Source organism: Bradyrhizobium ferriligni (assembly GCF_056837965.1).
Genome location: NZ_JBXEJO010000084.1, coordinates 1 through 44,829, shown reverse-complemented (window position 1 = coordinate 44,829; position 44,829 = coordinate 1). Strand labels below are relative to the sequence as shown.

The following is a 44,829-nucleotide window of genomic DNA, read 5'->3' as shown; positions in this document are numbered from 1 at the left end:
CGCCCGCCCTTCTCCCCGAACCACCGCCGGCACGCGCGGCTGAAGCTGGTCGCATCGGTGTAGCCGAGCGCGGCCGCCATCTCGTCGCGCGATTGGGTGCCGGCCGCGAGCATGATCCGCGCGCGCTCGCGAAGCACGCCGTCGAGCAGCGGGCGGAAGGCGCTGCCGGTCTCGGCGAGCCGCCGCACCAGCGTTCGCCGCGAGGTGCCGACGAGGCGCGCGGCCTCCTCCTCAGCCAGGCGCTGCGGCAGGCGCGCCGCGATCAGGCGCTCGACGATCCCCGCCAGCGCCACGGTGTCGGGCTGCGGATTTTCGATCGCCTCGAGCGCTTCGATGGCCTTGGCGTGCAACTGCGGATCGGCAAACGGCGACGGCCGCGCGCCGAGCGCTTTCGGCACCTCGAAGATGAAGGCGGCAGCGTTGAACTTCACTGCGCAGGAATAATGCTGCAACAATCGCTCCGCACCCGCAGGCGGCGGCCAGGGAAATTGCAGCGTCGCCTGCCCGATCGCATCCTCGAGCAGCTGGACGTACACGGCGTGCACATTGAGGCTGACCGCCAGCGCCACGGCGTGCCACAGCGCGTCGTCCATCGCGACGGCGGGAGAGATTTCGATCTGGATCGCGCGCGCGGTCCTGCGCAGCCGGTTGCGGACGAAGGGCGCGCGGGTCGACCCGAAGCGCGCGCCGGTCGCCAACGCATCCGCGATGGTCGGCGCCGTCCTGGTCGCGACGTCGAGCGCGCCTTGCAGCGATGTCGACCACACCGCCGCGGCCGACAACGGCCACAGCTCGCCATGCCGGCGGGTGATGTTGGCCGCCAGCACCACCAGCGAGGATACCGGCATGTGAGCGCCGGGCTGGTCGAGCGCCTCGAGCCGAATTCCGCTGCCCTTCAGCAGCTCGTCGCGCTCGCTTCGCGTCTGGCCAAACGCCCGCACCAGCGCCCGCGCATAGGCCGCGGACACCGGCGTGCGAAGGGCATCGGATTCCGATCCGTGCATGGCGTCGGCGACCTCCCCCTCGCGAACGTCCGGCCGAACAGGCTTGGCGCAAAATGCCACAAAATTGGCCTGTTGTGAACTGGCGGCGCAGACCCGCCTCGCGGCATGCTTGGCCCAACAACGGCGAACGCCGCCTCGCACGGGACGCTGGAGGGAATGCGATGATCTTCACGGGCACCAATGCTGCTGGCGAAACCATCACCTACCGGGACGGCAAGCGCTATCTCTGGATGCTCTCGTTCATTCCGCCGCTGATCCCGCTGTTGTCCTACTGGCTGTTCCTGCAGACGCACAATCCGCTGGTGACGCTGATCCCCTTCATCTTCATCTTCATCCTGATCCCGCTGCTCGATGCCGTGATCGGCGAAGACACCCACAATCCGCCGGCGGAAGTGGTCGCCGCGATGGAGGCCGATCCCTATTACCTGCGGCTCGCGCGCATCACCGTGGTGTTTCCCTGGATCAACTACGTCGCGCTGATCGCCTTCTTCGGCACCCAGGATCTGCCGTGGTGGTCCTATGTCGCCTTGCTGCTCGGCGTCGGCACCATCAATGGCGGCGCGCTGCTGATCGGGCACGAGCTCGGCCACAAGGCTGACAGGCTCAACATCCTGTTCGGCATGCTCGCCAACTGCGCGGTCGGCTACGCGCATTTCCGCGTCGAGCACAATCGCGGCCATCACACCTGGGTCGCAACCCCCGAGGACCCCGCCAGCGCGCGCTTCGGTGAATCGATTTATGCGTTCGCAACGCGCGAACTGCCGGGAGCGTTCAAGCGCGGCTGGCGCAACGAGGCCGAACGGCTGACCCGACGCGGCGAGTCGGTCTGGTCGATCAACAACGAGATCCTGCAGGGCTTTGCGCTGACGCTCGTCGTCGCGGCCGTCCTGATCGCGCTGTTCGGCTGGAAGGTCGCGCCGTTCATCGTCGCGCACCATTTCCTCGGCTGGTACGCGCTGACCCAGGCCAATTATGTCGAGCACTACGGGCTGCTGCGCGAGAAGCTGCCGAACGGCCGCTACCAAGCGGTCGAGCCGCGCCACTCATGGAATACCAACCACATCGTCTCGAACCTGATGACGTTCCACCTGCAACGTCACTCCGACCATCACGCCAACCCGATGCGTCCCTATCAGTCGCTGCGCGACTTCGACGATATCCCGCGGCTGCCGAACGGTTACACCGGCATGTTCGGGCTGGCGGCGATCCCGCCGCTCTGGTTCCGCGTGATGGATCCGAAGACCCTGGCCTGGGCCGGCGGCGACAAGAGCAAGTTGAACCTCGGCGATCGGCCCGCGAGCTCGTGATCGCGGCGATCGCCCGCCGTCGCCATGCGATCGTTGGTCGTCGTCACTTGCCGTGATGCCGCAGCGCGTCGACGATGACCTTGAACGCCGGTGAGTTCTGACGACCGCTCGGGTAGTAGAGGTAGTACCCGGAGAACTTCGGCGACCAATCGTCGAGCACCAGTTGAAGAAGGCCCGATGCCAGGGCGTCAGTCACTGTCTCCTCCGGCACGTAGGCGATGCCGTAGCCCGCGATTGCGGCCTTGACCATGGGCTGGGTCGAGTTGAAAGCAAGCTGACCGTCAACGCGAACCCGCATATTCCGACCGGCCTTCCCGAATTCCCAGGCGTAGAAACCGCCGCGTGTTGTCAAACGCAGATTGATGCAGATGTGGCCGACCAGATCCTGTGGCGTCTTCGGCATGCCGTGCCTGGCGAAGTAATCGGGCGAGCCGACGGCGACCAGACGCCAGTCGGGTCCGATCCGCACCGCGATCATGTCCTTTTCGACGCTTTCCCCGAGCCTGACGCCGGCGTCGAAACCATCCTCGACGATATTGCGCAGGCCGTTGTCGCGACTGAGCTCGAGCTTGATGTCGGGATAATCGGCGAGCACCGGTTCGAGTTTCGGCCAGATCAGGTTGTCGAGCGCGTGATCCGATACGGTGATGCGCACGGTGCCGGACGGCTTGTCGCGGTATGCGGTCAGCGCTGCAATATCGGTTTCGATCTCGGCGATACGTGGCGCGAGCGATTGCCGCAGCCGCTCGCCGGCCTCCGTGGTCGAGACGCTTCGTGTCGTCCGGGCAAGAAGCCGGATTCCGAGCCGCGCCTCGAGCCGCTTGATAGTGTGGCTGAGCGTCGACTGCGTGACGCCGATCTTCGCGGCTGCCCTCGTGAAGCTGCGCTCCTCGGATACGACCAGGAACCACAACAGATCGTTGAAGTTTTCGCGCACGATCGGTCTCCGTAGCAGCGCTGCTATCGGAGTATTTATGGTCCCAGTCGATAAGTTCAAACGCATTTCCGCGTCTAATCAGGACAATCGCCGGGTGCTATCTCCCGCGCAGACGAGCCGCCAGGCCACGGCCGGACGGCGCCTTTTCCTGCGCGGTGACTGCGGATGGATGCGATCTACAACGACAAATTGGTAAGGCCACGGGCGGCCTGGGGCGCGGTATTTTCGATGGCGCTGTGCGTCGCCGTCCTGATCGCCTCCGAATTCATGCCGGTCAGCCTGCTGACGCCGATCGCCGACGGTCTTGGCATCAGCGAGGGCCGGGCCGGTCAGGCGATCTCGGTCTCCGGAATCTTCGCAGTCGTCACCAGCCTGTTCATCGCCGATCTCACCAAGCGTATCGACCGCAAGCTAGTGCTGACCTCGTTCTCGCTGCTGCTTGTCGTCTCCGGCCTCGTCGTCACCTTCGCTCCCGATTACGCGGTGCTGATGATTGGCCGCGCACTGCTTGGGGTCGCCATCGGCGGCTTCTGGTCGATGTCCACCGCCATCGTCATGCGCCTGGTACCGCACGACGCCGTGCCGAAGGGTCTCGCGATGATCAACGCCGGCAACGCCATCGCAGCGACCGTTTCCGCACCGCTCGGAAGCCTGCTCGGCGATCAAGTAGGCTGGCGCGGTGCATTCTTCCTTGTGGTACCCTTGGCACTGCTTGCGCTCATCTGGCAGTGGATTGGTCTGCCCGCGCTGCCGCCGCGACGGCGCGAGGGGTCGGGCAACGTGTTCAAGCTGCTCCTGCGCCGTCAGGTGGCGCTCGGCATGGCCGCGATCTTCCTGCTCTTCATGGGCCAGTTCGCGCTGTTCACCTATCTGTGCCCCTTCCTCGAAACCGTCACCGGTGTCGGCGTCTCCACTCTCTCGGCGATCCTGCTGCTGATGGGGCTCGCCGGCGTCGCCGGCACCTGGACGATCGGTCAGTTGCTGCAAGAAAGGCTCTACAGCATCGTCATTGGCATTCGCTTGTCATGGCGTTGCTCGCCTCGGCGCTGATCGCGCTGGGCTCGGTGCCGGCAGCGGTGACAACCCTGCTGGTCGGCTGGGGCTTCTTCGGCACGGCTGCCCCGGTCGGCTGGGGCACATGGCTGAGCCGCACACTGCCTGATGACGCCGAAGCCGGCGGTGGCTTGCAGGTCGCCGTCATCCAGTTCGCCATCACGCTCGGCGCGGCAACCGGCGGCGTTCTGTTCGACGCGCTCGGATGGTGGAGCCCGTTCGCGCTCGGCGCGGCTCTGCTGCTCGGTTCGGCGCTCGCCGCAACCGCCGCCGCCATCGAGCACGGAAGGGCCGCGCAATGAAGCGGGTCATCACTCGCCGTGTCGTGCTCCGGGGTGTCCTCGTCACGGCATCGGCTGCACCGCTCGGCGGCCTCATCGGTCCGACGCAAGGATGCGCACAGGGATTCCCGTCGATGAAGATTCAAATCTCATTCAGCGAACGGAACATGACGGCGACGCTGGAGGACAATCCGTCCGCACGCGATCTCGCCTCGATGCTCCCGCTCGGTGGCCTCACGATCGACAACTACGCGAACAACGAGAAGATCAGCTATCTGCCGCGCAAACTCACCGAGGACGGCAGCGGCCCGTTCGGCAACGAACGGCCCGGCGACGTCTGCTACTACGCGCCCTGGGGCAACCTCGCATTCTTCCATGCGGGCTACCGCTGGTCGCCGGGGTTGATCCGGCTCGGCCGCATCGACGGCAACTTCGATGCGCTGCTGATGCGCGGCAAGTTTCCTCTCCGCATCGAATCCCTGTCCTGATCCCCCTCACGAAAGAACCGGAGGAAAACGCAGATGAAGAAAGTTCTCACCGCGGCAGCCATCGGCGCGACCGGCATCCTGCCCGCGCAAGCGGATGGCATCGAAATCCGTGTCAACGGCAGCACCCCCGCGATGTTCGGCGCCGCGGATAATTTCAGCGGGCGGGCAGTCATCAGCCCGCTTTATCCGGCGACGGACTTCACGCGCGCGAGCACCGGCCTCGTCAACTTCGCGCCCGGAGCGCGCACCGTCTGGCATACGCATCCGGCCGGCCAGTTGCTCATCGTCACCACCGGCCAAGGCTGGGTGCAGGAAGACGGCAAAGACAAGCGCACGATCAATCCGGGCGATGTCGTCTGGATTCCTGCCGGCATCAAGCATTGGCACGGCGCGACCGCCACCAGTCCGATGGCGCATATCGCCGTCAGCTACATGCAGGACGGAAAGAATGTGGACTGGCTCGAGCCGGTTTCCGACGAGCAGTACCGGTAAGCGGGAGCAAGCCTTGAAAGGGTTCGCCATGAAGACTTCGACCATTTTGGCACTCGCACTATCCATGGGAGCCGCCGATGCAGAGACGAAAGCAGGCTCGCAGACCGGAAGCCTGTCTCGCGACGACGTGCGAGCGGTGTCGGCGGCGCTCGAACGCTACGCCACGAACAAGCTCGCCAACGATCTCTGGAAGCGGCCCGATCTGACGCCGCGCGATCGCAGCATTGTCACTGTCGCCGCGGTCATCTCCCGCAACCAGGGTATCCTTCTGCCCGAGCAGTTGAACCTTGCGCTGGACAATGGCGTGAGGCCCGGCGAGATTTCCGAGATCATCACACATCTGGCCTTCTATGCCGGCTGGGGCAATGCGATGGCAGCGACCGCGATCACCAAGGAAGTGTTTCGCGCGCGCGGAATTGGCCCGGATCAGCTTCCCGAAGCTTCGGTCGCTTTGCTGCCGCTCGACGAGGCGTCCGAAGCCGATCGGGCGGCCCGGGTGGCTCAAGGCACAGGACCAGCTTCGCCGGGCCTGGTGCGCGACACCGCCGAGGTCTTGTTCCGCGACCTCTGGCTTCGGCCCGACCTTGCGCCGCGCGACCGCAGTCTGGTGACGGTCAGTGCATTGATCGCCGCCGGCAAGGTGGAGCAAATTCCCTATCATCTCAACAGGGCGATGGATAACGGGCTGACACGCGCGGAAGCGTCGGAAGTGATCAGCCATCTCGCCTACTATGCCGGATGGCCGAACGCATTTTCGGCCGCTCCCGTCGCCCGCACCGTGTTCGAGAAGCGCTCTGCCAACTGATCACGTCCAAATGCGCCGCGTGCATCTGTGAAGGCGGCCGGTTACAACATGTCGCGTTCGCTCTCGCCATCCAGTGCGGCACGATCCGCCGCCATCACCTTGCTGCCGGTCATGGCGGCCGTACTGGCAGGCTTTCTCGTCGTCGGCGCCGCATTGCCGGTGCTTCCCCTGCATGTGAGCCGGGATCTCGGCTTCGGAAGCGTCGTTGTTGGGATGGTGGCCGGCACGCAATTCGCGGCGTCTTTGCTCTCCCGGGTGTGGTCCGGCTCGTATTCCGATACGAAGGGAGGAAAACGCGCCGTCGTGACAGGTCTCGTCACCGCGGCGGTTGCCGGCCTGTTGTATCTTCTGTCGTCGGTCTTCGAGAGTACGCCGACGCTTTCGATAACGATTCTTCTCGTCGGACGCGCGGCGCTCGGCGGCGCCGAGAGCTTCATCGTCACCGGTGGCGTGAGCTGGGGACTTGCCCTCGTCGATCCCGCGCACGCCGGCAAGGTCATTGCATGGGTCGGGACGGCGATGTTCGCGGCGCTGGCCTGTGGCGGACCGCTCGGTGCGCTGCTGTTCGCGTCGCATGGCTTTGTGACGATCGGCGCTTTCAGCACCGTGTTGCCGCTGCTCGTCCTCTTGCTGCTGGTGCGGGTGAACGGGCCCCTGGCGCAGCCGCGGCCGGCGAAATCCGACGTCGGATACGTCATCGGCGCGGTGTGGCTGCCGGGCGTTGCCGCGGCGCTCAGCAGCATCGGGTATGGAGCGATCCTCGCCTTCAGCTCCCTCCTCTACGCCGTCAGGCACTGGCAACCGATCTGGCTGGGCTTTACGGCCTTCGGCGTCGCGCTGATCGGCGTGCGCGTCGTGTGCGGTCATCTGCCGGACAAATTCGGCGGCGCCAGGATCGCCCTCTGGTTCGTGCTGGTGCAATCAGCCGGGCTGGTCGTCATGGGGCTCGCGCGAGACGGCGCGACCGCATCCGTCGGCGCCGCGCTTGCCGGCCTGGGCTATTCTCTCGTCTTTCCGGGGCTGGGCGTCGAGGCCGTTCGGGGCACCTCACCCGAACATCGGGGGCTGGCAATGGGCCTCTACACGGCGTTTCTCGATGTCGCCATGGCGATCGGAAGTCCGCTGCTGGGCTGGATCGCCGATCGGGACGGTTTGAGCGCGGTATTCATCGTCAGCGGCGGCGTCACGCTTTGCACGGCGGCCATTGCCGCGCGCCTCGTCGGCAGGGAGCGCGCGACGCGCTAGATGAGATTGGCCTGAATGATCATTGCGCCCTGGCTCGTTGCTTGAACATGCGCTTGCAAAGTGTCGTGCCGCCTTGTCCGGGTCAGCGCCGTTTCATGGCGCCGATGCCGAGGAATGAGCCATTGACGGACGGATACTGGCTGGTGAATTCGAACGTATCGAAGCTCGGCGCCTCGAACTGCTTCAGCGCCTTCCAGAGCAGCGTGGTATCGGGACAGGCCTGGGAATGGATGTCATGATGCACGATGATACGGGCGTGCGAACGCACCAGCAGATGATCCTGTAGCGCACCGCGCAGGCTGTGATCGCCGTCGATAAAAACGAAGTCCGGCTTCAGCCGGTCGACATGCGCACCGACCAGCGGCGAGGTTGAAAAATCCTGCATGTAGATCGGCTCGATAGCGGCCTGCTGCTGCAGCAGATCGAAATAGGCCGAGATGAACGGCGTCGGCGCGATCGGATCGAGTGCAATCACGGTCTTCAGGTCGGCGCCGCTGTTCCTGAGCCATTCCGTCACCAGGATGAACATGCCGCCCCAGCGGCAGCCGATCTCCATGTATGAGGAGATGCCGGACGCATTGCGCGCAAGCCAGGCGAGATATGGCGCAAGCTGGTTCGGATATTGCCAGAGGTGGAGGCCCTTGCCGAAGCTCGGCGCCAGCTCCGGCGGCTGCTCGTGAAGCAGTTCGTCATTGAGCCCCAGCGCAGGGATGAATTCGCGTTCGAGGAAATCCGCATCCAACCGCTGAGCCGGGGTCAACGCGCCGATGGTACCGATCGCCTCGTGAACGAAAGGCGCAAGATCGGCGAAACGCTGGTATCGGTCGGCTTGGGCTTGCTGGGCGTTGAGCATCGGGGCAATCAGATCGGAGGGTGGACGGGAGACCGCTGGTCGTCGCGCCTCCAATCATTGAACGGACCAGGCAGCCGTCTCGGGCGCAAAATCTTGCGTTCGGTGTCGAATAGCCGCCCGCTCGCACGGCGCCGGGCGAGCCGCTTCGGCGCAGTGCTTCGAACGCGCAGCCTGCTCCGCTCTCACCCGCTCGGAATCTTCCGCCGCACGGCCTCCACGCCGGCATCGGTCACGTTGTATCTGCGCCCCATCTCGGGGACGATCCAGCCCTTCTCGATCATTCCGGCAATGGTGCTCGGCCCGACGCCCGCGGGAAACGGACGGCGGTTGCGGATCGCGTCGATCGCGACCCGCTCGAGATGGGTGGCGACATGCGACGGGCGCGCGCGAAACGCCTTTGCCATGATCAGAACCGACAGGACCTCGGCGCGCCGGCGCACGGCCGAAGCGCTGCGGGTCAGTTCGTTGCTGATCTCGAGAGCGTTCTTGCCGGCCCTGGCGAGTTCCCTGAGCTTCTCGTCCTCGTCAGGGCTCCAGCGCCGCACGATCCCCATCTGCCCCTCACCGCCTGGATACCCATCTCGAACCGATGCATACGCAGGCGGTGCTGATTTGCCATGTGACTTTCGGCACCTCTTGATCTGACGTCGGGGCTGTCGCCATCAGGACGGCCGATCGCGGGTGCCGCGCGATGCAGCACAAAGAGCATGATCCGATTGAATCGGATCATGCTCTCAATCCCCTTGCTTGGTGGCGTTTTGCTTGCGCGAACCGGTATCCACTTCGCGCTGGAACGCTTCAGTGCTTGCTGGGTTCAAGCGCGATGAGCACGCCGGTCGGCTCGGGCTCGTGCGGCCGAAGCGACGTCAGCTCCGGATCGCTCCACTCGGCGAGACTGACGACCTCGCCCGTCTGCCCCGGCATGTCGGAGGTCTGGGCCGGTTCGAGCACCTTGAGCCCGCTGGTGTCGACGAAGAATGTGTGCTCACCGAACACGCTGTTCAGTTGCGCCACGGCCGGGTGATCGTCCGGAAGCACCTGGGCATTCAGTTGCGTCATGGTCTGCTTGACTTGCGTGGAATTGAGTTTCATCCGCTGCTCCTTCTCGTTGGTTCCGGCCGCGATGGTTTCCTTGACAGGTTTCCTTGACAAGTTTCCTTGGCTGGTTCCTCCCCGCCCGCACCCCACATCGGGGGCTTCAAGGTCTCGAACCAATCAGGCAACGAAACGTTCCGCACGCGCGACGCATTGACCGCCTGCGCACTGGTTCCCCGCGTATCAGATGTGAAGTGCGGCTCTGAAGTCACGCCCATCGCTACGAGACGGGAGGTTTCTTCCTTGCGAGTCCTTCCAGATGCACGCGGCGTGCGGCGGATTTGCGCGCGCGCTCCCTGGTGCGGCAGGCCCGGCAGCGCACCGCCGCGGTAAATACATCGCCCTTGGCGGTCTCGTACCACCATTTCTGCTGCAACGGCGTCCAGACCTCGGCAACGCCGCAGTCCTTGCAGACGAAGGGCTCCGGTCGATAGGTTCCGCGCAGAACGAAATCGGGAGTCGAATAGCTGTTCGATGGCGCGAGCCGCGTCGTATCCACGGCAACCTCGTCGCGCGCCAGGGCAATCTTGTAGTCGCGAAGCCGTTGCCGTTCAGCGGCGCGTTGCGCCTGGATGCGGCGCCATTCCTCGGCCTTGCGCCGCCTGGCTTCGATCTCTCCGTGCGTCTGCTTGCTGCGTTTCACGTCGGCACATCCGTCTGGGTCGAATGCCTTCGGCGCATCGACGAAGTCAACACCGGGCAGCACGACTCGTCGATGATGACGTCATTAATACGCTGCTGTTCTGCCGCCAGCCTGTCATATTTGCCGCAACATTGCGCCACGACAAGATCGCGTGCGGAAAACACATAGTGGCGTTGGCCGCCGTCCGAGGCGGATGACTTCGGGATACCCCTCAGCCGAGTTGCGGCCGCCCCTGCTCCGCCGGCCGCATGTGGATCAGCGCGTCGAGCACGAGGACAAGAACGGGGCGCTGCTCGTCGTTGACCAGCTCCGTCTTGAAGATCACGACGGCGTCGCGACGCTCCGGCCTGATTGTGATCTTCTGGATCCGGGATTGGCCCGTGAGCGTGGCGCCGGGCCGAACCGGGCTCGGCAGGCGAATCTCGAAGCTCCGCCCGACGATCCCCGCCACCTTGGTCCAGATCGCCTCCACGACGAGCCGCTGATAGATCGCAATGGTGTTGAAGCCGCTTGCGATCAGGCCGCCGAACGGGCCCACTGCCGCCGCGACGGGATCGGTATGGATCGGCACCGGATCATATTTCCCGGCGAACTCCAGGATCTCGGCCTCACCGATGGTGTAGCTGCCAAGCCTGAACGTCTGGCCCTCGGTGAGATCTTCCGCATACAGCATCGCGCGCCTCCATCTGTCGCGCGATGCTAGACCAATGGTGCGGGCTTTCCATTACCCCGGACGTCATGAACTTCGCGCGCGATACACGGGCGACACCCGCCGCGCGCATATCGCCGCAGGCATCCCGCGCTATTGCAGCCGGGCCGCCCTCGCCTTTGCGGCCTTCACCGTGTTTTCCATCAGGCAGGCGATCGTCATCGGGCCGACGCCGCGCGGCACCGGCGTGATCGCGCCGGCGACCTGCACAGCCTCGTCGAACGAGACGTCGCCGCACACCGCATAGCCGCCGTCCGGCTTCACGACGCGCGTGGTGCCGACGTCGATGACGATGGCCTGCGGCTTGATCCAGTTGCCGCGCACGAGGCCGGCCTTGCCCACCGCGCTCACCAGGATGTCGGCCTCGCGGCAGATCCTGCTGATGCCGCGGGTGTGGATATGGGTCTGCGTCACGGTCGCGTGCTCCTGCAGCAGCAGCGCGGCCATCGGCTTGCCGACGATGTTGGAGCTGCCGATCACCACGGCATGGGCGCCGGTGAGGTCTGGCAGGGTCGATTTGATCAGCCGGAGACAGCCGAGCGGCGTGCACGGCACCAGCGCATCGTCGCCGTGAAACAGCCGGCCGGCGTTCAGGGCGTGCAGGCCGTCGACGTCCTTGGCGGGATCGACCGCCGCCATCACGCGCAAGGCGTCGATATGCGCGGGCAACGGCAGCTGCACGAGGATGCCGTCGATATCGTCGCGTGCATTCAGCGCCTCTACGCTGGCAAGCAGATCGGCCTCGCTGGCATCACCCGGCAGGCGTGCGACCTCGCCGCGCAGGCCGAGCCGTTCGGCCATCCTGACCTTGCTCTGCACATAGATCTGGCTCGCCGGGTCACAGCCGACCAGCACGACCGCAAGCCCCGGTGCGCGGGGCAGCCGGTCGAGTTCGCCAGCAATCTTGTCGATGACAATTTGGGCATGTGCATGCCCATCGAGAATGTTCGCCGTCATGGCACCTCCGTTTCGAAGCGGTGCCCAGGCGCGCGGCGTTCAGTCTCTGCGCTCCCCGATGGTGGTCCATCCAAGCGCCAGTCGCGCAGATGGCGTCGTCATAGCCGCCCCGCCGGGCAAAGGCAATTCACGCTTTCCCGCGGGTCAAACGGCGACGAATTGCCCTCACTTTTGCCGGTGGATCGGTGCCGGGCGGATCGCCTCTGGGGTAGGATTCGGGCAAGACTTGCGTTAAGTCTCGGCGCTTGCCGGGCTTTTCCGATCCCCGGCGCCATCCTTCCGGTCATCACGCCATTTCGGACATTTTCGACATGAGACATATCATCCTCGCGCTGGCGCTCTTCTGCCCGGCTGCCGCGCTTGCCCAAGGCACCACGCCGGCCCCCGCCGACGCAGACAAGCCGGCGGCGGCGACGTCGCAGCCAATGGTCGGCGACAAGCCGCTGGTCCAGGTCGGCAAGAAGTCGGCCGCCAAGAAGGGCGAGAAGCCTGCCGCGCCCGGCAAGCCGCAATCGGTCGCCCAGAAGCTTCAGGCCTGTCAGGACATCGACGACGCCACCAAGGAGCGGCTGATCTGCTACGACGAGATTTTCAAGCCGCAGCCGAAGCCGAAGGCCGCCCCGGCCAAGGGCGTCAACGATTGCCGCTTCGTGAAGGAAGAGGACGAGCGGCTGACCTGCTACAACGGCTTCGCGGACAAGATTCCGCGCCTGCCGCGCTAAAGGTCCTGCCGCGCTAAAGGTAGCGAGCGGCGCTCGGACGCCGTCTCGGATCCGTCCACCCGCCTGATCGCGGACATGAAAAAGCCGCCGCAAGTGTTTGCGGCGGCGGATCGATTGCCGGCTGCGGCAGCCCTTTCTTACCAGGTGCCGAAGCCGCCGAAGAAGCCCATGCGCTGCTGCTGCGCGACGCGGTAGGGCTGATACATGCCGGGCTGTGCCAGCCGCATCGGCTGCTGGGGATGGGCATGGTAGCGCGCGACCTTGCGCTTCTTCGGCGCCTGAGGCTGGGCCTGCGCCGGCTGCTCGGCCGGCTTTGCCTCGGCCGCGACCTTCTGCGCGTCAGCCTTCTCCGGCGGAATGAACTGGGCGAACGTATTGCGGACACGGGCTTGCGCCGACGCGTCACCCGTAGCCGACGGGACGGCCGCGGCGACCGCGTTGACCTGCGCTGGAACAATGGTCGGCAAATTGGTGTCGTAGACCACCCGCTCGGGCAATTTCTGGATCGACTTGATGCGCACCATGGTCTTGTCGACGCCCGGCGAAGACAGGCCCTGGTTCTGGCCGGCGACCACGGCCTCCTGCGGCACGATAGAATTGACGACGAAGAGCAGCGCGAGCAGCACTCCACCAACGAACAGGAAATAACGCGCCACAGGCATTTTGGTAGCTCCCCCCGCGCAGCGGGCGCGGTTCATCTCGGCGCGACGACATCAGTCATCGCGCGGGCGATTTCATCGTCTGCGCATGATCATCCCGGACGCGGTCCGCGCTCCCGGGTCGTTCGCTAACGGCTGGTTTATTAGTTAGTTCCTGTCCGGCCGTTACGGTTCACCCGGCAAGTCAATTCGCGGTCACTTTTTCGGGATGCCGGGACTTAAAGGCGGCTCGCCGTCACGACCGAACATCTCGCCTTGTTTGCGTTCACATTGACGAACCCGACCAACATCCGCGAGTAGGTCTTGCGGCTTTTCATGGCGATGGTGTCGGAGATCAGCCGTTTGCGCTCGGTCAGCGGCCGACCGTCCCGGCGGATGAAGGCGCAGGCGATCTCGATATCCTTGACGGCGAAATCATTGGCATTGCGCAGCGTCAGGGTGACGAGCGCCTTCGAACCCAGCCCGCCGCGCCGCCACGATTGCGAGGCGATCCGCAACCTGTCCAGCGGCGACCTTTCAGCGCCAGGCCCGGACGACCTGGCCTCCTCGGCCCCCTGTGGGGCGGTGGCCACGCCGACGGTGGTCGGCTCGTCAGCCGGTGCGGCCAGCGCATCCCTCGCGGCCTGATTTGTGATTTGGGCGGGTTGCGCGCCGGTCGAGGCGTTCTGCGCGGTGCGGACGATGCTGGACGACACCGGCCAGACATCCTGGTCTCCGGCGTCGCTCGGCTCGGGGAGCATGAACCAGGCGGCGATCCCGGCGAGCGCAATCAGCGGCAGCAGCAGGCTGGCGTAGAAGCCGCCCTCACCGAGACGTCCGGCGGCCAACCTCCGAAACGACGCCAAGCCGATCCGCATCGTCGTGCCCTCACCCTGGCGACCTGATCGGGCCGCCCCCACACAGAGAGGAAGCCGCACCGCGCGGCTTCCGGGGCGGCCGCAGGTCGAGCGGCCACGCGAAGACAATCGCTGACAGCCTCAATGGTTTCATTCCGGGACGACAATCTTGCGGCCCGCAGCACGGAGGGATGGCCTCACGGCCGGCCGCTCGCTAAGTTCGCGCCGCCCGAGAGCGAGTGCCGCGCACCCGAGCGGCGCGAGAACAACAAGGAGATCGCAATGCCTGTCGTCACCTGGGACCACGTCCACCTGCGCAGTCCCGATCCCGAGGCCACCGCGACCTGGCTGCGCGACGTTCTCGGCGGCGAGATCATCCGCGGCCCCGGCCGCATCGACGTCCAGCTCGGCGGCGCCAAGGTGTTCATTGCGGAGGTGACCCAGGGCGACGGCGTCAACGCCGCGCCGGTGACGCCCTATCAGGGGCTCGATCATTTCGGGCTCACGGTGAAGGACATCGACGCGGTTGCAGCCGAGATCAAGGCCAAGGGCGTCGAATTCACCAAGGAGCCAACCACGATCCGTCCCGGCGTGCGGATCTGCTTCATCCGCGGCCCGCAGGGCATCTCGATCGAATTGCTCGAGCGCGACCAGAAATACGTCTAAGCCACGCGTGCGGCGCTAAGTCATGCTGCCCGGCATGAAGCAGCGGATCGTCACGCCCATGTAACTCGGAATCGGCCAGACCATGGCACGACCGACCCGGTTGGGCTCGGTGACCACGGCCTCGTCGGGGACATCGATCCACGCCCCGTCGAGGCGGACACGATAGTGCCCGTCCTTGGATTCCCAGTCGACATCGCTGACCGCTGTGCCGTCGGCATCCGAACAGCACGGCCCTTTGCCGCTGCGCAGGCCGTCGAACCATTCCTTCAGCGGCGAATTGGCGTAGCGGCCGTCGGGATCGCGCGCCTGCGCGATTCGCACGGCCGCGACCAACACCAGCGTTATCAACCCGAGGAATACGATGACGTGGCCCGCATGACGGGCCGAAGTTCCATTGAGCCTGCGAGGGCGTGCCCAATGGCCACCGGATTCAATCCAGTCAGACATGTGTTTGCTCCAGCACTCACCGGCCAGTGCAACCAGAGCTATGCATTTCGCGGGCCACTTTGATTCGCGCGTACGGTCCGCTGTCATCGCGCCGTCACACTGCCTGGCAGGAACCGAGGGTGTCACCCGAACGCGGGACACCCGGGAATCAACCTGCCGCATTGCACGAGGTTGCTCGCTTTGGCATAAAAAACCAACTGGCTTGCCGTGGGCGCGGCGGCCAGCAATCGGGACGTCATGAAGAACGGACTTTACTCAATTCACGTCACCCTGCTGGACGGTCGCGTCGGTAAGGGCAGCGGCGTCATTCTCTTCCGCGACGGCCAGATTCTGGGCGGCGACGCCTATCTCTACTACACCGGCAGCTACACGGTGAAGGGCGATGCCTTCAAGGGCGAGGTCCTTGTGCAACGCCACACGACGCCGCGTGACACCGACAACCCGCTGTTCGGCGGGCCTGCGCCCGTCGGCATCGGCGTCTCCGGCACCTTCACCGACACCCGCGGCACCATGAGTGGGACCGCACTGGTCGGCAAGGCGAGCCTGATCTTCGGCGCCACGCTGCACAAGCTCGCGGATATCAATTAGCGGTGTGAAACCATCAGACCCGTCATCCCCGCGCAAAGGCTTCGCCTTTGCGCGGGGATGACGGATCGAGAGCAAACGCGCGGTTGGCCACTACGCTTCGTGCCTACTCCGCGGCCTGCTCCAGCGGCGCGACGCGCGGCAGGATCATCTGGATGCGTGTGCCGTTGCCCGGCGCGGAATCCAGCGAGAGCCGGCCGCCGAGCCGCGTGGTGACGATGCTGTAGACGATGTGCAGGCCGAGCCCGGTGCCGCCCTGATCGCGCCGCGTCGTGAAGAACGGATCGAAGGCGCGGCGGCGCACGTCGAGGCTCATGCCGCAGCCATTGTCGGCAAAGATCACCTCGACATTGTCGCCTCCGGCGGCGTGGACCTGGATCTCGACCTCACCGGCCTTGCCGTCCGGGAACGCATGCGCGACCGCGTTGAGGAACAGATTGGTCAGCACCTGGCCATACGGTCCCGGATAGGAGTTCATAATCAGGTTCGGCTCGCAATCGATGTTGAGCGTCAGGTTGTGCTTGCGCAGGCCAGGCCGCAAGCTCATCACCACCTGCTCGGTGAGATCGCCGAGATCGAAGGTGCGCTGGTCGGAATAGTTGCGGTCGGCGGCGACCTGCTTGAACGACTGGATCAGCTCCGCGGCGCGGTTGAGATTGGCGACGAGTTGCGAGGAGGCATCGCGCGCCGTGTTCAGGAAGTCGTTCAGGCTGGAGCGGCGCAGGTCGCCGCGCTCGACCTGGGTGGCGAAATTCGCGGTCTTGCGCTCCAGCGCGGACGCCACCGTCAGGCTGATCCCGACGGGATTGTTGACCTCATGGGCGACGCCGGCCACCAGGCGGCCGAGCGCGGCGAGCTTTTCGGCCTCGATCAGCGAATTCTGGGTTTCCCGCAGATTGCGCAGCGCGGCCTCCGCGGAATCCCGCGCCTTGCGCATCTCCTGCTCGGAGCGCTTGCGCTCGCCGATGTCGAGCGCGACCGTGACGATGTTCTCGATGTCACCCTGCGCATCGAGGATCGGCAGCTTGTTGACCAGCCACTGCCGCATGTTGCCGGCGACGTCCTTGTACTCCTCTTCATAGAAGCCGAGCTCGCGGCGCGCCGACAGGACGCGCTTGTCGTTCTCATCGGTCTTGGCCGCGCCGTAGCGCGACATCAAATCGCCGGTGGTCTGGCCGATCGCGTCCTGCGGCTCGATGCCGAAGATCCCCGCCATGTAGCGGTTCATCAGCACGTAGCGCAGGTCGCGGTCCTTGACGTTGATGACGGCGGGCACCGTGTCGATGACCATCTGCAACAGCCGCCGGCCTTCGGCGATCGCGTCTTCGGCGCGCTTCTGGTCGGTGATGTCGCGCACCGTGCCCTCGTAGCGGACCACCTCGCCCTCGTCGTTGCGGACGACGGTCGCCGAATCGGACAGCCACAGCACCGTGCCGTCGCTCGCGCGCACCTGATACTCGTAGTCGCGCACCATGCCATCGCGCTGCATCAGCTGCTGGTACTGCTCGCGCGCCGCCGGATCGACATAGACGGTGGTTGCGATGTCGTCGATACCCTTGATCAGGTCTTGCGGCGTGCCATAGCCCATCATCCGCGCGAGCGCCGGATTGGCGTTGAGCAGCGCGCCGCCCGGCGTCGTGACGTAGATGCCCTCGACCGACGCCTCGAACAGCTTGTGGTAGCTCTCCTCGGCGAGCCGCTGCTCGGCTAGCGCACGCAGCGCCGCCTCGCGCGCGCTGTCGGCGTCGACCAGAGTCTGGCGGAACACTTCGGCGGCACGCGCGATGTCGCCGATCTCGTTGTCGAGGTCGGCGCCGGGAATGAACGCGCTCTTCTCGCCGCCGGCGACCTTGCGGATCGAGCCCGCGATCCTGGCGAGCGGCCGGACGGTTCGGCGAACCACCAGCACCGACGCGAACAGGCCGATCAGCACGCCCGCCGTGCCGAGCACGATGCTCTGCCATTTTGCTTCAGCCAGCGTCCGGGCAAAATCGCGCGACAGCACGTGGCCGCGGCGAGAGCTGAGCTCGCGGAGCAGCTCGGTGACCTTCTGGATCAACCGGCCTTCGGCGCCGAGCACCTCCTTGTCGATGTCGGCGATCTGGCCCTCGCGCACCGAGACCGCGATGATCGCCTCGGCATAATTGTCGACGGCGCCGCGCAGCGCGGGATCGGAGATGGTCATCGCCCGCATGCTCTGCGCGGCCTGCTCGGCGGCGGACGTGTTGTGCGCCAGCAGCGCGGTGGCAATCCGGCTCTGGGATTGCGACAGCGCATTGGCCAGCGCCGCATCGTTGCTCGCGGCGGTCGCCTTGTCGAAGGCGTCGCGCAGCGGCGGCAGCCCGGCGACCAGCTCGGCTCGGCGACTGAGCAGCGCCGAGATGCGCTCGATGCCGTTGCGATAGGTCGCCAGACGTTGGGTGACGCCGTCGATCATGTCCTGCTGCTCGGGCGCCAGCTTGATGCGGGTCTTTTTCAGGATCTCGCTCAGCGACTGGGCCGCCTCCGCGACCTGGACCGACTGGCTGCCCGGCTCGGTGACGAAATCGCGCGCCGCGAGCCGCAACTCGTTCATGCGGCGGTCGATATCCTCGGCGATGTCGCCGACGCTCTGCAGCCGCTGCAGCTCGGCGAAGGTCGTATCGATGTGACGGATCGCGATCACGCTGGCGGTGGATGTGATGATGATCACAGCAAGGACCAGCAGGAAGCTGCCGAACGTGAGCTGGCCAATGGAGAGGGAGAACGCACGCGGCGCTTGCGAATTCGGCGGCAATTCAGCGGTCATGTCATCAAGGCCGGGGTCCAATGGGCCCCAATATATGGGAAATTACGGGCTTTGGGGAAACATGCTGAAGGGCCGGGCCGGCCGGCGTGTGACCGGCGTCACCCCCGGGGCGGGTGCCGGTGGCCGATTCCGGCACAGGCCGCGTCGGCTTAGTCCGGCGGAATGCCGGCCTCTTTGACCACCCGGGCCCAGAGGGCGACGTCCGCCGCGATGACGTCGGCAAAGCGCTTCAGCGGCGCGCTCCGGGCGTCGCAACCGGCGACATCCAGCTTCTTGCGCACCTCGGCGGAGGCCAGCGCGGTTTCGAGCGCCGCGCTGATGCGTTCGACCACCGGCTGCGGCGTGCCCGCCGGCACCACGAAGCCGAACCACGGCGTCACCTGCGCCTCGGCAAAGCCCTGCTCGGCCATGGTCGGCACGTCGGGAAAATATTTCGAGCGGCCGTCGCTGATCGCGCCGATGATCCGGATGCTGCCGGACTGCACCTGGGCCAGCGCCTGGTTGGCCGACAGGAAGCTCGACGTGATCAGGCCGCTCGCGATATCGGGCACCATCTGCGGATAGCCGCGATAGCCGATCGCGGTGACGTCGATGCCGGCGAGCCGCTTGAACAGCTCGAAACCGAGATGGCCGGTCGAGCCCTTGCCGGGATGGCTGTAGTTCAGCGTGCCCGGCTTGGCCTTGGCCAGCGCAACATAGTCGGCGACGGTTTTCACCGGCAACGAGGTCGGCACGATGAAGAAGTTCGGGGCGAGACAGATCTGCCCGACCGGCACGAAGTCCCTGACCGGATCCCAGCGCAGCTGCGTGTTCAGTGCCGGGCTTGCGGTGAAGAAGGTCGTCACCAATAGCCATGTGTAGCCATCGGGCGCGGCGCGTGCGACCTCCTCGGCCGCGATCGAGCCGTTGGCGCCGGATTTGGCCTCGACCACGATCGTCCCCTTCCATTGCTCCTGCATGTCCTGCGCCATGATGCGCGCGAACACGTCGGCGACGCTGCCCGGCGCATAGGGAATGACGATGCGGATCGGCCGGCTCGGGAAGTCCTGCGCGCGCACCGTGCCAGCCATCGCCAGCAACGCCATGCACGCACCGGCAATGAGGCTGATCCGCCGCAACATCGTCCCGTTTCCCGCCCTGTGGTCTCGTTGCGGGCAGCATGCAGGGATTGCCTGACGGCAGCAAGGCGCCGGTTTCAGCGGGCGAAACTTCAGGCTGTGGCGATCCTTCGTGCAGGAATCGTCATCGCGGCGATGACGTCAGGCCGTGGCGATCTTACGCGAGGGAATCGTCATCGCGGCGACGCCGATCACGACGCAGGCGAGGCCGATCCACGCCGTCGGGCTCAGCCGTTCGCCCAGCACCATGACGCTGAGCGCCACCCCGATCGGCACCCGCAAGTAGGCTTGCGCGGTGGTGCCGACCGAGCCGAGGGTCTGGATCAGGCGGAAGTAAATCACGAAGGCGATCGCGGTCGAGAACACCGCAAGCGCCAGCAATGCGGCGAGCGACGTCGTCGACGGCGACAGCGTCCAGGGCCGCTCGACGACAAGGCTGAGCGGAACGAGGATCGCGGCGCCCGCGATCAGCGAACCCGCCGCCGGCGCCATCGGATCGAGTCCCTTGAAGCCGCGGCTGAAGATCGCGGCACAGGCGTAGCAGATGGTGGCGGCGACGATCGCGACCTCGGCCACGATCCCCTGCCCAAGATCGTGGAACGCATCGACGCCGACGATCAGGCAGATGCCGGCCATGCCTGATATCACCCCGAACAGCTTGCGCGGGCTCGCGGCCTCGTGGCGGGTGACCGCGACGGTGAACAGGAAGGTGAAGATCGGCGAGGCCGAATTGAGGATGGTGGCGAGCCCGGCATCGACGAAGCGTTCACCCCAGGCGATCAGCGTCCACGGGATCACGCTGTTGAGGCAGGCCTGGAAGATGAAGCGGCGCCAGGTCGCGCGATCGGTCGGCGCCGTCACACCGCGCATCCGCATGATGACGAGCAGCAAGAGCCCCGCGATCGCGGTGCGCGCCGCGATCAGCGTGATCGGCGGGATGGTTTCGACGCCGAGCTTGATGAAAGTATAGGAGCCGCCCCACAGGGTGGCGAGCGCGAGCAGCAAAGCGAGCTCGAAGCTCATGTTGGGCTGTCGTGGGGCGGTGGTCATAATAGGATTCCGTCTCGGTGGTTGAGACGAATCTACATCGATGTGAGGCGGTGATCCTTCGCTACAGACCGAAGTGTGGTTAGAAAGCGCCTCGCTTTCCCCTCGTCGTCCCGGCGAAAGCCGGGACCCATAACCACAGGGTTGTGTTGTAAGAAAAAGGTGCGGCCCCAGCGTCGCTCAACAATGAACGTTGGTGGTTATGGGTCCCGGCCTGCGCCGGGACGACATCGAGTATGTTGCGCCGCCTGCAAATCATGCACTCGCCGTCTCTCAGGATAACGCTTACCCCAGCGCCCCGACGTCGAACACCTCGCCGTCGTAGCCCGCTTCCTTGGGGATGCGGAGCTGGCGGCCGGTGGCGGTCTTGGTCATCACGGGCATCACGGCGACGATCGGCTTGCCCTTGCTGTCGGCGAGCGCGGCACCGACGTTCGGCTGCTTGCCGAGCCGGATAAGGTTTCGCGTGGTCGGGAACGGCAGCTTGAAGCGGCCGGTCTCGCCGCCCTCCAGCGCCTCGCGGGTCGACACCCAGATCGAGTCGGTCGATTCCTTGCCGTCATGGGCGCCGAGCTGCTCGGGCGGCGCGGCGGCGAGGAAGAACCAGGTGTCGAAGCGTTTCGGCATGCCCTCCGGCGTGATCCAGTGCGCATAGGGCACGAGCTCGTCGAGCGCGAGCACCATGCCGTTGTCGGTCAGCACCTTGAGGAAGCTGATCTTGCCTTCGTTCAACGCCGCGCGATGCACGGTCGCGATCTCGTTCGCGCGCTTCGCATCGACCAGGTCCTTCGAGCCTACCGGCCGCGCTAGCAGGATGCCGCTCTCCTCGAAGGTCTCGCGGATCGCCGCGATGCGGAAGCCGAGCGCGTCGCCGTCGAGCCCTTCTCCGCCGGAATAGAGCGCGGGATCGGCCGCGATCTCCTTGTCGTTCTTGTCGACGCTACCGCCCGGAAACACCAGCGCGCCCGAATTGAACTCGATCTGGTGATGGCGAACCATCATGAAGACTTCGATTTCACGTGACGCCGTGCCGTCACGCAGCAGCAGCACGGTCGACGCAAGTCGCGGGGCAATGATCTCGGTCATGATTAGCCTGCTGCACTGGATTGCGGTTGCAGATTGGCGCGGCGGTCGACGCGCGCCACGCGGGAAAGCAGATAGTCGACCTCCGCCCTCGCCTGCGGCGTGATCACAGCACCCGGCTTGCGCTGCGCGCTGGAGGAGATGATGCCGCGCTTCTGCAGCACGTATTTGCGCACGGTGAGGCCGACGCCGGGCTGCTGCTCGTAGCGGATCAGCGGCAGATGCGCGTCGAACAGATCATGCGCGGCATCGCGCTTGCCGGCCTTGGACAGGTTGACGACGTCGATCAGCAGCTCGGGGAATGCATAGCCGGTCATCGCACCGTCGGCGCCGCGCTCCATCTCGAAATCGAGGAACAGGCCGCCATTGCCAACCAGGATCGACAGCGGCCGCAGCGAGCCGTCCTTCTGGAAGTTGCGCAAGGTCGAGATCTTCTCCAGGCCCGGCCAGTCCTCGTGCTTGAGCATCACGCAGGACGGCGAATCCATCACGATCTTGCGGATCACCGCCGGCGTGAACACGACGGTCAGCGTCAATGGATAGTCCTGCAGCACCCAGGGAATATCGTCGCCGATCGCTTCCTGCGCCTGCTTGAAATAGCCGATGATCTGGTCGTCGGTACGCAGATGCGGCGACGGCGCGATCATGACGCCGGCGGCGCCCGCATCCATCGACTTCTTCGCCAGCGAGCGCATCGTGGCAAAGCCCGGCGCCGAGACGCCGACAATGACCTGCAGCTTCTTGGCGCGCTTGACGAAGCGCAGCGCGACCTGCTCGGCCTCGGCGGCATCGAGCTTCGGCGCCTCGCCCAGGATGCCCAGCACGGTGACGCCGTCGCAGCCGACATCGGTGTAGAAATCGGTCAGCCGGTCGATCGACGCCTCATCGATGCGACCGTCATCGTGGAACGGGGTCGGCGCGATCGCAAAGGTTCCTTGGGCCTGGGCGGTGAGCTTGGTCATTTGGCATCTATCCTCTGGTCCGTCGTTCCGGGACGGTGCGCCAGCACCAGACCCGGAACCTCGAGATTCCACAATGCGCAATTGCGCATTGGGGTTCACGCTTCGCGTGCCCCGGAATGACGGTATACATCAGAACCGCCGCGCGCCCATCTTGATCTGCTCCTCGGAGAAGAAGATATCCTTGGCGTGGGCGACGATGTCCTCGGCCTTCCAGCCGGTAAATGGCGGCTTCCAGCCTTCCATTTCCATCATCCGCATCTCGCGGACGCCGCGCGGGCCCGAGACGCCGAGAACCTTGCCGGTCTGGTCGCCCGACAGGTCGCTGACCATGTAGAGCACGGCTGGCGCGATGCCGTCCGGGCCGAGCGCCGCACCCGGGTTCTCCTTGTAGCGGGGCAGGTCCGCGGTCATGCGGGTCAGCGCGCCCGGCGCCAGGGTCCAGATCCGGATGTTGTACTTGCGGCCCTCGATCGCCAGCACGTTGGAGAGGCCCCAGATGCCGCCCTTGGCTGCGCCGTAATTGGTCTGGCCGAAATTGCCGATCAGGCCCGAGGTCGAGGACGTGTTGACGATGACGCCGCCGCCATTGTCGCGCATCCATTTGAACACCGGCTGGGTGCAGCAGAAGGTGCCCTTCAAATGCACCTTCATCACCCTGTCCCAGTTGGCTTCCTTGGCCTTGTGGAAGGTCTCGTCGAGCAGGATGCCGGCGTTGTTGACCAGGATGTCGGCGCGGCCGAAATGCTTGATGGCGTCGTCGAACACCGACTGGCCGCCGGCCAAGGTCGAGATGTCGGCGCCGTTGGCGACCGCACGGCCGCCTTCGGCCTTGATCGCGTCGACCACCTTGTCAGCCATCGACTTGTCCGAACCCGAGCCGTCGCGCGGGCCGCCGAGATCGTTGACCACCACGGCCGCGCCCTCGCGCGCGAACAGCTTCGCATAGGCTTCACCAAGTCCGCCGCCGGCGCCCGTGATCAGCGCTACCTTACCGTCGAGTAATCCCATGGTTGTTTCTCCCTTTATTGTTGCTCTTTCTTACCTCGCCCCGCTTGCGGGGAGAGGTCGGATCGCATCGCGAGATGCGATCCGGGTGAGGGGGTACAGGTCTGTCCGCAGACCACCGTTGCGGTGAGAGAGCCCCTCACCCCAACCCTCTAAGAGCGAGCTTCGCTCGTCTCGACCCCGCTAGAGCGGGGCGAGGGTCGACGGCCGTCGCATGTTGCTACGCCAGCACCGTCTTGCCGCTCTTGATCACGGTGACGCCTCGCGACTTCACCTTGGCCTCGAACGACACCACATTGCCGTCCTTCCACAGCTCCATGGTCACGGTCTCACCGGGGAACACCGGCGAGGAGAACCGCGCCACGTGCTGCTTGAAGGCCGACGGATCGTAGTCGGCATAGGTCTGCAGCACGCCGCGGCAGGTGATGCCGTAGGTGCACATGCCGTGCAGGATCGGCCGCGGGAAGCCGGCCTTCTTGGCGAACTCCGGATCGGAGTGCAGCGGGTTGCGGTCGCCGCAGAGCCGATAGACCAGCGCCTGGTCGGGCCTCGTCGTGATATCGACGATCTTGTCCGGCGCGCGTTCCGGCACCTTGTGCGGCTCGGGCTGGCCGTCGGACGGGCCGCCGAAGCCGCCATCGCCGCGGGCGAAGCGCGAGGCGACCAGCGTGGCGAGCTTCTCGCCCTTCTCGTCTTTCAGCACGGTCTGGTGGCGGATCACCGCGCCCTTGTCCTTGCCCTTGTCGAACACGTCGAGCACGGTCGAGTCGGCCGTGATGTGCGCCGCGGTCGCGAACGGCTTGTGGAAGGTGATGTCGCGCTCGCCGTCGACCACCATGACGCGGTTGAGGTTCATCTCGCCGGGACCGGCGCCCCAGGCCGCGACCGAGGCGAAGGTCGGCACCACCTTGAGCGGACGCGGCGTCAGCACGCCCTCATTGACGAAGGCGAGCTCGTTCTCGTCCATCGGATCGGCTCCCAAGCCGATGCCATAGGCATACAGCATCACGTCGCGGTCGGCGTAGCTGTATTTCTGGCCGAGATTCTTCAGGGCCATCAGCTGTTCGTACACGATCGGCATTGTTGTTTCTCCCCGAACCTTTTCTAGGGCGCGGTGCCCATTGCTGCGCCCTCTCCCCTTGTGGGAGAGGGCTACACCGGCGCTTGTCACAAACTCGCTTCGGTGAGGGGTTCGCGCCGCAGAGAGATTCGTTTCGCGGAGAGAGACCCCTCACCCGCCTTCGCTTTCAGCGAAGGCACCCTCTCCCACAAGGGGAGAGGGTAGAAATCAGGCCGGCGTGAAAAACGGCAGCGGGGCGCCGTCGGTCGGCTTCCACACCAGCTTCACCTTCTGGCCGATCTTCACCTTCTCAAGATCGCAATCGACGATGTTGGTCTGCAGCGACGGACCCTCCTTCAGCGTCACATAGGCGATCGCATAGGGACCGGTCGGCGATTTGCGCATCAGGCTGTAGGTGTAGACCGTGGCCTCGCCGCTCGACTCTTCCCACACTGTCTTGTCGGAGAAGCAGAACGGGCAGATCGCGCGTGGGAAGTAATGTGCCTCGCCGCAGGTGTTGCAGCGCTTGATCATGAACTTGCCCGCCTTCGCCGCTTCCCAGAACGGCGCGGTCTCCGGGTTGGTCACCGGGGCATTGTACTTCTTCGCTTCAGACATCACGCACGCTCCAGAATGCAGGTTGAGGCGGCGTGGCGAACGCCGAGCAGACCGCCGGTGCCGTGGGCGATCGCGAGGTCGCAGTTCTTGACCTGCACCTTCGGATGCGCCTCGCCGCGCAACTGGCGCACAGCCTCGAGGATTTTCGTCATACCGCCGCGATTGACGGGATGGTTGCTGCACAGGCCGCCGCCGTCAGTGTTGAACGGCAGCTTGCCGACGCCCGAGATCAGATTGCCGTCGGCGACGAACTTGCCGCCCTCGCCCTTCTTGCAGAAGCCGAGATCCTCGAGCTGCATCAGCACGGTGATGGTGAAGCTGTCATAGATCGAGGCGTATTTGATGTCCTTCGGCGTCACGCCCGCCTCTTCGAAGGCGCGCGGACCGGACCACACGCCGGCGGAGTAAGTCAGGTCGAGATCCTTGCCGCCACGCGGGCCCTTCATCGCCTCGCCATGGCCGATCAGGCGCACCAGCGGCTTCTTCAGGCTCTTGGCGATCTCGGGCGTCGTGACGATCATCGCGCCGCCGCCGTCGGTGACGACGCAGCAATCCATCCGGTGCAGCGGATCGGAGATCATCGGCGAGTTCAGCACGTCCTCGACGGTGACGACCTCTTTCAGCATCGCATGCGGATTGTATTGCGCGTGATGCGAGGCCGCGACCTTGATCCAGGCGAGCTGCTCGGAGGTGGTGCCGTAGTCGTGCATATGGCGCATGGCACACATGCCATAGGCATTGTGCGTGGTAGCCCCGTAGGCCAATTCGAAATCGGCCTCGGCGCCGGAGGCGCGCGGCGGCATCGGGCCGGTGCGCGGCTTGCCCGCCAGCGTGACCAGCGCGACCGAGCATTTGCCCGCGGCGATCGCCTCGGCGGCGTGGCCGAGATGGATCAGATAGGAACAGCCGCCGGTCTCGGTGGAGTCGACGTGACGCAGCTTCCTGGTGTTGAGGCCGAGATAATCGACCATCGGCCACAGCCCGCCCGGCGCGTCGCCGGCGCAGAAATAGCCGTCGATATCATCCTTGGTGAGCCCGGCGTCCTCGATCGCGCCCTTGGCGACCTCAGCGTGAAGCTGTGCTGTTGATTTATCGGGTGCGTGCCGGGTGGGATGTTCGTAGATCCCGGCAATGTAGGCCTTGCCCTTGATGGTCAAATCGCTCTCCGCTGGCGTTTCTTCGCTCGAGCGTTTTTCTGAACCGGACGCGCGACCTTGGCAAGCGCGGAAATATTCCGTCAGGCGAGACTGCAGCATGTGCACAGTGCGCACAGATGTCGTCCCGGCGAAGGCCGGGACCCATAACCACAGGATTGTGTTGCGAGGCCAAGCTGCGGCAACGGCCTCGCGCAACAACGAACAACGGTGGTTATGGGTCCCGGGTCGCGCTTCGCTTGCCCGGGACGACACCGAATGTGTGGCTACACTACTCCGCCGCCATCTGCCGCGGCGCGGGCGGCGGGTTGGCGAGGTCGGCGGCGAGTTGCGCGTAGCGAACCTTCGCTTCCTTGATCGCTTTGTCCTTCACCGGGCCGTAGCCGCGGATGCGATCGGGCAGCGCCAGCAATTCGACCGCGATGTCGTGATTGAGCGGCGACAGCAGGTTCAGCACCGTCGCGACATCCTTCTCGTAGCCCGCGATCAGATCGCGCTCCAGCTTGCGGTCGGCGTTGTAGCCGAAGATGTCGAGCGGCGTGCCGCGCAGGAAGCGGAAGCGCGCCATCACCTTGAAGGCCGACATCATCCACGACCCGAAGGCGCGCTTCTTCGGCCGGCCCTGCGCGTCGAGTCCGCCGCCGAGGATCGGCGGCGCGAGATTGAAGTTGAACTTGAACTCGCCCTCGAACTGATCGCGCAGCTGCTTCTCGAAGCGGCCGTCGGTGAACAGCCGCGCCACCTCGTACTCGTCCTTGTAGGCGAGCAGCTTTGCGTAGTTGATCGCGACCGCGCGCGGCAGCGCCTCGCCGTAGCCGCCCTTGGTGGCGGTGTCGCGAACCTGGTCGACCAGCTTACGGTAGCGTCTTGCCAAACGCGCGCTCTGATAGTCCGTCAGAAGCGCCATGCGGTGGGTGATGATCTCGTCGAGCGACATCGCATCCAGCGTCTTGACCGGGGCTGCGTCGTCATCCTGCCCCTTCATCATCACGGCGAGGCGCGCCGGATCGGCCGCCGCCAGGCGACCGAGCTGGAACGCCTGCGTGTTCATCTTGATCGAGACGCCGTTAACCTCGATCGCCTGCAGAATCGCCTCCGCAGACAGCGGCAGCAACCCGCGCTGATAGGCAAAGCCCATCATCATGATGTTGGTGGCGATGGAGTCGCCGAGCAGCGCCTCGGCCGGCTTGGTGAAGTCGAAGAAGGCGGAGTCCTTGCGCAGCTCGGTCTCCAGCACGCTGTTGACCTTGCGGCTCTGGAAGTTGAAGTCGCGGTTCAGGATGAAGTCCGCGGTCGGGATCACGTGGCTGTTGATGATGCCGACGGTGCGGCTCGCATCGCACAGCGTGATGGTGTCCTTCGACGCCGCCACGACCTCGTCGGCCGCAAGCACCAGATCGGCCGTTCCGGTCACGATGCGCGAGCAGGTCACGTCGGCGGTGTGCTCGGAGAGCCGGACGTGGCTCAGCACCGCGCCGCCCTTCTGGGCAAGACCGGACATGTCGAGGATCATCGAGGCCTTGCCCTCGATATGGGCGGCCATACCGAGCAGCGCGCCGATCGTCAGCACGCCGGTGCCGCCGACGCCGCCGACCGCGATGTTGTAGGGCCGGTCGAGCGCGGGCTTGGAGGCTGGCTCCGGCAGATTATCGATGCTGCCGAGCTCGGGCGGCGCGCGACGCCTGAGCTTGCCGCCATCGACCGTGACGAAGGACGGGCAAAAGCCCTTCACGCAGGAATAATCCTTGTTGCAGGTCGACTGGTTGATGGTGCGCTTGCGCCCGAGCTCCGTCTCCAGCGGCTCGACCGAGATGCAGTTCGACTGCACCGAGCAGTCGCCGCATCCTTCGCAGACGGCAGGATTGATCAGCACGCGACGCTGCGGATCCTCCATCAGGCCGCGCTTGCGGCGACGGCGTTTTTCGGCGGCGCAGGTCTGCACGAACACGATCGCCGACGTGCCCTTGGTGTCGCGGCACATCTTCTGGACGTTCTCGAGCTCGTCGCGATGGAACAGCTTGACGCCGGGCGCGATCGTATCGGCCGGATAGGCGTCCGGATTCTCCGAGACCAGATAGATCTCGCGGATGCCTTCGGCATGGAGCTGGAAGGTGATCTGCTGCGGCGAGAGATCGCCGTCGTGGCGCTGGCCGCCGGTCATGGCGACCGCGTCGTTGTACAGGATCTTGTAGGTGATGTTGGCCTTGGAAGCGATCGACTGGCGGATCGCGAGAATGCCGGAGTGGAAATAGGTGCCGTCGCCGAGATTGGCGAAGACGTGGTTCTCGTTGGTGAACGGCGCGATGCCGACCCACGGCACGCCCTCGCCGCCCATATGGGTGAAGGTCTCGGTCGAGCGGTTCATCCACAGCGCCATGAAGTGGCAGCCGATGCCGGCCAGCGCGCGGCTGCCTTCCGGCACCTTGGTCGAGGTATTATGCGGACAGCCCGAGCAGAAATACGGCGTGCGGCTGACCGGTGCCGTCGCCTGCATCTGGGTCGACTGACGGCCGTTGAACCAGTCCGCCTTGGCGCGCAGCATCTCGGCGATTTCGGGATTGAGATTAAGTCGAAGCAGCCGTTCGGTGAGCGAGCTCGCAAGCGAGGCCACGCTGAGCTCGGCGGCGAAGGTCAGGAAGCGCTTGTCGTGATCGTCCATCTTGCCGACGATGCGCGGACGCACGTCGTCGCGCCAGTTGAACAGCTCCTGCTTGACCTGGTTCTCGACGATCTCGCGGCGCTCCTCGACGATGAAGATCTCCTCGAGGCCGACGGCGAAGTTGCGCACGCCCTCCGGCTCCAGCGGCCAGGGCATGCCGATCTTGTAGAGGCGGATGCCGATCTTGGCGGCGATCTCGGGCGTGACGCCGAGCTCGCGCAGCGCCTGGCGGATGTCCTCGTAGCTCTTGCCCGAGGCCATGATGCCGTAGCGCGCGTTCGGCGAATCCATCGTGATGCGGTTGACCTTGTTGGCGCGGGCGAAGGCGATCGCGGCAAAGCCCTTGTAGTCCTGCAGCCGCCGGTCCTGCTCGAAGCGGTCGTCCGGCCAGCGGATGTTGAGGCCGCCGGGCGGGCGCTCGAAATCGGTCGGGATGATGAAAGGCGTCATCTCGTCGGTGAGGTCGATCTCGGCGGTCGTCTCGACCGTCTCGGTGATCACCTTCATGCCGACCCAGCAGCCCGAGTAGCGCGACATCGCGATACCCAGGAGGCCCATCTCGATCATTTCATGGATGCTGGAGGGGTAGAGGTAGGGCATCAGCGCGGAGATGAAAGCGTGGTCGGACTGATGCGGGACGGTGGAGGATTTCGCGCCATGGTCGTCGCCGGCAAGGCAGAGCACACCGCCATGCTTGGCGGAGCCCGCCGCATTGCCGTGGCGGAACACGTCGCCGCAGCGGTCGACGCCGGGGCCCTTGCCGTACCAGATGCCGACTGCGCCATCATATTTGGCGCCCGGCGACAGGGCGAGTTGCTGCGAGCCCCAGATCGCGGTGGCCGCGAGGTCCTCGTTCACGCCGGGCTGGAATTTGATGTTGTACTGCTCGAGATGCTTGCGAGCGGCGAACAGCTGCTGGTCGTAGCCGCCGAGGGGGGAACCGCGATAGCCGGAGATGAAGCCTGCCGTGTTGAGACCCGCGGCGCGGTCGCGCCTGATCTGCGCCATGGGCAGGCGGACCAGCGCCTGGATCCCGGTCATGAAGACGTGGCCGGTGCCCTGGGTGTATTTCTGGTCGAGGCTGATAGGCCCTTGGTTGATTCCCATTTAGCCCTCTTTTCGCTGGTCGCGACGACTGCTTTTTAGCTAGTCATCCGAGCTTGTTAGAACCAGTCTATGTCGGATTTTCCGCCCCGCGCAGCACAATTCTGGGCGACCAGGCCCATCGCTCAAAAATCGCAATTTCGTGCCGGGAATATTGCAGGGCCGTTTCGGTTTCTGTCGCAGGACAGGCCCGCGGCGAAATGGCGTAACGCGTCTTGTGGACCGGAAGGTGATTGGATGCGGCGACGATTTCGAGCGACGGGTGCGATTCTGGTCGCAGCACTGTTGTGCGGTGCCCGCGAATGTGCCGCCGCGCCGACCGACGACGTCATCGCCCGAGGCAAGGCGCTCACGATCGCCGGCGACTGCGCCAGCTGCCACACGGCTGATCCGGCAAAGCCCTTCGCCGGGGGCAAACGGATCGACACGCCGTTCGGTGCGGTGTTCTCGCCGAACCTCACCCCCGACCGCGATACCGGCATCGGCGGCTGGAGCGACGACGATTTCCCGCGCGCGCTGCGGATGGGCGTCTCGCCGAGCGGCGCGCATTATTATCCCGCCTTCCCCTACCCGTATTTCACGAAGCTGATCCGCGACGACATCCTGGCGATCCGCGCCTATCTCGCGACGCTGGCGCCGGTCAGCAACAAGGCGCCGCCGCCGGAGCTGCGCTGGCCGTTGAACTACCGCGTGCTGATGCGGGCCTGGAACGCGCTGTTCTTCACGGCGGGCATCATCCAGCCGGACCAGAACAAGGGTTCGGAATGGAATCGCGGCCGCTACCTGGTCGAGGCCCTCGCCCATTGCGGCGCCTGCCACACGCCCAAGAACGCCTTCGGTGCCGACAGGCGCGACCAGGCGCTCAGTGGCAGCATGGTGCAAGGCATGTTCGCGCCAAGGCTCGATGGCGCCGCGCGCAGCGGGCTGAAATCATGGAGCGTAGCTGACATCGCCGAATATCTGCAGAGCGGCCGCAACGGGCACAGCCATGCCGGCTCCCTGATGTCCGAGGTGGTGCTCAATTCGACCTCGAAGATGAGCGACGCCGATGTGCGCGCCATCGCGGTCTATCTGAAGAGCCTGCCCGCCGGCGCGCCGGAGCCGGAGGTCACCGCGCCCTCGCCGGCGCAGATGAGCAATGGCGAACGCATCTATCGCGGCGCCTGCATCGCCTGTCATGAGCTCGACGGCACCGGCGCGCCGCGGATCTATCCGCCGCTGCCCGGCAACGCCAATCTGCAATCGGCCAATCCGGCAAGCACGCTGCGCATCATCCTCGACGGCGCGCAGACCGTGACGACGCCGCGCGCGCCGAACGGCGGCTCGATGCCGGCCTATCCGAAGCTGACCGACCAGGAGGTCGCGGACGTTGCGACCTACATCCGCAATGCCTGGGGCAACGCGGCACCGGCCGTCACCGTGGACGAGGTCGCGAAGGCGCGGACGGCGAAATAGCCGTTCAGCGCTCCTCGTCGCTGAACACGAATTTCGGCATCTCCCATCGGTAGCGGATCGCAAGCATGCGAAACGTCAGCCCGAGCGCGAAGGTCAGCGCGGTCCAGAGCTGGGCGTTCACCTGCAGCCCGGAGCCGGTCACATAGAACAGTCCGGTCACCACGGAGACGCTGGCGTAGAGCTCGCTGCGAAACAACAGCGGCACCTCGTTGCAGAGGATGTCGCGCAGCACGCCGCCGGCGCAGCCGGAGATCATGCCGGCGACGATCACGATCGGCAGCGGGACGTCGACTTGCGAGGCCACGTCGCAGCCGGCCATGGTGAACACCACAAGTCCGATCGCATCGAGCACCAGGAATGCGAGGTTGAGCCGGTGCACCAGCCGCGCCAGCAGGATCGTGGCGAAGGCGCCGGCGGCTGCGACCGCAAGGTAGATCGGGTGCGCGACCCAGAGCAGCGGATAATGCCCGAGCAGCACATCGCGGATGGTGCCGCCGCCGAGCGCGGTGATCGCGCCGAGCATGCAGACGCCGGCCCAATCCATGCTGCGCCTGCCGGCCGCCAGCGCCGCCGTCATCGACTGCGCCGCAACCGCAATGAACGAGAGCACTTGCAGCACCGAATCGGTGGGCGGCATGGTCCACATTGAAAAGGCCTCATGAAACAGGTTGGAACCCAAGGAATCGACGGTTCCTGCATGAACAGGTTGCAACATTGGCGCGGAACATCCCCGCGCGCCAGCCATTGTCCCATGCGTTTAGCTTTGAGGTGCTAACGGAGGAACTTTGCAATGGCCCATCAACCTGACGATCCGTATCGCGCCAACCTGACCGAGGACGAAATGCGCCGTCAGGCGCGCTTCAACAGCCTGGACAACGAGCTGCAGCCGGATCCGGAACTCCAGGAGGGACCGGCCAGCACCACCAAGATCGCGATGTTCGCAGTCGCGGTGGCCGTGGTGCTCGGTGCGCTGTTCTACGGCTTGAACAATACGTCGGTGCATGAGGCGGGCACCACGCCGTCAGCGCAGACCGCGCAGCAGCAGCCGGCCAATCCGGCCGCGCCGCCTCCGGGCATGCGCGACGTGACGCCGAAGCCGAACAGCCAGCCCGGCACGACCACGGGCGCGGCACCGGCGCAGCCCGCGTCTCCGTCGGCCAACAAGCCGACCGGGCAGGAGATCGACCGTTCGGCGACCCCGTCCGACTCGACCGGCGACAAGAACAAGTAATCCGCGTCCGTCCCCGGAGTGGTGAAGCAGCGGGCCCAAGCGGCCCGCTGCTTTTTTGTGAGGTCTACCTGAACATCTTGTTGAGCTCGCCGCCGGGATAGCCGTTGGCGAATTCGGTGAAGGTGCCCTTCTCGGCCATCTCCTTGGCCGCCTTCATCACGCCGGCCCAGGCCATCCGCGCCAGTGCCCCGCCGACGCTGATCCGCCGCACGCCGAGATCGGCAGCCGCCTGCAGCGTCAGCTCGGACGCCCCGCCGATCAGAAGATTGACCGGCTTTGGCGCGACCGCCTTCACGACCGCGGAAATCTCCTCCTTGGTCGCGATGCCCGGCGAATAAAGGACGTCCGCTCCTGCTTCCGAATAGGCCTGCAGCCGTTCGATTACCAGATTGAGGTCCTTCTTCCCCCACAGGAATGCCTCACAGCGGCCGGTGAGCAACACGCCGCTGTTGTCGGCATCGATAGCCTTGCGCGCCGCCTTGATGCGCTCGACCGCAAGCTTGTGCTCGAATAGCGGGTTGGCGGCGTCTCCGGTGGAATCCTCGACCGAGAGCCCGGCGACGCCGGTCTTGACGCCGCGCGCGACATTGACCGCGACCTTGTCGGGCTCGACCGCGAAGCCGCCCTCGAAATCCGCATTGACGGGAATGTCGACCGCCGCACACAGCGCGGTCAGGTGGTCGCAGACGTCATCGACGGTGACGCGGTTGTCGGCCTTGGCGATGGTCCAGGCAAAGCCCGCGCTGGTCGACGCCAGTGCCTTGAAGCCGAGATGTTGCAAGGCGCGGGCGCTGCCGACATCGAACGGATTCGGAATGATGAAGCACCCGCTCTCATGCAGCTTCTTGAAGGCGGCGCGTTTGTCAGCAGTTGGCAGTGGCATTGGTCGCTCCCTGGAGTCATTGGCCGCGCAGAGATAGGCACCCACGCATCCGCCCGCTAGTGCGGCTCATGCACCGCGCGGCTGTCCTTCGGCGCCTGATCGCGTTCGTTCAGGCCGTAATCACGGATCACGCTCGCCACCCGCAGCCGGTAGTTCTCGAAGATCCGCGCGCGGCCCTTGGCCTGGGTACGGCGATGTTCGATCGTGTTGCGCCAGGCTTCCACCGCAGCCTCGTCGCGAAAGAATGACAGCGACACGAACTTGCCCTTCTCGGTGATGCTCTCGAACCGCTCGACCGAGATGAAGCCGTCGATCTCCTGCAGGATCGGCTTCAGCTCGGCGGCGAGGTCGAAATAGAGATCCCGGTGCTCGGGCTTCGGCCAGACTTCGAAGATCACGGCGATCATGGGCGCCTCCCGCACATTGCTGTTGTGGCCCCACTATAACTCGACCTTGCGGAGAAATGTCCGTTCCTCGGCGAGGATGAAACGGTTTTCTTCCGCGAAGTTGAAGTTCGCGACGCCCTCCTTGTCCTGGCGCAGCCGCGCGCGATAGGCTTCATAGGCGGCAAGGCTTTCGAACGAGATCAGCGCGAAGGCGACATTGTTGGTTCCCTCATGCGGCATCCAGTAGCCGATGAGATCGCCGCCGCAGCGCGGGATGATCGAGAGCCAGTTCCGCGAATACTCCTCGAACATCGCGCGCTTGAACGGATCGAGCTGGTAGCGGATGAAAACGGTGACGGTCATTGATGGCCTCCGGTCATGTTTCCGCCATTGCGAGCGTCAGCGACGCACTCCTCGCAATGACGGCACGGTGGACAATAGCGGCTTGTCCGACCTCGATGCTTCGGCTATCATCGAACTATGAAAGCGGGACCCGACATCTCCCGGATCGCCGCACTGGTCGGCGATCCCGCACGCTGCAACATGCTGACCGCGCTGATGACCGGCCGCGCGTTGACCGCGAGTGAGCTGGCGCAGGAGGCCGGCATCACGCCGCAGACGGCGAGCTCACATCTTGCCAAGCTCGAGGCCGGCGGGCTGATCGAGCCCGAGAAGCAGGGCCGCCACCGCTACTACCGCCTCTCTGACCCCGACGTCGCCGACGTGCTGGAAGGCCTGCAGGGCATCGCCGCCCGCGCCGGCCATATGCGGGTGCGCACCGGGCCGAAGGATCCGGCGCTGCGCCGCGCCCGCATCTGCTACGACCATCTTGCCGGCGATCTCGGCGTGCAGATGCTCGACAGCATGAAGCGGCAGAAGCTGGTCCGCCAGAGCAAGCAGGCGATCGAGCTCACCGGCGAAGGCAAGCGCTTCATGGCCGAGGAGCTGCAGATCGACGCCGATGCGCTGACGCATCCGCGCCGTCCGGTGTGCAAGGCCTGCCTCGACTGGAGCGAGCGACGGCATCATCTCGCCGGCACGCTCGGTGCCGCCATGATGGACCGCTTCACCGAACTGAAATGGGCCGCGCGCGATGCCGCGCCGGGCAGCCGCGTGGTCAATTTTTCGCGCAACGGCGAGAAGCGATTCGCCGCGCTGTTCGGCCCGGACCAATAGCGGCGCGCCTTCCGGCAAGCGTCGATGAACCGCCGGTCTCGCTTGCCTCGCCTTCCGATACATTTTCGCACGCTCGCCACTCGCGCGCGGCTGCCCGCGTCCGTGAAATATTTCGAAGTGATGCTGAGCCGACTTGCGGCGCGCTGACGCAGCTGTGAGCTGCAACATTCATGTCGCATTCAGGCCGCAACATTATGGTCGGCGACATCGGGCACGGCTTCTGCAATGATCCGGCCGGGCGAATCGGTAGACGAAAGTTTGTTGCGGTGCCGCAGCGCGGCCCAATAAAAAGGAGAAGACATGAAGCATCTTTTTGCTGCAGCAGTTTTGCTGACGACCGCATTCGCCGGCATCAGCGCCGCTGATGCGGCCGGTGGCTGCGGCCCCGGCTGGCACCGTGGCCCCTATGGCGGCTGCGTCAGGAATCGCGGCGTCGTCGTCGCGCCGGGCGCCGTTGTCGTGCGTCCGCCGGTCGTGGTCGAGCGCCCCGTCGTGGTGGCGCCGCGTGTCCGCGCCTGCCCCTACGGCTTTGCCTGGCGCTACGGCCGTTGCCGCCCGATCTGATCGCGGCACATTCCGAACTAACAAAACCCCGCCTGGCGCGGGGTTTTTCTTTTCGTCATGGAGTCGATATCACCAGCGGCGCCAGTGATGACGGCGCCAATGGTGGCGGCGCCAGCCCCAATGCCTGCGGTGCCAGTGCCGATGACGCCAACCCCAGTGGCGATGATGATGCCAGCGTACTTGCTCGGGCTTCATGCGGCCGACCTCCTCGCCCGTGGTGACGGCGGGATGCGCTTCGCGCGCCGCCGGCGCGCGTGCATCCTGGTTGAGGGGAAGCGGCGCGAGCGGCGCCGCCTGCGCCGTCGCTGCGAAGGTGACGGCCCCGGCGGCGGCACCGAAGGCCACCTTCAGAAAATCCCGGCGTTCCATGAGCGTTTCCTTTTGTTGCTGAGCTGGACCAACTGCGGCAGCGAGTTTTTGCCTCGCGACCTGAACACTCGCTGAACCGCGCATTCACGTTTCATGGAACTCGGTCCGTCGTCATGGGGTCACGCAACCATCATGCCGCCGCCGCCTCCTCCGCCAGCACCAGGAGATCGCGCGTGCGCGTCACCTCCGGCCAGTCACGATTGAAGTCGGCGACCAGCCGCTTCATGTCCTCGCTGCTCACCGCGCGCTCGAGGGCCTTCTCGTCGGCGAACTGATAGGTCGCCTGGTGCAGCGACGGATCGCTCAGGCTCCAGCATCGCCAGGCGCGCTCGGCGCCGAACGATTACATCGCGTCGGGCAGATGCGCGCGCGAATACCAAGCATCGAAGGCGGGACGCCTGGCGGCGTCCGTGACCGTGGCGCGGACGACGAAATAGGCTGCCGGCATTGTTTCCTCCATGGTTTCATTTCGCACACGCGGCCGGTCCATGCTCCGTGATATGTCGGTCTGCTGAACAATGCCTGATCAGGGGGATCACCCATGCTTGCCCGTCACCGCACCGCCCTGCTCTCGTTCCTGTTCGCTCTCGGCGCCGCGCTGCCGGCTGCCGCCGGGGAGATCGCGCTGCCGCGCGAGGCGCAGATCGGACCGCGCCCGTTCTATCTGGTCGACAAGATGAAGGACGGGCCCCTGAAGCAGCAGCTCAGCCAATGCACCGGGCCGTTCCACAAGACCGACTTTTCGATCGGCCACCGCGGCGCCGCGCTGCAATTCCCCGAGCATAGCCGCGAATCCTATCTCGCCGCCGCGCGGATGGGCGCCGGCGTGATCGAATGCGACGTCACCTTCACGCGGGATCGCCAGCTGGTGTGCCGGCATTCGCAATGCGACCTGCACACCACGACCAACATCCTGACGGTGCCGGATCTTGCCGCGAAATGCACGCAACCCTTCAGCCCGGCCGATCCCGCCACCGGCAGGAAGGCCTCGGCGAAATGCTGCACCAGCGACATCACGCTCGCCGAATTCAAGCGGCTCACCGCGAAGATGGACGGTTTCAATCCGGACGCGAAGACGCCGGAGGACTACCAGAACGGCACGCCGCGCTGGCGCACCGACCTCTACGCCAATTCCGGCACGCTGATGAGCCACGACGAGAGCATCGCCTTGATCAGAAGTCTCGGCGCAAAATTCACGCCCGAGCTTAAGGCGCCGGAGGTGGCGATGCCGTTCGACGGCGACTACACCCAGGAGACATATGCGACCCAGATGCTCGCCGCCTACAAGGCCGCCGGCATTCCGCCGAGCGACGTGTTCCCGCAGAGCTTCAGCCTCAAGGACATCCTCTATTGGGTGAAGACCGAACCCGATTTCGCGAGCCAGGCGCTCTATCTCGAGGACCGCTACGAGAAAGCAGGCCTTGATCCGAACCGGCCGGAGACCTGGAAGCCGTCGATGCAGGAATTGAAGGCCTCCGGCGTCGCGATCCTGGGGCCGCCGATCTTCACGATGCTGGCACTGAACGACAAGGGCGAGATCGTCCCGTCGGCTTACGCCAGGGCGGCGAAGGCCGCCGGCCTCGATCTGATCGGCTGGTCGCTGGAGCGCGACGGGCCGCTCAACCGAGGCGGTGCGTTCTACCACAAGTCGGTGAAGGCGGCGATCGACCGCGACGGCGACACGTTGACCGTGCTCGACGTGCTGGCAAAACAGGTCGGCGTCCGCGCGATGTTTTCCGACTGGCCGGCGACGACCACATTCTATGCGAACTGCATGGGGATGAAGTGAGATCTTGCAAAGCGCGTCACGGCTGCCCCGCCCTACGCACCGTGCGCGCCCGCCATGACCATTCCGGCCGTTCCGCGCGCGGCAGAACAGGACTAGCATCGCCGCCTTCCCGCCCGACGGGACAACACCACAGGGAGGCCGCCATGAAGCCAGGACAACCGGTCAAGGACGCCAGCCATCTCTACGAAGTCGAGCGCCGCGCCCAGCACGCCGCCCGCCCCGGCTTCCGCATCATGGAGCTGCAACTCTCGCCGACCCAAAAGGTGCCGTGGCACACCCACAGCAACATCTCCGACACCTTCTATGTGCTGGAGGGCCAGATGCGGCTGTTCCTGCAGGAGCCGAAGGAGGAAGTGAACCTGAAGGTCGGCGAAGTCTACGCCGTCCGCCCGACCCGCCCTCACCTCGTCACCAATGCCGGCACGACGTCGCTGACCTTTTTGATCCTGCAAGGCGTCGGCGAATACGACTACGTGCCGCTGGCGTCGAAGTAAGGGGCGCGAACTCCCTCGACTGTCGTCCCGGCGAAAGCCGGGACCCATAACCACAGGGCTAAACTGTTGAGCAAGCTGTGGCCCCGACATCGCGCGACAACATCGAGTTGTGGTTATGGGTCCCGGGTCGCGCTCCGCTTGCCCGGGACGACGTGCGTGAGATTCCGATTCACATCTCAAACAGCATGAGGATATGCGCCCACTTTCTCGCGACATGATTTGTCCGAGTTTGCATCTCGTCCGGATTCGATTTGCGCTCTAGCCAAATCAAAGCATGTCCGCGCCAGCGAACTTCAATGAATGTGCGCCCGATGATAGACCTCGCGATACTGAGCTGTATTGCGCGGATCAAGTCTCGGGCGCCGCGCGATTCCTATCGCAGCGTCTGACCAGGAAGTAACCTGACCGGTGCTTGGCGTTGCAGCAGAGTATTCAAATTGGGATTACTGAACGTACGCGTCGCCGATGAACTTATTCGAGATGCGGCCCCGACCTTGTGCGTCGTGTCACCAACAATGATTACTTTCTGGGGACCCACATGAGGAGATAGCCCCACTACGAGCTGGTTGGTTTTGGTACCTTGAACAGAGGCGCCGACATCCAAATTGATCGGAGCGAACACCCAGCCAAATCGTGCTCCTGCGTTCGCCTGCAATTCTAGAATTTTTGTGTAGGTAAGACCGCCATTGCTGTCTCTGGGAATCGCCGTAAACACCGTTTCAATCCAAGCGGCCAAACCAAGCCCAGTACCCGATGGATCGATATCCTTGGGCTGGCACCAGGCAGGTGGAGGCGTGGACAAGACCGCTGCTAGGTCCGTCGAGAACGCAAGGTGTGCCGTGATTGTATCCTGAGCATGCCCGCCAACGCTCGGCGTCAGCGAATAGTCGACTGGAATAGCCCAGGAGACCTTGCCGTCAGCATCGACCCGACTGACTAGCGTCAAGTCGAGCGTCGAGCCAATGTCCCACACGTCCGGAATTTTCGGGCTCGCCTCCGCTGGAAGGAAACGGCGAACTGCTCGCAATTCGCATTCGACTATCTCGACAAAGTGCCTAACTTCGACGACACGCTCCCGATTGATGGTCGGATACGCGCACGCCGACGCGAAGATGCAGGCTGACAAAATCAGCAAACCACGATGAAAATTCATTGATCAATATCCACCCCAGGTTGAGCAGATCAAAGCGCGCAGCCTAAGTAAAGATATTGCATGAACGGGAAGCCGGTTATTCAGCGAGCCGTTGCACAACTGCAACAATTGGCCCGTTGTGTCGAACAGCATCGACGGGCGACCTAGAAGCAGGGCATTGACGTCACCCCCAAAGGCTCGCAGCACATGTAAGCGGGCGCGCGATCCCGTCGACAATGCGGCGAGATCGATACTCCGTCACATCAGCTTCAGCGGAGCGTCGTGAACCAGCCGAAGGTCGATATTGCCGATCAGGCGCGCGCGGCGCGCCTCGGCGGTGCTGATCGCGGCCTCGGTCTGCCGCAACGTGCTGACATTCGATCCGAGCGACACGATGCCGCCGAGCACCAGTGCGATCGATCCGAGTGCCGCGGTCTGGCCGGCGCCCAACAGCCCAAGCAGCGCGACGGCCAGCAGCGCGAACCCGCCTGCGATCGCGACCTTCGAGCCGAGAATGATCCGCCGGGATCGCTCGGCGCTCTCGGCAAGCTCCTCGATCTGCGCCTCGATCTCGGAAATCTCGTCGGTCGGCTCGTCTTCGGTCATCAAGTTCGAACCTGTAAGGCGGGTCAGGCAGAAGCCGTAACCCGCCGCGGATCATGCCGAACGAAGGCGGTGGGTTGCGCTTGCGCTAACCCACCCTACGCTCTCCTCACAACGGCAAATTGTCGTGCTTCTTCGCGGGGATTTCCACCTTCTTGTCCTTCAGCATCGCCAGCGCCCGCGCGATCCGCCGCCGCGTCGAATGCGGCATGATGACGTCGTCGATGTAGCCGCGCTCGGCGGCGATGAAGGGGGACAGGAAGCGGTCTTCGTATTCCTTCGTTCGCGCGGCGATCTTGTCGGGGTCGCCGATGTCACTGCGGAAGATGATTTCCACCGCGCCCTTGGCGCCCATCACGGCGATCTGCGCGGTCGGCCAGGCGTAGTTCATGTCGGCGCCGATCTCCTTGGACGCCATGACGTCGAAGGCGCCGCCATAGGCCTTGCGGGTGATGATGGTGACGAGCGGCACCGTGCACTGCGAATAGGCGAACAGCAGTTTCGCGCCGTGCTTGATCAGGCCGCCATATTCCTGCGCGGTGCCCGGCAGGAAGCCCGGCACGTCGACGAAGGTGACGATCGGGATGTTGAAGGCATCGCAGAACCGCACGAAGCGCGCGGCCTTGCGCGAGGCGTCGCTGTCGAGCACGCCGGCCAGCACCATCGGCTGGTTGGCGACGAAGCCGACTGTGCGGCCGGCAATGCGGCCGAAGCCGGTGACGATGTTCCTGGCGAAGGTCTCCGAAATCTCGAAGAAGTCGCTCTCGTCGACGACCTTCAGGATCAGCTCCTTCATGTCGTAGGGCTTGTTCGGATTGTCGGGGATCAGCGTGTCGAGCGACATATCGACCCGCCCAATGTCGTCGAAGCTCGGCCATTCCGGCACGCCGTCGGTGTTGTTCGAGGGCAGGAAGTCGATCAGCCGGCGCATCTGCAGCAGCGCGTCGACGTCGTTCTCGAACGCACCATCGGCGATCGAGGAGCGCGTGGCGTGCACCGAGGCGCCGCCGAGTTCTTCCGCCGTCACCACCTCGTTGGTAACGGTCTTCACCACGTCGGGGCCGGTGACGAACATGTAACTGGTGTTCTTCACCATGAAGATGAAGTCGGTCATCGCGGGCGAATAGACGTCGCCGCCGGCGCACGGACCCATGATGACGGAGATCTGCGGGATCACGCCCGAGGCCTGCACATTGCGGCGGAACACGTAGGAATAGCCCGCAAGCGCCGCGACGCCCTCCTGGATGCGCGCGCCGCCGGCGTCATAGAGGCCGATGATCGGCGCCCTCGCCTTCATCGCCATGTCCTGCAGTTTCGTGATTTTCAGCGCGTGGGTCTCGGAGAGCGAGCCGCCGAACACCGTAAAGTCCTTGGCAAAGACAAACGTCTTGCGGCCGTTGACCGTACCCCAGCCGGTGACGACGCCGTCGCCGGGGATCCTGGTCTTCTCCATGCCGAACTCGATCGAGCGGTGCTCGACGAACATGTCGAATTCCTCGAACGAGCCCTTGTCCAGCAGGAGCTCGATCCGCTCGCGGGCGGTCAGCTTGCCGCGGGCGTGCTGCGCCTCGATGCGCTTTTCGCCGCCGCCCAGCTTGGCGCCGGCGCGCCGCTCTTCGAGGGTATCGAGGATATCTTTCATTTGTTTCCGCCCGTGTTAGCTACAGTCCGCGTCCCGGCGCGAGCCGAGGTCCGCTTCGTTCGGAAATGGCTTTAGCACGGCCGTTTCGGAACCGGAAAGCCGCTTGTGAGCGGGTTCGGGCGCAAAAACGGTAGGATTTTCCGACATCTGGGGAGACAGCGATGACAGATACGACCACGGCCGAGACCGGTGCCGCGACCGGCGGGGTGCGCACCCTGCTCCGGCTGGAGGGCCTGGTGCTGTTCCTCGGCATGACCGTGCTCTACTACAAGTGGGAGGGTTCCTGGCTGGTCTACGTCCTGCTGTTCCTGGTGCCGGACATCAGCTTCGCCGCTTACTTGATCAGCCCGCGGGCCGGCGCCATCGCCTACAACGCCGCCCACACCTATCTGGCGCCGGTGGCGCTGATGACGCTGGGTTTTGCCGGCGAAGGACCGCTGGTGCTCTCGATCGCGATGATCTGGCTCGCCCATATCGGGATCGACCGCGCGCTCGGCTACGGGCTGAAATATTCTGTTGGTTTTGGCTTCACCCATCTCGGGCGGATCGGGAAGGCGCAGGAGCCCGCCTAGCGCCGGCTCCCTGACGTCACGCACGGCCGATCAAATTGACAGCGTGCGCGTCGATTGCTGTAGTCGCGGCCAATCAAGACAACATCGGGGGGAATCGATGCTGACCGACTGGCGCCTCGCCGCGACCGCGATCCTGTTCTGCTGCGCTGTGCTGTTCACCTGCATCGAGACCAGCGCGCAGCAGATTCCGAAGGAGATCGCGGCACGCACCGAGATCTACGGCATCCCCTCGCTGACGATCTCCGACCAGCAATTTTTGAACGGCGACGGCAAGGCGGTCACCGTCGGCGGCGAATTCCGCATCGCGCAAGGCAGCGGCCGGCTTTCGGTCGTGGTCTTGATGCACGGCTCGAGCGGCGTCGGCGCCGGGATGGACGGCTGGGTGCGCCACTTCAACGGCATGGGCATCTCGACCTTCGTGATCGACGGCTTCTCCGGCCGCGGCCTCACCGCAACCGGGCCGAACCAGGCGCTGCTCGGCCGGCTCAATTTGATCGTCGACATCTACCATTCGCTGGAGATCCTCGCCAAGCATCCGCGGGTCGACCCCGAGCGCATCGTGCTGATGGGATTTTCGCGCGGCGGCCAGGCCTCGCTCTATGCCAGCCTCGATCGTTTCAACAAGCTCTGGAACAAGTCCGGCGTGCAGTTCGCGGCCTACATCCCGTTCTATCCGGATTGCTCGACCGGCTATCTGACCGATACCGAGGTCGCGGCGCGGCCGATCCGGATCTTCCACGGCACGCCCGACGATTACAATCCGGTCGCGAGCTGCAAGGCCTATGTCGCGCGGCTGCAAGAGGCCAAGCGCGACGTGGTGCTGACCGAGTATCCCGATTCCGCGCATGGCTTCGATGCCGGCCTGATCGGCAACAACACGGTGGTGGAGGCGACGGGATCGCAAACCGTGCGCCACTGCACCATCAGGGAAGGCGAAGGCGGCGTGCTGATGAATGCATCGACCCAAGCGCCGTTCAGCTACAAGGACGCCTGCGTCGAGCTCGGTCCGCATGTCGGCGGCAACCCGACCACCGCGCTCGAGGCCCGCAGGGCAGTCAGCGATTTCCTGCAGGCGCTGTTCAAGCTGAGCTGACGAGGCCCGAACTCTATGTCCTCATCCTGAGGAGCCGAGAAGCGGCGTCTCGAAGGATGCAGGCCTGCCTGTGGCCTCATGGTTTGAGACGCGCGTTCCGCGCTCCTCACCATGAGGAGAGACGGACGTCAGGCGAAGCGGCGCGCGAACACCACGCAGACCACGACCAGCAGGGTCGCTGCGATCATCGACCAGGCCACCTGCTCGTGCAGCAACAGGCCGGCCAGCGCGAGGCCGAAGAACGGCTGCAACAGCTGCAACTGGCCGACGCTGGCGATGCCGCCGATCGCAAGCCCGCGATACCAGAACACGAAGCCGACCAGCATGCTGAAGATCGAGACATAAGCGAGCCCGAGCCAGGCCGGCGCGCCGATGCCCTGCCAGCTCGGCGGCAGCGTCATGATCGTCATCACGAGCACCACCGGCACTGAGAGCACCAGCGCCCAGGAGATCACCTGCCAGCCGCCGAGCCGCCGCGACAGCGCCGCCCCCTCGGCATAGCCGAGGCCGCAGACGATGATGGCGGCGACCATCAGGAGGTCGCCGGTCAGCGACGCCGATCCGTCGCTCGACAGGGCGAACGCGCCGACCGTCGCGCTGCCGACGCAGGAGAACAGCCAGAACAGCGGCTGCGGCCGCTCGCCGCCGCGCAGCACGCCGAACACGGCGGTCGACAGCGGCAGCAGCCCGATGAACACGATCGAGTGCGCCGAGGTGATGTGCTGGAGCGCGAGTGCCGTCAGCAGCGGAAAGCCGATCACGACGCCGAGCGCGACGATGGTCAGCGACACCAGATCCTTGCGCTGCGGCCAGGGCTGCCGCAGCACCGCCAGCAGCGCGGCGCCGAGCAACGCCGCGATCGCCGCCCGCGCCGACGTCAAGAACAGCGGCGAGAACCCGGCCACGGCCACGCGGGTCGCCGGCAGCGAGCCGCTGAAGATAATCACGCCGAGCAGGCCGCTGCCCCAGCCGTCGATCGAAGCCTTGTCCATCGTACCTCACCTTGGGGCGCATGCGAGATGAGGTCGAGCCACAAACATACTGCGCCCCCTCTCCCG

At 65.2% G+C, this 44,829-nt stretch carries 46 protein-coding genes, 2 pseudogenes and 1 riboswitch; of the genes and pseudogenes, 17 read left to right on the top strand and 31 right to left on the bottom strand.

The window, feature by feature from the left end:
* A partial coding sequence (locus AC1VNY_RS36040; RefSeq protein WP_482408725.1) for a helix-turn-helix domain-containing protein occupies positions 1 to 1,004 on the bottom strand: 1,004 nt, incomplete at its 3' end.
* Positions 1,005 to 1,165: 161 nt separating this feature from the next.
* Here AC1VNY_RS36040 and AC1VNY_RS36035 point away from each other — a divergent pair.
* Positions 1,166 to 2,311, top strand: coding sequence for an alkane 1-monooxygenase (locus AC1VNY_RS36035; RefSeq protein ID WP_482408724.1), 1,146 nt, complete (start codon positions 1,166 to 1,168; stop codon positions 2,309 to 2,311).
* A 43-nt stretch (positions 2,312 to 2,354) separates the two neighbouring features.
* Here the strand turns inward: AC1VNY_RS36035 and AC1VNY_RS36030 are convergent, their stop codons facing one another.
* Positions 2,355 to 3,251, bottom strand: coding sequence for a LysR family transcriptional regulator (locus AC1VNY_RS36030; RefSeq protein ID WP_482408728.1), 897 nt, complete (start codon positions 3,249 to 3,251; stop codon positions 2,355 to 2,357).
* Between the two features lie 162 nt (positions 3,252 to 3,413).
* On the opposite strand from AC1VNY_RS36030, the pseudogene AC1VNY_RS36025 reads away from it, so the two are divergent.
* From AC1VNY_RS36025 to AC1VNY_RS36005, 5 genes and pseudogenes are all read left to right on the top strand, one after another.
* A pseudogene (locus tag AC1VNY_RS36025) lies at positions 3,414 to 4,603 on the top strand (MFS transporter).
* Positions 4,600 to 5,070, top strand: a complete 471-nt coding sequence (locus AC1VNY_RS36020) for a cyclophilin-like fold protein (protein ID WP_482408723.1) — start codon at positions 4,600 to 4,602, stop codon at positions 5,068 to 5,070. Before AC1VNY_RS36025 ends, AC1VNY_RS36020 begins: the two are co-directional and overlap by 4 nt.
* A 33-nt stretch (positions 5,071 to 5,103) precedes the next feature.
* Positions 5,104 to 5,562 carry a (R)-mandelonitrile lyase gene (locus AC1VNY_RS36015; RefSeq protein WP_482408722.1) on the top strand — a complete coding sequence of 153 codons (459 nt, stop codon included), beginning with the start codon at positions 5,104 to 5,106 and terminating at the stop codon, positions 5,560 to 5,562.
* Between the two features lie 28 nt (positions 5,563 to 5,590).
* Positions 5,591 to 6,367 (top strand): carboxymuconolactone decarboxylase family protein, encoded by a 777-nt coding sequence (locus AC1VNY_RS36010; protein ID WP_482408727.1) that lies wholly within the window; start codon positions 5,591 to 5,593, stop codon positions 6,365 to 6,367.
* A 48-nt stretch (positions 6,368 to 6,415) separates the two neighbouring features.
* A complete protein-coding gene (locus AC1VNY_RS36005; RefSeq protein WP_482408721.1) occupies positions 6,416 to 7,612 on the top strand; it encodes an arabinose transporter in 1,197 nt (398 codons plus the stop codon).
* 82 nt (positions 7,613 to 7,694) lie between these two features.
* Here AC1VNY_RS36005 and AC1VNY_RS36000 read toward each other — a convergent pair whose 3' ends face one another.
* From AC1VNY_RS36000 to AC1VNY_RS35975, 6 genes are all read right to left on the bottom strand, one after another.
* Positions 7,695 to 8,465 carry a hypothetical protein gene (locus tag AC1VNY_RS36000; protein WP_482408720.1) on the bottom strand — a complete coding sequence of 257 codons (771 nt, stop codon included), beginning with the start codon at positions 8,463 to 8,465 and terminating at the stop codon, positions 7,695 to 7,697.
* Between the two features lie 182 nt (positions 8,466 to 8,647).
* On the bottom strand, positions 8,648 to 9,019 hold the full coding sequence (locus AC1VNY_RS35995; protein WP_016846479.1) for an SANT/Myb-like DNA-binding domain-containing protein: 372 nt from the start codon (positions 9,017 to 9,019) through the stop codon (positions 8,648 to 8,650).
* A gap of 244 nt (positions 9,020 to 9,263) precedes the next feature.
* Positions 9,264 to 9,557 carry a hypothetical protein gene (locus AC1VNY_RS35990; protein ID WP_016846480.1) on the bottom strand — a complete coding sequence of 98 codons (294 nt, stop codon included), beginning with the start codon at positions 9,555 to 9,557 and terminating at the stop codon, positions 9,264 to 9,266.
* 223 nt (positions 9,558 to 9,780) lie between these two features.
* Complete coding sequence (locus AC1VNY_RS35985) at positions 9,781 to 10,203, bottom strand: zinc-ribbon domain containing protein (protein WP_482408719.1); 423 nt, start codon at positions 10,201 to 10,203, stop codon at positions 9,781 to 9,783.
* A 211-nt stretch (positions 10,204 to 10,414) separates the two neighbouring features.
* Positions 10,415 to 10,876: a MaoC/PaaZ C-terminal domain-containing protein gene (locus AC1VNY_RS35980; protein WP_482408718.1), complete on the bottom strand. Its 462-nt coding sequence runs from the start codon at positions 10,874 to 10,876 to the stop codon at positions 10,415 to 10,417.
* Positions 10,877 to 11,005: 129 nt separating this feature from the next.
* On the bottom strand, positions 11,006 to 11,869 hold the full coding sequence (locus tag AC1VNY_RS35975; RefSeq protein WP_482408717.1) for a bifunctional 5,10-methylenetetrahydrofolate dehydrogenase/5,10-methenyltetrahydrofolate cyclohydrolase: 864 nt from the start codon (positions 11,867 to 11,869) through the stop codon (positions 11,006 to 11,008).
* A 15-nt stretch (positions 11,870 to 11,884) separates the two neighbouring features.
* A riboswitch (ZMP/ZTP riboswitch) is annotated at positions 11,885 to 11,964 on the bottom strand.
* Between the two features lie 216 nt (positions 11,965 to 12,180).
* On the opposite strand from AC1VNY_RS35975, the gene AC1VNY_RS35970 reads away from it, so the two are divergent.
* Positions 12,181 to 12,591: a hypothetical protein gene (locus AC1VNY_RS35970; RefSeq protein WP_028339251.1), complete on the top strand. Its 411-nt coding sequence runs from the start codon at positions 12,181 to 12,183 to the stop codon at positions 12,589 to 12,591.
* Between the two features lie 137 nt (positions 12,592 to 12,728).
* Here the strand turns inward: AC1VNY_RS35970 and AC1VNY_RS35965 are convergent, their stop codons facing one another.
* On the bottom strand, positions 12,729 to 13,253 hold the full coding sequence (locus tag AC1VNY_RS35965) for a hypothetical protein (RefSeq protein ID WP_482408716.1): 525 nt from the start codon (positions 13,251 to 13,253) through the stop codon (positions 12,729 to 12,731).
* 215 nt (positions 13,254 to 13,468) lie between these two features.
* Positions 13,469 to 14,107, bottom strand: a complete 639-nt coding sequence (locus AC1VNY_RS35960; RefSeq protein ID WP_482408715.1) for a hypothetical protein — start codon at positions 14,105 to 14,107, stop codon at positions 13,469 to 13,471.
* Positions 14,108 to 14,368: 261 nt separating this feature from the next.
* Here AC1VNY_RS35960 and AC1VNY_RS35955 point away from each other — a divergent pair, with 261 nt between their 5' ends.
* Positions 14,369 to 14,752 carry a VOC family protein gene (locus AC1VNY_RS35955; protein WP_482408726.1) on the top strand — a complete coding sequence of 128 codons (384 nt, stop codon included), beginning with the start codon at positions 14,369 to 14,371 and terminating at the stop codon, positions 14,750 to 14,752.
* A 15-nt stretch (positions 14,753 to 14,767) separates the two neighbouring features.
* Here the strand turns inward: AC1VNY_RS35955 and AC1VNY_RS35950 are convergent, their stop codons facing one another.
* Complete coding sequence (locus AC1VNY_RS35950; RefSeq protein WP_240537240.1) at positions 14,768 to 15,199, bottom strand: hypothetical protein; 432 nt, start codon at positions 15,197 to 15,199, stop codon at positions 14,768 to 14,770.
* A gap of 237 nt (positions 15,200 to 15,436) precedes the next feature.
* Between AC1VNY_RS35950 and AC1VNY_RS35945 the strand changes: the two genes are divergently transcribed.
* Entirely contained in the window at positions 15,437 to 15,787 is a 351-nt protein-coding gene (locus AC1VNY_RS35945) for a GrlR family regulatory protein (RefSeq protein ID WP_026192881.1), read from the top strand.
* A 103-nt stretch (positions 15,788 to 15,890) separates the two neighbouring features.
* Here the strand turns inward: AC1VNY_RS35945 and AC1VNY_RS35940 are convergent, their stop codons facing one another.
* From AC1VNY_RS35940 to AC1VNY_RS35895, 10 genes are all read right to left on the bottom strand, one after another.
* Positions 15,891 to 18,572, bottom strand: a complete 2,682-nt coding sequence (locus AC1VNY_RS35940; protein WP_482408714.1) for a PAS domain S-box protein — start codon at positions 18,570 to 18,572, stop codon at positions 15,891 to 15,893.
* A 149-nt stretch (positions 18,573 to 18,721) separates the two neighbouring features.
* Complete coding sequence (locus AC1VNY_RS35935; protein ID WP_482408713.1) at positions 18,722 to 19,693, bottom strand: Bug family tripartite tricarboxylate transporter substrate binding protein; 972 nt, start codon at positions 19,691 to 19,693, stop codon at positions 18,722 to 18,724.
* A 138-nt stretch (positions 19,694 to 19,831) separates the two neighbouring features.
* A complete protein-coding gene (locus tag AC1VNY_RS35930) occupies positions 19,832 to 20,740 on the bottom strand; it encodes a DMT family transporter (protein WP_482408712.1) in 909 nt (302 codons plus the stop codon).
* 282 nt (positions 20,741 to 21,022) lie between these two features.
* A complete protein-coding gene (locus tag AC1VNY_RS35925; RefSeq protein ID WP_482408711.1) occupies positions 21,023 to 21,823 on the bottom strand; it encodes an NUDIX hydrolase in 801 nt (266 codons plus the stop codon).
* A 2-nt stretch (positions 21,824 to 21,825) separates the two neighbouring features.
* Positions 21,826 to 22,782: a dihydrodipicolinate synthase family protein gene (locus tag AC1VNY_RS35920; protein WP_482408710.1), complete on the bottom strand. Its 957-nt coding sequence runs from the start codon at positions 22,780 to 22,782 to the stop codon at positions 21,826 to 21,828.
* A gap of 129 nt (positions 22,783 to 22,911) precedes the next feature.
* Positions 22,912 to 23,790, bottom strand: a complete 879-nt coding sequence (locus AC1VNY_RS35915; protein WP_411783159.1) for an SDR family oxidoreductase — start codon at positions 23,788 to 23,790, stop codon at positions 22,912 to 22,914.
* A gap of 217 nt (positions 23,791 to 24,007) precedes the next feature.
* Positions 24,008 to 24,868: a MaoC family dehydratase gene (locus AC1VNY_RS35910; protein WP_482408709.1), complete on the bottom strand. Its 861-nt coding sequence runs from the start codon at positions 24,866 to 24,868 to the stop codon at positions 24,008 to 24,010.
* A gap of 207 nt (positions 24,869 to 25,075) precedes the next feature.
* The gene (locus AC1VNY_RS35905; protein ID WP_482408708.1) at positions 25,076 to 25,465 is read right to left on the bottom strand and encodes a Zn-ribbon domain-containing OB-fold protein; all 390 of its coding nucleotides are present in this window, start codon (positions 25,463 to 25,465) and stop codon (positions 25,076 to 25,078) included.
* Complete coding sequence (locus tag AC1VNY_RS35900) at positions 25,465 to 26,622, bottom strand: thiolase domain-containing protein (protein ID WP_076858214.1); 1,158 nt, start codon at positions 26,620 to 26,622, stop codon at positions 25,465 to 25,467. The genes AC1VNY_RS35905 and AC1VNY_RS35900 overlap by 1 nt, the downstream gene beginning before the upstream one ends.
* Before the next feature lie 268 nt (positions 26,623 to 26,890).
* A complete protein-coding gene (locus tag AC1VNY_RS35895; RefSeq protein ID WP_482408707.1) occupies positions 26,891 to 30,385 on the bottom strand; it encodes an indolepyruvate ferredoxin oxidoreductase family protein in 3,495 nt (1,164 codons plus the stop codon).
* A 234-nt stretch (positions 30,386 to 30,619) separates the two neighbouring features.
* Between AC1VNY_RS35895 and AC1VNY_RS35890 the strand changes: the two genes are divergently transcribed.
* On the top strand, positions 30,620 to 31,837 hold the full coding sequence (locus AC1VNY_RS35890; protein ID WP_482408706.1) for a c-type cytochrome: 1,218 nt from the start codon (positions 30,620 to 30,622) through the stop codon (positions 31,835 to 31,837).
* Between the two features lie 4 nt (positions 31,838 to 31,841).
* On the opposite strand, the gene AC1VNY_RS35885 is transcribed toward AC1VNY_RS35890, so the two are convergent.
* Positions 31,842 to 32,483, bottom strand: a complete 642-nt coding sequence (locus AC1VNY_RS35885) for a trimeric intracellular cation channel family protein (protein ID WP_304495776.1) — start codon at positions 32,481 to 32,483, stop codon at positions 31,842 to 31,844.
* A gap of 144 nt (positions 32,484 to 32,627) precedes the next feature.
* Here AC1VNY_RS35885 and AC1VNY_RS35880 point away from each other — a divergent pair, with 144 nt between their 5' ends.
* Positions 32,628 to 33,068 carry a hypothetical protein gene (locus AC1VNY_RS35880; RefSeq protein WP_028339266.1) on the top strand — a complete coding sequence of 147 codons (441 nt, stop codon included), beginning with the start codon at positions 32,628 to 32,630 and terminating at the stop codon, positions 33,066 to 33,068.
* A 64-nt stretch (positions 33,069 to 33,132) separates the two neighbouring features.
* Here AC1VNY_RS35880 and AC1VNY_RS35875 read toward each other — a convergent pair whose 3' ends face one another.
* Genes AC1VNY_RS35875 through AC1VNY_RS35865 form a run of 3 tightly spaced genes read right to left on the bottom strand, consistent with a single transcriptional unit; the run spans position 33,133 to position 34,700 of the window.
* A complete protein-coding gene (locus AC1VNY_RS35875) occupies positions 33,133 to 33,951 on the bottom strand; it encodes an isocitrate lyase/PEP mutase family protein (protein WP_482408705.1) in 819 nt (272 codons plus the stop codon).
* Between the two features lie 56 nt (positions 33,952 to 34,007).
* Positions 34,008 to 34,358: an antibiotic biosynthesis monooxygenase family protein gene (locus AC1VNY_RS35870; RefSeq protein WP_016839915.1), complete on the bottom strand. Its 351-nt coding sequence runs from the start codon at positions 34,356 to 34,358 to the stop codon at positions 34,008 to 34,010.
* 33 nt (positions 34,359 to 34,391) lie between these two features.
* Positions 34,392 to 34,700: an NIPSNAP family protein gene (locus AC1VNY_RS35865; protein ID WP_018272098.1), complete on the bottom strand. Its 309-nt coding sequence runs from the start codon at positions 34,698 to 34,700 to the stop codon at positions 34,392 to 34,394.
* Positions 34,701 to 34,817: 117 nt separating this feature from the next.
* Between AC1VNY_RS35865 and AC1VNY_RS35860 the strand changes: the two genes are divergently transcribed.
* Positions 34,818 to 35,513, top strand: coding sequence for an ArsR/SmtB family transcription factor (locus tag AC1VNY_RS35860; RefSeq protein WP_212056709.1), 696 nt, complete (start codon positions 34,818 to 34,820; stop codon positions 35,511 to 35,513).
* Positions 35,514 to 35,813: 300 nt separating this feature from the next.
* Entirely contained in the window at positions 35,814 to 36,077 is a 264-nt protein-coding gene (locus AC1VNY_RS35855) for a GCG_CRPN prefix-to-repeats domain-containing protein (protein ID WP_482408704.1), read from the top strand.
* A gap of 69 nt (positions 36,078 to 36,146) precedes the next feature.
* Here the strand turns inward: AC1VNY_RS35855 and AC1VNY_RS35850 are convergent, their stop codons facing one another.
* Positions 36,147 to 36,446, bottom strand: a complete 300-nt coding sequence (locus tag AC1VNY_RS35850) for a twin-arginine translocation signal domain-containing protein (protein WP_482408703.1) — start codon at positions 36,444 to 36,446, stop codon at positions 36,147 to 36,149.
* Between the two features lie 130 nt (positions 36,447 to 36,576).
* Positions 36,577 to 36,894 (bottom strand): annotated as a pseudogene (locus AC1VNY_RS35845) (hypothetical protein).
* Between the two features lie 93 nt (positions 36,895 to 36,987).
* On the opposite strand from AC1VNY_RS35845, the gene AC1VNY_RS35840 reads away from it, so the two are divergent.
* Positions 36,988 to 38,235: a glycerophosphodiester phosphodiesterase family protein gene (locus AC1VNY_RS35840; protein ID WP_482408702.1), complete on the top strand. Its 1,248-nt coding sequence runs from the start codon at positions 36,988 to 36,990 to the stop codon at positions 38,233 to 38,235.
* 143 nt (positions 38,236 to 38,378) lie between these two features.
* On the top strand, positions 38,379 to 38,729 hold the full coding sequence (locus tag AC1VNY_RS35835) for a cupin domain-containing protein (protein ID WP_018272103.1): 351 nt from the start codon (positions 38,379 to 38,381) through the stop codon (positions 38,727 to 38,729).
* A 373-nt stretch (positions 38,730 to 39,102) separates the two neighbouring features.
* On the opposite strand, the gene AC1VNY_RS35830 is transcribed toward AC1VNY_RS35835, so the two are convergent.
* From AC1VNY_RS35830 to AC1VNY_RS35820, 3 genes are all read right to left on the bottom strand, one after another.
* On the bottom strand, positions 39,103 to 39,882 hold the full coding sequence (locus AC1VNY_RS35830) for a hypothetical protein (protein ID WP_482408701.1): 780 nt from the start codon (positions 39,880 to 39,882) through the stop codon (positions 39,103 to 39,105).
* Positions 39,883 to 40,119: 237 nt separating this feature from the next.
* Positions 40,120 to 40,467, bottom strand: a complete 348-nt coding sequence (locus tag AC1VNY_RS35825) for a hypothetical protein (RefSeq protein ID WP_028338231.1) — start codon at positions 40,465 to 40,467, stop codon at positions 40,120 to 40,122.
* Positions 40,468 to 40,573: 106 nt separating this feature from the next.
* The gene (locus AC1VNY_RS35820) at positions 40,574 to 42,106 is read right to left on the bottom strand and encodes an acyl-CoA carboxylase subunit beta (protein WP_482408700.1); all 1,533 of its coding nucleotides are present in this window, start codon (positions 42,104 to 42,106) and stop codon (positions 40,574 to 40,576) included.
* Between the two features lie 161 nt (positions 42,107 to 42,267).
* On the opposite strand from AC1VNY_RS35820, the gene AC1VNY_RS35815 reads away from it, so the two are divergent.
* Together AC1VNY_RS35815 and AC1VNY_RS35810 are read left to right on the top strand one after the other, a co-directional pair.
* A complete protein-coding gene (locus AC1VNY_RS35815; protein ID WP_038388512.1) occupies positions 42,268 to 42,678 on the top strand; it encodes a DUF4260 domain-containing protein in 411 nt (136 codons plus the stop codon).
* A 97-nt stretch (positions 42,679 to 42,775) separates the two neighbouring features.
* Positions 42,776 to 43,771 carry a dienelactone hydrolase family protein gene (locus AC1VNY_RS35810; RefSeq protein ID WP_482408699.1) on the top strand — a complete coding sequence of 332 codons (996 nt, stop codon included), beginning with the start codon at positions 42,776 to 42,778 and terminating at the stop codon, positions 43,769 to 43,771.
* 128 nt (positions 43,772 to 43,899) lie between these two features.
* Here AC1VNY_RS35810 and AC1VNY_RS35805 read toward each other — a convergent pair whose 3' ends face one another.
* Positions 43,900 to 44,763, bottom strand: coding sequence for a DMT family transporter (locus tag AC1VNY_RS35805; RefSeq protein WP_482408698.1), 864 nt, complete (start codon positions 44,761 to 44,763; stop codon positions 43,900 to 43,902).
* Between the last annotated feature and the right edge of the window lie 66 nt (positions 44,764 to 44,829).

Coding starts and splice junctions, on each gene's coding strand:
- AC1VNY_RS35855 (WP_482408704.1), top strand. CDS start 35,814: ATGAAGCATCTTTTTGCTGCAGCAGTTTTGCTGACGACCGCATTCGCC.
- AC1VNY_RS35950 (WP_240537240.1), bottom strand. CDS start 15,199: ATGTCTGACTGGATTGAATCCGGTGGCCATTGGGCACGCCCTCGCAGG.
- AC1VNY_RS35840 (WP_482408702.1), top strand. CDS start 36,988: ATGCTTGCCCGTCACCGCACCGCCCTGCTCTCGTTCCTGTTCGCTCTC.
- AC1VNY_RS35865 (WP_018272098.1), bottom strand. CDS start 34,700: ATGACCGTCACCGTTTTCATCCGCTACCAGCTCGATCCGTTCAAGCGC.
- AC1VNY_RS36005 (WP_482408721.1), top strand. CDS start 6,416: ATGTCGCGTTCGCTCTCGCCATCCAGTGCGGCACGATCCGCCGCCATC.
- AC1VNY_RS35955 (WP_482408726.1), top strand. CDS start 14,369: ATGCCTGTCGTCACCTGGGACCACGTCCACCTGCGCAGTCCCGATCCC.
- AC1VNY_RS35960 (WP_482408715.1), bottom strand. CDS start 14,107: ATGCGGATCGGCTTGGCGTCGTTTCGGAGGTTGGCCGCCGGACGTCTC.
- AC1VNY_RS35805 (WP_482408698.1), bottom strand. CDS start 44,763: ATGGACAAGGCTTCGATCGACGGCTGGGGCAGCGGCCTGCTCGGCGTG.
- AC1VNY_RS35880 (WP_028339266.1), top strand. CDS start 32,628: ATGGCCCATCAACCTGACGATCCGTATCGCGCCAACCTGACCGAGGAC.
- AC1VNY_RS35905 (WP_482408708.1), bottom strand. CDS start 25,465: ATGTCTGAAGCGAAGAAGTACAATGCCCCGGTGACCAACCCGGAGACC.
- AC1VNY_RS35885 (WP_304495776.1), bottom strand. CDS start 32,483: ATGTGGACCATGCCGCCCACCGATTCGGTGCTGCAAGTGCTCTCGTTC.
- AC1VNY_RS35995 (WP_016846479.1), bottom strand. CDS start 9,019: ATGGGGATCGTGCGGCGCTGGAGCCCTGACGAGGACGAGAAGCTCAGG.
- AC1VNY_RS36010 (WP_482408727.1), top strand. CDS start 5,591: ATGAAGACTTCGACCATTTTGGCACTCGCACTATCCATGGGAGCCGCC.
- AC1VNY_RS35890 (WP_482408706.1), top strand. CDS start 30,620: ATGCGGCGACGATTTCGAGCGACGGGTGCGATTCTGGTCGCAGCACTG.
- AC1VNY_RS35945 (WP_026192881.1), top strand. CDS start 15,437: ATGAAGAACGGACTTTACTCAATTCACGTCACCCTGCTGGACGGTCGC.
- AC1VNY_RS35990 (WP_016846480.1), bottom strand. CDS start 9,557: ATGAAACTCAATTCCACGCAAGTCAAGCAGACCATGACGCAACTGAAT.
- AC1VNY_RS35975 (WP_482408717.1), bottom strand. CDS start 11,869: ATGACGGCGAACATTCTCGATGGGCATGCACATGCCCAAATTGTCATC.
- AC1VNY_RS35830 (WP_482408701.1), bottom strand. CDS start 39,882: ATGAATTTTCATCGTGGTTTGCTGATTTTGTCAGCCTGCATCTTCGCG.
- AC1VNY_RS35965 (WP_482408716.1), bottom strand. CDS start 13,253: ATGCCTGTGGCGCGTTATTTCCTGTTCGTTGGTGGAGTGCTGCTCGCG.
- AC1VNY_RS35860 (WP_212056709.1), top strand. CDS start 34,818: ATGAAAGCGGGACCCGACATCTCCCGGATCGCCGCACTGGTCGGCGAT.
- AC1VNY_RS35910 (WP_482408709.1), bottom strand. CDS start 24,868: ATGCCGATCGTGTACGAACAGCTGATGGCCCTGAAGAATCTCGGCCAG.
- AC1VNY_RS35915 (WP_411783159.1), bottom strand. CDS start 23,790: ATGGGATTACTCGACGGTAAGGTAGCGCTGATCACGGGCGCCGGCGGC.
- AC1VNY_RS36000 (WP_482408720.1), bottom strand. CDS start 8,465: ATGCTCAACGCCCAGCAAGCCCAAGCCGACCGATACCAGCGTTTCGCC.
- AC1VNY_RS35970 (WP_028339251.1), top strand. CDS start 12,181: ATGAGACATATCATCCTCGCGCTGGCGCTCTTCTGCCCGGCTGCCGCG.
- AC1VNY_RS36015 (WP_482408722.1), top strand. CDS start 5,104: ATGAAGAAAGTTCTCACCGCGGCAGCCATCGGCGCGACCGGCATCCTG.
- AC1VNY_RS35935 (WP_482408713.1), bottom strand. CDS start 19,693: ATGTTGCGGCGGATCAGCCTCATTGCCGGTGCGTGCATGGCGTTGCTG.
- AC1VNY_RS35835 (WP_018272103.1), top strand. CDS start 38,379: ATGAAGCCAGGACAACCGGTCAAGGACGCCAGCCATCTCTACGAAGTC.
- AC1VNY_RS35895 (WP_482408707.1), bottom strand. CDS start 30,385: ATGGGAATCAACCAAGGGCCTATCAGCCTCGACCAGAAATACACCCAG.
- AC1VNY_RS35820 (WP_482408700.1), bottom strand. CDS start 42,106: ATGAAAGATATCCTCGATACCCTCGAAGAGCGGCGCGCCGGCGCCAAG.
- AC1VNY_RS35925 (WP_482408711.1), bottom strand. CDS start 21,823: ATGACCGAGATCATTGCCCCGCGACTTGCGTCGACCGTGCTGCTGCTG.
- AC1VNY_RS36020 (WP_482408723.1), top strand. CDS start 4,600: ATGAAGCGGGTCATCACTCGCCGTGTCGTGCTCCGGGGTGTCCTCGTC.
- AC1VNY_RS36035 (WP_482408724.1), top strand. CDS start 1,166: ATGATCTTCACGGGCACCAATGCTGCTGGCGAAACCATCACCTACCGG.
- AC1VNY_RS35870 (WP_016839915.1), bottom strand. CDS start 34,358: ATGATCGCCGTGATCTTCGAAGTCTGGCCGAAGCCCGAGCACCGGGAT.
- AC1VNY_RS35980 (WP_482408718.1), bottom strand. CDS start 10,876: ATGCTGTATGCGGAAGATCTCACCGAGGGCCAGACGTTCAGGCTTGGC.
- AC1VNY_RS35920 (WP_482408710.1), bottom strand. CDS start 22,782: ATGACCAAGCTCACCGCCCAGGCCCAAGGAACCTTTGCGATCGCGCCG.
- AC1VNY_RS35810 (WP_482408699.1), top strand. CDS start 42,776: ATGCTGACCGACTGGCGCCTCGCCGCGACCGCGATCCTGTTCTGCTGC.
- AC1VNY_RS35850 (WP_482408703.1), bottom strand. CDS start 36,446: ATGGAACGCCGGGATTTTCTGAAGGTGGCCTTCGGTGCCGCCGCCGGG.
- AC1VNY_RS35940 (WP_482408714.1), bottom strand. CDS start 18,572: ATGACCGCTGAATTGCCGCCGAATTCGCAAGCGCCGCGTGCGTTCTCC.
- AC1VNY_RS35875 (WP_482408705.1), bottom strand. CDS start 33,951: ATGCCACTGCCAACTGCTGACAAACGCGCCGCCTTCAAGAAGCTGCAT.
- AC1VNY_RS35930 (WP_482408712.1), bottom strand. CDS start 20,740: ATGACCACCGCCCCACGACAGCCCAACATGAGCTTCGAGCTCGCTTTG.
- AC1VNY_RS35815 (WP_038388512.1), top strand. CDS start 42,268: ATGACAGATACGACCACGGCCGAGACCGGTGCCGCGACCGGCGGGGTG.
- AC1VNY_RS35825 (WP_028338231.1), bottom strand. CDS start 40,467: ATGACCGAAGACGAGCCGACCGACGAGATTTCCGAGATCGAGGCGCAG.